50 protein-coding genes (1 of these 50 running past the window's edge) are annotated in these 57,671 nt (G+C 43.0%); 27 read left to right on the forward strand and 23 right to left on the reverse strand.

Annotation, left to right across the window (positions count from 1 at the left end; translation table 11 throughout):
* The coding region (locus KJB35_RS05545; protein ID WP_285469423.1) for a cadherin-like domain-containing protein at positions 1-1,186 on the reverse strand (1,186 nt) is incomplete at its 3' end.
* A 400-nt stretch (positions 1,187-1,586) separates the two neighbouring features.
* Between KJB35_RS05545 and KJB35_RS05550 the strand changes: the two genes are divergently transcribed.
* The 6 genes from KJB35_RS05550 (at position 1,587) to KJB35_RS05575 (ending at position 7,785) form a co-directional block, all read left to right on the forward strand.
* The gene (locus tag KJB35_RS05550; RefSeq protein WP_017635971.1) at positions 1,587-2,897 is read left to right on the forward strand and encodes a TolC family outer membrane protein; all 1,311 of its coding nucleotides are present in this window, start codon (positions 1,587-1,589) and stop codon (positions 2,895-2,897) included.
* A 2-nt stretch (positions 2,898-2,899) separates the two neighbouring features.
* Positions 2,900-3,514 (forward strand): OmpA family protein, encoded by a 615-nt coding sequence (locus KJB35_RS05555; protein WP_005377354.1) that lies wholly within the window; start codon positions 2,900-2,902, stop codon positions 3,512-3,514.
* Positions 3,515-3,689: 175 nt separating this feature from the next.
* Positions 3,690-4,043: a DUF2750 domain-containing protein gene (locus KJB35_RS05560; protein ID WP_115386006.1), complete on the forward strand. Its 354-nt coding sequence runs from the start codon at positions 3,690-3,692 to the stop codon at positions 4,041-4,043.
* Positions 4,044-4,229: 186 nt separating this feature from the next.
* Positions 4,230-6,200 carry a diguanylate cyclase domain-containing protein gene (locus KJB35_RS05565; protein WP_115386007.1) on the forward strand — a complete coding sequence of 657 codons (1,971 nt, stop codon included), beginning with the start codon at positions 4,230-4,232 and terminating at the stop codon, positions 6,198-6,200.
* An 87-nt stretch (positions 6,201-6,287) separates the two neighbouring features.
* On the forward strand, positions 6,288-6,986 hold the full coding sequence (locus KJB35_RS05570; protein WP_054575004.1) for an IclR family transcriptional regulator: 699 nt from the start codon (positions 6,288-6,290) through the stop codon (positions 6,984-6,986).
* Between the two features lie 106 nt (positions 6,987-7,092).
* Complete coding sequence (locus tag KJB35_RS05575; RefSeq protein WP_132937121.1) at positions 7,093-7,785, forward strand: SDR family oxidoreductase; 693 nt, start codon at positions 7,093-7,095, stop codon at positions 7,783-7,785.
* Positions 7,786-7,983: 198 nt separating this feature from the next.
* Here the strand turns inward: KJB35_RS05575 and dkgB are convergent, their stop codons facing one another.
* A complete protein-coding gene (gene dkgB / locus KJB35_RS05580) occupies positions 7,984-8,784 on the reverse strand; it encodes a 2,5-didehydrogluconate reductase DkgB (protein WP_053304418.1) in 801 nt (266 codons plus the stop codon).
* Between the two features lie 112 nt (positions 8,785-8,896).
* On the opposite strand from dkgB, the gene KJB35_RS05585 reads away from it, so the two are divergent.
* Both KJB35_RS05585 and KJB35_RS05590 read left to right on the forward strand, forming a co-directional pair.
* Entirely contained in the window at positions 8,897-9,802 is a 906-nt protein-coding gene (locus KJB35_RS05585; RefSeq protein WP_005377343.1) for a LysR family transcriptional regulator, read from the forward strand.
* A gap of 132 nt (positions 9,803-9,934) precedes the next feature.
* A complete protein-coding gene (locus tag KJB35_RS05590) occupies positions 9,935-10,840 on the forward strand; it encodes a TIGR03571 family LLM class oxidoreductase (RefSeq protein WP_053307049.1) in 906 nt (301 codons plus the stop codon).
* Between the two features lie 115 nt (positions 10,841-10,955).
* On the opposite strand, the gene KJB35_RS05595 is transcribed toward KJB35_RS05590, so the two are convergent.
* Complete coding sequence (locus KJB35_RS05595; protein WP_005377338.1) at positions 10,956-11,840, reverse strand: LysR family transcriptional regulator; 885 nt, start codon at positions 11,838-11,840, stop codon at positions 10,956-10,958.
* 159 nt (positions 11,841-11,999) lie between these two features.
* On the opposite strand from KJB35_RS05595, the gene KJB35_RS05600 reads away from it, so the two are divergent.
* The 3 genes from KJB35_RS05600 (at position 12,000) to KJB35_RS05610 (ending at position 14,892) form a co-directional block, all read left to right on the forward strand.
* The gene (locus KJB35_RS05600; protein WP_017635963.1) at positions 12,000-13,181 is read left to right on the forward strand and encodes an MFS transporter; all 1,182 of its coding nucleotides are present in this window, start codon (positions 12,000-12,002) and stop codon (positions 13,179-13,181) included.
* A 143-nt stretch (positions 13,182-13,324) separates the two neighbouring features.
* Complete coding sequence (locus tag KJB35_RS05605; RefSeq protein ID WP_053307056.1) at positions 13,325-13,846, forward strand: TetR/AcrR family transcriptional regulator; 522 nt, start codon at positions 13,325-13,327, stop codon at positions 13,844-13,846.
* On the forward strand, positions 13,843-14,892 hold the full coding sequence (locus tag KJB35_RS05610) for an alcohol dehydrogenase family protein (protein WP_017635961.1): 1,050 nt from the start codon (positions 13,843-13,845) through the stop codon (positions 14,890-14,892). Before KJB35_RS05605 ends, KJB35_RS05610 begins: the two co-directional genes overlap by 4 nt.
* 202 nt (positions 14,893-15,094) lie before the next feature.
* On the opposite strand, the gene KJB35_RS05615 is transcribed toward KJB35_RS05610, so the two are convergent.
* The gene (locus KJB35_RS05615; RefSeq protein WP_054579521.1) at positions 15,095-16,006 is read right to left on the reverse strand and encodes a GlxA family transcriptional regulator; all 912 of its coding nucleotides are present in this window, start codon (positions 16,004-16,006) and stop codon (positions 15,095-15,097) included.
* Positions 16,007-16,120: 114 nt separating this feature from the next.
* Here KJB35_RS05615 and KJB35_RS05620 point away from each other — a divergent pair, with 114 nt between their 5' ends.
* Positions 16,121-16,639, forward strand: coding sequence for a cysteine hydrolase family protein (locus KJB35_RS05620; protein WP_005377333.1), 519 nt, complete (start codon positions 16,121-16,123; stop codon positions 16,637-16,639).
* A 120-nt stretch (positions 16,640-16,759) separates the two neighbouring features.
* Positions 16,760-17,521, forward strand: a complete 762-nt coding sequence (locus KJB35_RS05625) for a transporter substrate-binding domain-containing protein (RefSeq protein ID WP_186585015.1) — start codon at positions 16,760-16,762, stop codon at positions 17,519-17,521.
* Between the two features lie 98 nt (positions 17,522-17,619).
* Here the strand turns inward: KJB35_RS05625 and KJB35_RS05630 are convergent, their stop codons facing one another.
* Positions 17,620-18,693: a permease gene (locus KJB35_RS05630; RefSeq protein ID WP_242532995.1), complete on the reverse strand. Its 1,074-nt coding sequence runs from the start codon at positions 18,691-18,693 to the stop codon at positions 17,620-17,622.
* 345 nt (positions 18,694-19,038) lie between these two features.
* Between KJB35_RS05630 and KJB35_RS05635 the strand changes: the two genes are divergently transcribed.
* On the forward strand, positions 19,039-20,031 hold the full coding sequence (locus KJB35_RS05635) for a zinc-binding dehydrogenase (RefSeq protein ID WP_206970877.1): 993 nt from the start codon (positions 19,039-19,041) through the stop codon (positions 20,029-20,031).
* 147 nt (positions 20,032-20,178) lie between these two features.
* Here KJB35_RS05635 and KJB35_RS05640 read toward each other — a convergent pair whose 3' ends face one another.
* The 4 genes from KJB35_RS05640 to KJB35_RS05655 all read right to left on the reverse strand — a co-directional run bounded on the left by KJB35_RS05640 (position 20,179) and on the right by KJB35_RS05655 (position 23,978).
* The gene (locus tag KJB35_RS05640) at positions 20,179-21,081 is read right to left on the reverse strand and encodes a homocysteine S-methyltransferase family protein (RefSeq protein WP_206970878.1); all 903 of its coding nucleotides are present in this window, start codon (positions 21,079-21,081) and stop codon (positions 20,179-20,181) included.
* A gap of 276 nt (positions 21,082-21,357) precedes the next feature.
* Positions 21,358-22,092: an amino acid ABC transporter ATP-binding protein gene (locus KJB35_RS05645; RefSeq protein ID WP_170893395.1), complete on the reverse strand. Its 735-nt coding sequence runs from the start codon at positions 22,090-22,092 to the stop codon at positions 21,358-21,360.
* 14 nt (positions 22,093-22,106) lie between these two features.
* Positions 22,107-23,054: an amino acid ABC transporter permease gene (locus tag KJB35_RS05650; protein ID WP_005377325.1), complete on the reverse strand. Its 948-nt coding sequence runs from the start codon at positions 23,052-23,054 to the stop codon at positions 22,107-22,109.
* A gap of 135 nt (positions 23,055-23,189) precedes the next feature.
* On the reverse strand, positions 23,190-23,978 hold the full coding sequence (locus tag KJB35_RS05655; protein WP_005377324.1) for a transporter substrate-binding domain-containing protein: 789 nt from the start codon (positions 23,976-23,978) through the stop codon (positions 23,190-23,192).
* 461 nt (positions 23,979-24,439) lie between these two features.
* Here KJB35_RS05655 and KJB35_RS05660 point away from each other — a divergent pair, with 461 nt between their 5' ends.
* The gene (locus KJB35_RS05660; RefSeq protein ID WP_005377323.1) at positions 24,440-24,784 is read left to right on the forward strand and encodes a DUF3316 domain-containing protein; all 345 of its coding nucleotides are present in this window, start codon (positions 24,440-24,442) and stop codon (positions 24,782-24,784) included.
* 610 nt (positions 24,785-25,394) lie between these two features.
* On the opposite strand, the gene KJB35_RS05665 is transcribed toward KJB35_RS05660, so the two are convergent.
* Positions 25,395-26,369 carry a porin gene (locus KJB35_RS05665; protein ID WP_025768142.1) on the reverse strand — a complete coding sequence of 325 codons (975 nt, stop codon included), beginning with the start codon at positions 26,367-26,369 and terminating at the stop codon, positions 25,395-25,397.
* A gap of 140 nt (positions 26,370-26,509) precedes the next feature.
* Positions 26,510-27,433 carry a LysR family transcriptional regulator gene (locus KJB35_RS05670; protein WP_085570005.1) on the reverse strand — a complete coding sequence of 308 codons (924 nt, stop codon included), beginning with the start codon at positions 27,431-27,433 and terminating at the stop codon, positions 26,510-26,512.
* Positions 27,434-27,811: 378 nt separating this feature from the next.
* Between KJB35_RS05670 and KJB35_RS05675 the strand changes: the two genes are divergently transcribed.
* From KJB35_RS05675 to KJB35_RS05685, 3 genes are all read left to right on the forward strand, one after another.
* A complete protein-coding gene (locus KJB35_RS05675) occupies positions 27,812-28,981 on the forward strand; it encodes an efflux RND transporter periplasmic adaptor subunit (protein WP_053304410.1) in 1,170 nt (389 codons plus the stop codon).
* Positions 28,982-28,993: 12 nt separating this feature from the next.
* Entirely contained in the window at positions 28,994-32,134 is a 3,141-nt protein-coding gene (locus KJB35_RS05680; RefSeq protein WP_085570004.1) for an efflux RND transporter permease subunit, read from the forward strand.
* 145 nt (positions 32,135-32,279) lie between these two features.
* Positions 32,280-33,209 carry a LysR family transcriptional regulator gene (locus KJB35_RS05685; RefSeq protein ID WP_213908113.1) on the forward strand — a complete coding sequence of 310 codons (930 nt, stop codon included), beginning with the start codon at positions 32,280-32,282 and terminating at the stop codon, positions 33,207-33,209.
* A 1,233-nt stretch (positions 33,210-34,442) separates the two neighbouring features.
* On the opposite strand, the gene KJB35_RS05690 is transcribed toward KJB35_RS05685, so the two are convergent.
* On the reverse strand, positions 34,443-35,342 hold the full coding sequence (locus KJB35_RS05690) for a LysR family transcriptional regulator (RefSeq protein ID WP_137282042.1): 900 nt from the start codon (positions 35,340-35,342) through the stop codon (positions 34,443-34,445).
* 112 nt (positions 35,343-35,454) lie between these two features.
* On the opposite strand from KJB35_RS05690, the gene eamB reads away from it, so the two are divergent.
* The 3 genes from eamB (at position 35,455) to queC (ending at position 37,410) form a co-directional block, all read left to right on the forward strand.
* Positions 35,455-36,039, forward strand: a complete 585-nt coding sequence (gene eamB / locus KJB35_RS05695; RefSeq protein WP_047102681.1) for a cysteine/O-acetylserine transporter — start codon at positions 35,455-35,457, stop codon at positions 36,037-36,039.
* Between the two features lie 308 nt (positions 36,040-36,347).
* Complete coding sequence (locus KJB35_RS05700) at positions 36,348-36,686, forward strand: helix-turn-helix domain-containing protein (protein WP_149192497.1); 339 nt, start codon at positions 36,348-36,350, stop codon at positions 36,684-36,686.
* A 67-nt stretch (positions 36,687-36,753) separates the two neighbouring features.
* Complete coding sequence (gene queC, locus KJB35_RS05705; RefSeq protein WP_005377298.1) at positions 36,754-37,410, forward strand: 7-cyano-7-deazaguanine synthase QueC; 657 nt, start codon at positions 36,754-36,756, stop codon at positions 37,408-37,410.
* Between the two features lie 309 nt (positions 37,411-37,719).
* Here the strand turns inward: queC and queE are convergent, their stop codons facing one another.
* On the reverse strand, positions 37,720-38,370 hold the full coding sequence (gene queE, locus KJB35_RS05710) for a 7-carboxy-7-deazaguanine synthase QueE (RefSeq protein ID WP_005377296.1): 651 nt from the start codon (positions 38,368-38,370) through the stop codon (positions 37,720-37,722).
* Positions 38,371-38,586: 216 nt separating this feature from the next.
* Here queE and KJB35_RS05715 point away from each other — a divergent pair, with 216 nt between their 5' ends.
* Positions 38,587-39,396 (forward strand): Cof-type HAD-IIB family hydrolase, encoded by an 810-nt coding sequence (locus KJB35_RS05715; protein ID WP_017821691.1) that lies wholly within the window; start codon positions 38,587-38,589, stop codon positions 39,394-39,396.
* A 160-nt stretch (positions 39,397-39,556) separates the two neighbouring features.
* On the opposite strand, the gene KJB35_RS05720 is transcribed toward KJB35_RS05715, so the two are convergent.
* The 10 genes from KJB35_RS05720 to KJB35_RS05765 all read right to left on the reverse strand — a co-directional run bounded on the left by KJB35_RS05720 (position 39,557) and on the right by KJB35_RS05765 (position 53,048).
* Positions 39,557-41,002 carry a bifunctional NUDIX hydrolase/phosphatase PAP2 family protein gene (locus tag KJB35_RS05720; protein ID WP_213889422.1) on the reverse strand — a complete coding sequence of 482 codons (1,446 nt, stop codon included), beginning with the start codon at positions 41,000-41,002 and terminating at the stop codon, positions 39,557-39,559.
* Positions 41,003-41,387: 385 nt separating this feature from the next.
* The gene (locus KJB35_RS05725) at positions 41,388-42,719 is read right to left on the reverse strand and encodes a trypsin-like serine protease (RefSeq protein ID WP_206958243.1); all 1,332 of its coding nucleotides are present in this window, start codon (positions 42,717-42,719) and stop codon (positions 41,388-41,390) included.
* A 191-nt stretch (positions 42,720-42,910) separates the two neighbouring features.
* Positions 42,911-43,390, reverse strand: coding sequence for a GNAT family N-acetyltransferase (locus tag KJB35_RS05730; RefSeq protein ID WP_005377290.1), 480 nt, complete (start codon positions 43,388-43,390; stop codon positions 42,911-42,913).
* A gap of 189 nt (positions 43,391-43,579) precedes the next feature.
* Positions 43,580-45,457: a propionyl-CoA synthetase gene (locus KJB35_RS05735; RefSeq protein ID WP_025768132.1), complete on the reverse strand. Its 1,878-nt coding sequence runs from the start codon at positions 45,455-45,457 to the stop codon at positions 43,580-43,582.
* Positions 45,458-45,534: 77 nt separating this feature from the next.
* A complete protein-coding gene (gene prpF, locus KJB35_RS05740; RefSeq protein ID WP_005377286.1) occupies positions 45,535-46,731 on the reverse strand; it encodes a 2-methylaconitate cis-trans isomerase PrpF in 1,197 nt (398 codons plus the stop codon).
* A 9-nt stretch (positions 46,732-46,740) separates the two neighbouring features.
* Positions 46,741-49,332, reverse strand: a complete 2,592-nt coding sequence (gene acnD, locus KJB35_RS05745; protein ID WP_213908114.1) for a Fe/S-dependent 2-methylisocitrate dehydratase AcnD — start codon at positions 49,330-49,332, stop codon at positions 46,741-46,743.
* Between the two features lie 156 nt (positions 49,333-49,488).
* On the reverse strand, positions 49,489-50,631 hold the full coding sequence (gene prpC, locus KJB35_RS05750; protein ID WP_005377283.1) for a 2-methylcitrate synthase: 1,143 nt from the start codon (positions 50,629-50,631) through the stop codon (positions 49,489-49,491).
* Positions 50,632-50,762: 131 nt separating this feature from the next.
* On the reverse strand, positions 50,763-51,659 hold the full coding sequence (gene prpB / locus KJB35_RS05755; protein WP_005388185.1) for a methylisocitrate lyase: 897 nt from the start codon (positions 51,657-51,659) through the stop codon (positions 50,763-50,765).
* A 12-nt stretch (positions 51,660-51,671) separates the two neighbouring features.
* The gene (locus tag KJB35_RS05760) at positions 51,672-52,385 is read right to left on the reverse strand and encodes a GntR family transcriptional regulator (RefSeq protein WP_005377279.1); all 714 of its coding nucleotides are present in this window, start codon (positions 52,383-52,385) and stop codon (positions 51,672-51,674) included.
* 264 nt (positions 52,386-52,649) lie between these two features.
* Positions 52,650-53,048 (reverse strand): GFA family protein, encoded by a 399-nt coding sequence (locus tag KJB35_RS05765; protein ID WP_213908115.1) that lies wholly within the window; start codon positions 53,046-53,048, stop codon positions 52,650-52,652.
* A 266-nt stretch (positions 53,049-53,314) separates the two neighbouring features.
* On the opposite strand from KJB35_RS05765, the gene KJB35_RS05770 reads away from it, so the two are divergent.
* The 5 genes from KJB35_RS05770 to KJB35_RS05790 all read left to right on the forward strand — a co-directional run.
* The gene (locus KJB35_RS05770) at positions 53,315-54,286 is read left to right on the forward strand and encodes a tripartite tricarboxylate transporter substrate binding protein (protein ID WP_213908116.1); all 972 of its coding nucleotides are present in this window, start codon (positions 53,315-53,317) and stop codon (positions 54,284-54,286) included.
* A gap of 238 nt (positions 54,287-54,524) precedes the next feature.
* The gene (locus KJB35_RS05775; RefSeq protein ID WP_005388179.1) at positions 54,525-55,019 is read left to right on the forward strand and encodes a tripartite tricarboxylate transporter TctB family protein; all 495 of its coding nucleotides are present in this window, start codon (positions 54,525-54,527) and stop codon (positions 55,017-55,019) included.
* 19 nt (positions 55,020-55,038) lie between these two features.
* Complete coding sequence (locus KJB35_RS05780) at positions 55,039-56,565, forward strand: tripartite tricarboxylate transporter permease (protein WP_005388177.1); 1,527 nt, start codon at positions 55,039-55,041, stop codon at positions 56,563-56,565.
* Between the two features lie 279 nt (positions 56,566-56,844).
* The gene (locus KJB35_RS05785; protein ID WP_149192504.1) at positions 56,845-57,360 is read left to right on the forward strand and encodes an adenylate kinase; all 516 of its coding nucleotides are present in this window, start codon (positions 56,845-56,847) and stop codon (positions 57,358-57,360) included.
* Positions 57,361-57,441: 81 nt separating this feature from the next.
* Positions 57,442-57,671 carry the start of a sulfite exporter TauE/SafE family protein gene (locus KJB35_RS05790; RefSeq protein WP_213908117.1) on the forward strand. 541 nt of this gene lie beyond the right edge of the window, so 230 of the gene's 771 nt are visible here — the first part of the coding sequence; it begins with the start codon at positions 57,442-57,444; the stop codon falls past the right edge of the window.

The following is a 57,671-nucleotide window of genomic DNA, read 5'->3' on the forward strand; positions in this document are numbered from 1 at the left end:
GTTTGCCATCAACGATCTCAACTGTGCCTTGTGTTTCAGGTACGGAAGCCGATTGGATAGACAGCGTATCACCATCAATATCAGTATCGTTTGGCAGGACATCAATCGTTACTGAGCTATCTTCCTCTGTAATTGTTGTATCATTAGAGGCAATAGGCGCATCGTTAACTGAGTTTACTGTTACCGAAACTTGAGCTTCATCCTCTAACTCACCATCTGAGATGGTGTAGCTAATCGTTGCATTACCGTTGAAATTTTCAGCCGGAGTGAAAACAAGCTTACCATCGATAATCTCAACGATACCTTGCTCTTCTGGTACAGAAGCAGAGGTAATGATTAAATCATCACCTTCAATATCACTGTCGTTAGCGAGCACATCAATTACAACCAGGGAATCTTCGTCAGTTTGAATCGCATCATTAGTTGCTATTGGCGCGTCATTAACAGGCGTAATATCTAAGTTAGCAGTGCCATTAATAACACCACCATCATCATCAATGATGTCATAGGAGAATGACACTTCAGTGTCATCATCAGCTTCTGGGATGTAAGTCCAAGAGCCATCGCTGTTATCAATTAAGGTGCCATTCCCACTCTCAATAGTGACGTTTGTAATGACAAGAGTATCGGCATCATCAATATTGACATTCGATAGTAATTCTTCAGTAGTTATCGTGATTGGATCGCTATCTTCCTCAACAGCGCTTAATGTCACTGGAGAATTAGTAAGTGGCTTACTTGAGCCATCCCCACTTGTCTCGATACCTGTTGTGAAGAAGTCATTTAAGGTCAACGCTTGTGTTTCAGATAAGCCGAGGGATTCTAGGCCAATAGTTTCAAAGTTTGTTGAGGCTAGCACTTCAGTACCATCTCGTACAATCGTGGCACTATTTTGCAAACTGGAGCCACTATTTTCACCCGCTGCAGGTGCGAGTTCTTCATCAATAGCAGAAGGGTCTTGACCTTGCTCAATAGCACTAATAATCTGTGCTACATCGTCTGAAATATCTTTTAAACCTTGCTCTTGAGCAAGCTGAATTTTCAGGTCTTGAGGCGCAGCATCTGTCATTGCCACTATCACTTCACCTGGTAGAGGCTGCTGTCCTTCTGCAAGGACTCTCAGCTGCCCATCCAAACCTATTACGACGACTTGATTACCGAGTGGCACTAATGCTGTACGATCCATATAAACCTTAACCCTAAATAACTGTCAAGTTTTTGACTAACAATACTAATTTGCTATATATTGCCCGAATATATAGTGCAATAACAGCAATTTGATGCTCAATAAAGTAATTATGTGTCATACATCAATAAGAATCCAGATGCATAAGTGTTTTATTTTATTAAAATCTGGACTCTCGTTTCTAGCCATTACCTCCATGTTTAATTTGAGATCTTAATTCAATTTTTAGGCAGATTTAGTAGGTTGATTTATCAAAATTGAAACAAATGAACAGCGAATCAACAGGTTACTTCATCGCATATTAATGTTATTGTGCGCTAAATTATTGACGCCCTTATAAGTATTCCACTTATAAGCCCTATCACCTCGAGAATTTTTACCATTATCTAGGAGAATCACAGTGAAGTGGACTCGTGCCAACGCCTTTTGTATTGGTATGTTCACCGCTAGTCATGCTTTTGGGCAAACGCTAGAGCAAGCGGTTGAAAACACATTAAAAACCAATCCTGACATCAAAAGTGCGTTCAATGAATTCGTTAGCAAGCAGTATGTGAATGAAGCATCTGGTGGTGCTTACCTCCCATCCGTAGACTTAGATGCCGGTATCGGTTACGAAGGAATCAAACCTGCAGAGTCAGGGCGAGATTCAACCGATCTGACAAGAAAAGAAGCCACCGTGACACTAACCCAGCTAATATGGGATGGCTCAGCGACACTTAATGATATGGATCGAACAGCAGCTGATGCTGAATCGGTCCGTTATCAACTTCTAGCTGATGCCCAAGACACCGCTTTAGAGGTCGCGAAAGTTTATTTAGACTCAGTAAAAGCTTATGAAATTCTGACACTTTCCGAGAATAACTTGAAAGTGCATAAGAAGATCTATGAAGACATTAAAAAGCGAGTTAACTCAGGTATCGGTTCTACAGCAGACCTAACCCAGGTAGAGGCTCGTTTAGCAAAGGCTCACGGTAACTTGGTGGCAGCTCAGAACAACTTATATGACAGCCACACCACCTTTACACGCCTTGTCGGACAGTCACCACAAGGATTGATTTTCCCAAGAGCGGACCAAAACTTTATTCCCTACACCATCGATGAAGCGATTGACTTGGCATTCGAGTCACATCCAGTAATCAAAATTTCGGTAGCTGACGTGGACTCTGCAAAGTTCCAATACAAGCAATCTAAGGGAACTTACTACCCAACGATATCGGTAGAAGCGGCTCAAACATGGCGTGATGATGCAAGCGGTATCGAAGGAAGCAGCGAAGAGACAACAGCAATGTTACGTATGCGTTACAACCTCTTTAACGGTGGTAGTGACGTAGCCAACGCTGAAAGTTTTGCCTACCAACTAAATAAAGCAAAAGACCTAAGAGAACGTGCATACCGCCAAGTAGAAGAAGGTCTTCGTCTATCTTGGAGTGCGTTAGATTTAACACTTCAACAAAAAGAGTTCCTAGCGGATCACGTAGATTCGGCCTCTGAAACTGTCATCGCCTACGAAAAGCAGTATCGCATTGGAAAACGCACTCTGCTGGACTTGTTAAATACTGAAAACGAACTTTTCGAAGCGAGAAAGAACTACTTAGATGCTCGATACTCAGAGCAGTACGCCAAGTACCGCGTTATGAACGCGACTGGCCAATTGTTAAATGCCTTGCGTGTCGATGTACCTACAGAATGGAATGAAAAGGTGGAGTACTGATCATGAAACCAGTGAAGATTCTATTTGCATTGGGTATGCTCGCCATCACTCAACACGTTGTTGCTGAAGACGAATATGAGTATCGTCCTGTACCAAATGCAGAACAAATAGCAGATTTGCAAGATGACGATAACGATGGTGTCATCAATGCTCGAGATATGTGCCCAGGTACACCTGAAGGCTCAGAGGTCGACAACGACGGTTGTGGAGAATACATTAAAGCATCAGATAACATGCAAGTGCGGATACTTTTTGCTAACGACTCTGATGAGATCAATCCAGTCTTCAGAAGACAAGTCCGAGAGCTTTCCGACTTTTTAAAAGAGTACCCTACTACTTCGATAGAGCTGCACGGCTATGCTAGTAAAGTTGGCGGTTCAAAGCATAACCAAGATCTTTCTGAAAGACGAGCACGCAATGTCCGTGAAGCCCTACTAAGCTACGACATCGAACCGAGTAGAGTCCGCATTGTTGGTTTTGGTGACACTCACTTAGCACAACAAGGGACCGATGAAGTCAGCCATGCTTTAAATCGTCGAGTAACCGCATCAGTCGTTGGTTACAAAGGCGAGATAAAAAGAGAGTGGACAATATTCACAACTCTTCCAGAAAGGTAAAGTACCTGTTTTTGTTTGCTCTGCAAGCACAAAGCAAACAAAAACGAGTGAATACTTAACCTCAGAAAAGGAGCTTCGGCTCCTTTATTTTTACTCATTTCGACAACCGTATTATGCTTTAGGAATCGGCACTTTAGTGTTACTCTAGCCACGTCATAACAACGAGAGTTTTGAAATGAGCAAACTTACATCAGATATCCAAGCGAACCTTGACCTTTTTGTTGCAGAAACGAAAGAAAACCAATTGGTTTGGGGTTTACGCAATGAAGAAGGTTGGCTATCTTGCGATTCAACTGAATTCGAAAACAGCGAAGTCATGCCTTTCTGGTCTTCTAAAGAAGATGCAGAAGCACATAATGTTGAAGAATGGGCAGATTTTACTGTACTAGAAATCCCATTAGATATCTTTGTTGAAGATTGGCTTTTGACTCTTGCTGAAGATGGTGTTCTTGTTGGAACTAACTGGAACGATCAGTTAGAAGGCAAAGAAATTGAGCCTCAAGATCTAGCAAAGCTTTACATTGATTAAAGATTTCTGACCTCAACTTTATGTTGAGGTCTTTCTTTTTATGCCTCTTCTTTCAATATCTCGACCAAGTGCATAGTTTCACTACTCTTTTTCTTAGTACACCCAACTTAATCACAACGCTGATGCGTTAAAAGCGCTATGATAACTCAACTTTAAAGGCACCTTAAATTAAAGGCTCGTTTAAACATGCGCGTGCTCTATCCCTTGCTTGCGTCACTTTTGCTCACTCCAGTATATGCAAGCGACACTCAAGATATTGAACCAAACCAAAATATCACACAGTGGCACTCTGTCTACCAAACCACACTACGAAGCAACCCTGAGTCGGCATTGAGCATGCTTCAAGATCGCTACCATACAGCGAAATCGGACAGCGAAAAGCTCTACGTAAGTGGATTGATTTATGAATATATGTCAAACATAAATCAGCCTTACTACGGCAGCAGTCAAGTCTTAGACAACCCTTTTTCTCAATTAGAATCAGAATATATTCTTGCCTTAAATGAACGTAAGCATGGTAGTTACGAGGCCTCAGTAGATAGCTTTTCTTCTTTGCGACAGACAATGAAGAAAATATCCGATTCCGAAGGCAAGGCTCTGATGAACTATCAACTTTGTTATACGCTGAATCAACAAGGTCGTTATCACAAAGCAAACTTTTATTGCTCATCCATAGAGAGCCACTTAAATCATAAGCATCAAGAAAACTTCCCTGTTGATCTTGCTTTGCGCGTGGTAGCAAATAACTACAATTACCGTGGTGACTATGAAAAAGCCTTAAGTTTGTATCGACAGTTGATGGCCAACATGTCGACGCAAAGCGATCCTTCAGGGATTTACAATGACGTCGGCAATTTACTTGCAGAGCTGGGGCAATTTGAACAATCAGAGCAATATCTCATTCAAGCCTTACTGGTTCGCCAAGATGAAGGGACACCTCTTGAAGTTGCGCAAGTCGAACATAGTCTAGGAGCGATGTACAGAAAATCCAAAGAACTCGATAAGTCCATCAGCCACTACAAAAATGCATTAACGATTCTCGAACAACTTCATTATCCATACGGGCAAGGGTTGACCTATTTAGGGTTATCTGCTGCTTTGGCCGATTCTGGGCAATTGGATACCGCGGTAGATTACATTGGAAGAGCATTAAACATTGCCCAAACTTATGAGAATACGCACCTTGAAACAGAGGGTCATTTGGCTGCTGGATTGGCATATTTAAAGAACCATACACCCGAAAAATCGATTGAACACGGTACAATTGCGTTAAGATTAGCGGTAAAAAACGCTAGGCCCTTATTGCAAGCGCAAGCCCAATTACTCCTCTCAAAAGCATACCAAGCTCAAAATGATTACAAAAAGGCGCTGGAGCATCACAAGGCCTACTCGACGATTGAACTAACGAACCGAGACGCGAGTAATATCAAGGCGTTAGAGGCACTAGATCTCACTAAAAAAGAGTATGAATATGATCTACAAGTCGCGCAGTTGAACAACGAAACTCTTCTAAGTCAGTACCAGTTTGAAAAACTCACAGACCAACAACGCACTTATAATTTTGTTGTTTTCTGTTTATTGATTCTCCTCGCTCTGGCATTGATGGTTCAGCGACAAACACGCTTAAAAGCCAAAATAGACAGCTTAACGTGTGCATTAAACAGAGCGGCAATTATAGAGACGATTAAAAGCCACACCTCCAAAGCGGAAGGAGACTTCCGCTACGTTCTAGCATTAATCGATCTAGATGACTTTAAGGCGATTAATGATCAGTATGGTCATCCGACTGGCGACTTAGTACTACAACAGGTATGCAAAGCGCTTAAAGCTAAACTTAATAAGGGAGAGTACTTGGGTCGTTTAGGTGGAGAAGAGTTTATCTTGCTATTGAAAAACGTCGATGAGATTGACGTTCCCTTTAGAATACAAAGTCTGCATAAAACAATTTCAGAAAAGAGTGTACATTCGCTTAATAACCATCAATTGAATATATCTGCGAGTCTGGCCTATCTATCAACCTCAATGCCACTCACCAACTTTGATGAGCTCTATTCGATATTAGACCAAGCGTTATACAATGCTAAGAAGCAAGGAAAAAACTCCCTTGTGGATGCATACAACGAGCCGATCAGTTTAAGTGCTGAGTATATTCTCTAATAAAACCAAACCACCAGCGTAGTGGTTTGTTATAGGTGGAAGCATCAGTAAGCCATTCAGATGCAACACCATCATCAAGGAGTCTTTGTGCCCAAGGCAAGAAAAAACATTCAGTCTCTAGAGCGAGGTTTTCTAATCCTCGAGTTGCTCTCGATGAGTGAGTCTCCCCTATCATTACAGACGATCAGTAATGCGATCCAGTTAAATAAGACGACTGTTCACGGGTTACTTGCGACTCTACACTCTCTTGGATATGTATCCAAACACAACCATAGCTACAGCCTAGGGTTTAGATGCTATGAACTGTCTAAGCCGATTGAACAAAAAAACGAAGCTATCCGACAACATTTTGTTCCATTGCTGAAAAAAATGGCCCAAGTGACTAACAACACAGCTTACCTCGCTGTACAAAGTGGCGCTAAAGAGTACTTGTATATCGATGCTATAGAGCAGGATAACCCTCTTACTATCCGTAGCCCGAGAGGGAAACGAGAAGGACTCACAACATCTGCGATCGGCAAAGTTTTTCTTAGTTTTGATGATGAGCTTCGTCGAACATTACGCCTTGAAAACCAAATATCCCCCACGTTAGAAACTGAACTTAATCAGGTTGTATTATCAGGTTACGCACTCGATTTAGAAGAGGCAGAGCCAAACCTCAATTGCTTAGCGATCCCCCTTTACTTGGATGGTAAAGTCGTTGCTGTTGCAGGTGTTAGCGGTGCTGCCTCCGAACTGACGGTCACTAGGCTAAAACACTTTGCCAGCATCTTTCTCAAATTTTAAGATTTGACAATGTCGAATCCTAGGCCATTTTTATACTGTTTTGATTACATGCTTATACGTCGCCTCTAATATGGTCGTTGTTCAACTCAACAACGTAGGAGAAGCGATGTCTACTGTATTAATCACCGGCGCTAACCGTGGCTTAGGCTTGCAATTTGTCCGCCACTACCTTGGAAAAGGTTGGCAAGTTATCGCAACTTGTCGTTCACCAGAAAATGCTAAGCAGCTCAATGAACTAGTAACCCAATCTAATCAACTTCAACTGATGGCTCTAGACGTCACTAACCAACAAGATATCGATCAGTTAGCCACTCGATTAGCGGATCGTCCGCTCGATCATTTAATTCTTAATGCAGGTGTATTAGGCGAAGAGTGTGCAAAGCTTGGCGAAATGACCCAGAAAAAATGGCTAGAAGTACTAAACATAAATACCGTCGCACCTGCCCTGCTAATTCAAGCCCTACAAGACAACGTTGCGAAAAGTCAGCACAAAACCATCGTGGGAATCTCAACCCGAGTTGCGAGTTTAAGCGATAACAGTTCAGGTAACATGTACAGTTATCGAGCATCTAAAGCAGCGCTTAATCAGGTTCTAGTATCAGCAGCACGCAATCTCGAATCGCGAGGAGTAAAAACTGTCGCAGTTCATCCCGGCTGGGTAAAAACCGATATGGGCGGTGAGGACGCAACCTTTTCTGCCGAGGAAAGTGTTGCAGGCATTGTTTCGGTCGCAGAACAGCTAACACTTGAGCAATCCGGAAGCTTCCGCGTATTTGATGGCTCTACAATCGAATGGTAATTGATCTCTAAATGACGTCTCCCGGCCAAATTGAAGGCCGGGAGAATACAGTAAACTAATAGGCCAAAAAGATAAAAGCTCGCACTATCGTCAGACAAGCGAGCCCTTATCGTCTATGGTGTTGTACTACTGTCAAACGCTGAGGAAGTCAGCGATTGCAGAGGCGTCATTTAGGCAATGATTTCCTGTGAAACTCACTCAATCATCCCATTCAGGCGCTAGCCCTTCAGGGTTTACTTCGCGGCCATTTCTTTCTAACGCATCTATCTTTGCAATCGCCTCTTCACTCAGATTAAGTTCAAGTGCTTTCAGGTTACTTGCCAAATTCTCTCGTTTAGTTGAAGACGGGATCACCGCGTAACCTTTTGACAAAGCCCAAGCAAGCGCGACTTGAGCGGGCGTGGCCTGATAGTCCTCAGCAATACCTGCAATAGTTGGGTCCCCAAGTACTTTCCCATATGCCAAGGTCATGTAAGACGTTACCTGAATATCGTTTTCCTGCATGAAGCTGACCAACTTACGATTTTGCAAATAAGGGCTAAGCTCGATTTGGTTAGTAACAATATTCTCTTTACCGACCACTTCTATCGCTTGTTGCAACAAGTCAATATTAAAGTTGGATACGCCAATATTACGGGTTAACCCTTGCGATTTAGCTTCAAGTAATGAAGCCATGTATTCGTTCAAGTTATTGTTATTGCCAGGCCAATGGATCAAGGTCAAATCCACATAATCTGTATTTAGCTTTTCTAAGCTCTCTTTTAGACTTGGAATGAGTTGTTCCGTGTTCATGTTATCAACCCAGATCTTGGTCGTAATGAATAGCTCATCACGTGCAATACCGGATTGTGTCAATACTTCACCGATTTCTGCCTCATTACCGTAAATCTGTGCAGTATCAATTACGCGGTAACCCACTTCTAACGCATTACGGACTGAATCCTTAACTACTTCACCCTCTAAACGAAACGTGCCGACGCCAAATGATGGTACTTTCATCTAAATCTCCTGAATTATCGATTTTATAGTTGATTCGAAGCAAAACTTTACGCCGCAAGAAACTTTCCGTAAAGTTAACAATACTCAAATCTAATTTGAAATATATTCAACAATGAAAGCTACTCTAGATGAAATGCGCACCTTTATGGCCGTGGTCGATACGGGTTCAATCAGCTCTGCGGCTGAACTGTTATCGATGACCGTCTCGGCGGTGAGTCGATCGGTATCTCGGCTAGAAGCCAAACTCGAAACGACCTTGTTAAATCGCACAACCCGTAAGTTAGATGTTACTAATGAAGGAACGATATACCTCGATAAAGTCAGACATATTGTAGAAGCAGTAGAGAATGCCGAAGCACAACTGAAAAGCCAGAAATATAAGCCTTCTGGCCTCCTACGAATAAACGCAGCTACCCCATTCTTACTGCACGTACTAACTCCGCACATTGCTAAATATCAGAGCTTGTATCCAGAAGTCGAAATCGATCTCAATTCCAATGAGGAAAATATTAGCCTTTTGGGAACAAAAACCGATATTGCTTTTCGTATCGGTGAGCTACAAAACTCAACCATGCGCGCGATATTTCTTGGTAAAAGTCGGATTCGAATCGTCGCGAGTCCAGAGTATTTAAGACAACATGGTACTCCAACCTCAATAGATCAGTTACTCAATCACAAGCTACTTGGATTCAACAAGCCGGAGTATCTTAAGGAATGGCCGATCATGGATGATAAGAACAAACTTCTGCGTATTATGAGTAGCCTAAGATCTGATAATGGCGAGACGCTAAGATGTTTAGCCTTACATGGTGCGGGGATAGCTTGCCTGTCTGACTTTATGACCTACTCTGACCGACAAGCTGGTCGCTTAGTGGGCGTGCTTAGTGAACACACGCATAATGTCGAACAGCCCGTTCATGCGGTGTATTACAAAAATGCCAGCACCTCACGCCGGATCAGCTCTTTTATTGACTTCATCAAGCAAGAAATCAAGGTAGAGAACCACCAGTTCCTTTAAAGACCACCGCTGTTTGTAGCAAAACACTTTTGTCTTTTTGCCGCTTTTTCTCACAACAAAAATCTCATAGTGTCCTGAATATCAGGGAGGCACCTTGCCTCCTAGTACTCACAGTAATAGTCAGGCTTCATAATGCATAAAGATTTAAGTAACAGATTCACCATCGGGGTTGAGCTCCCCCTAGATAATGACTGGACCCAAGAAGGCCAGAAAAAACGCCTGCTCCAACGAAAACCGTTCGGCGTACCAGACATGAGTGCACATAAACAGCGTATTATGTTAGCCGATAAGTTAGGCTTTAACGTAGCGTGGGTGAGAGATGTCCCGTTGTACGACCCTAACTTTGGAGACGCGGCACAAATTTATGAACCGTTCAGTTATCTTGGCTATCTCTCTGCGTGCACCGACAACATTCTACTAGGGACAGCAGCGATAGTATTACCGTTAAGACAACCTTGGCTAGTGAAAAAAGCCGCTGCGACCATCAACGAGTTAAGTGGTGACCGCCTGATACTCGGTGTGGCTAGTGGAGACCGCCCTAGTGAATATCCCGTTTTTAATGCCAACTTTGACAGCCGTGGATCAGCTTTTCGAGAAAGTGTAGAGATTTTGAAAGATACGAAAAATGATAAACTGGGTAACGATCTACAGTTATTACCCGAGTTTGCTGATATTCCTATCTATGTCGCAGGGTTAGCGCAGCAAAGTCCACAATGGATAGGAGAAAACCTAGACGGCTGGCTCGCCTACCCAGGCACACCTGATGATCATGAACACCGCGTTGCACTTTGGCGCTCCGTAGCGGGAAACAAACCCTACGCCAGCTTTATTCATCTTGATTTAGTCGATAACCCAAATGCACCAGTCGTTCGGCATCATTTTGGTATCCGGGCCGGAGTCAATGGCTTGAGCGATGAGCTAGAAAAAATGCAAGAAGCAGGAGTCAATCACATCGGGTTGCATTTCCGTCGTAATAGCCAACCAATTGAGAAATCAATGGAACAGATCGCTCAGTACGTGTTGCCACGCTTTAACTAAGATCAAATAAAAATATGTGCCACCTTACTAAGGGGTGGCACGCTAGGCTTGGCACTTGGAAAAACAAAAGCTGCAATAACGACAAAACTCTTTTGTTAAAACAACAATAATAGAGTTATTTTAAAGTAAGTCTTGGTTGAATAAAGTCGATGAACGCGGAAATACGTTTAGAGACTGAAGAAGATTTGTAGAACACAGCATTGACCTGTTCTCGTCCAGTATTTGTGATTTTTTCCGATTCAAACAATGCCACTAACCGTCCAGAATCAAGATCATCTTTCACCATAAAGCCAGATAAACATGCAATGCCGTTCCCTGCCAGCACTAACTGTCTAACCGTTTCACCACTGCTGGATAGGATATCAGGCTCTATCATCTCAAACCCTCGTAATGGCCACTGATTTAACACTTTAGCGCCAGAAAAACCGATCAAGTTATGACTGCGCAAATCGCTCACCGCTTCAGGGAAACCTCGTTTAGATAAATAACCAGGCGTGGCAACGATAAATAGTGGGCTTGTTCCTAAAGGTTTAGCATGCAGTGTTGAATCCGATAATCGTCCAATACGTATCGCCACATCGGTTCTTTTTTCCAATAGATCCACAAAACCCTCATTAGAGGTAAGATCGAGCTGAATATCAGGATAAGCCTCTTTAAATGGCTGAATTAACGGCACAAGTTGATGTAAAACAAATGGGCTAGCGGCATCAACTCTTAAGCGCCCCTTGGGTAATTCACCTCGTGTGATGATCTCTTCTTCAGCTTGCTGTATTTGTAGTAAACCTAAGCGAACCGCTTCAACAAACTGATGCCCTTCCTCAGTAACTTCCACTCTGCGTGTCGTGCGATTCAGCAAGGTTACCCCCAACTGTGATTCAACTTTACTAACCGCACGAGATACCCTAGCGACTTGAATACCTAGTGCATCAGCAGCGGAAGAAAATCCACCACTATCCACAACTGCCATGAGAATCTCTAATTCATCTGATCGGGTTAACATTTCATCCCCTTTCTTAACTGCGCATTTTCATCATTTATAACAAAAGTATTTTGTAATAAACACCATTTTTCGCAACGAATAACTCTTTAATAATACACGACATGGAAACGGGCTATTCGTTTATCCATTCATATTCAATGATTATAAGAGAGAGTTGTTATGCCTTTAGCTTTACTTGCATTGACGCTGAGCGCCTTTGCTATTGGAACCACGGAGTTTGTAATTGTCGGTCTGATACCGACTATGGCCTCCGACCTCAACGTATCATTACCTTCAGCGGGTCTTTTAGTTAGCCTGTACGCACTTGGTGTCGCGGTTGGTGCTCCCGTTTTAACAGCGCTGACTGGTAACTGGAAAAGAAAGTACGTTCTGCTTTCTGTTATGGCACTGTTTGTTCTTGGCAATCTGTTAGCCTGGCAAGCACCTGGATACAACACACTAGTTACAGCAAGGATACTGACCGGGCTTGCACACGGTGTGTTCTTTTCGATCGGCTCGACTATCGCCACTGGCCTAGTGTCAAAAGAAAAAGCCGCTAGCGCAATTGCTATTATGTTTACCGGTCTCACCGTAGCTCTAGTGACGGGCGTGCCACTTGGCACCTGGATTGGCCAGACATTTGGTTGGCAGGCAACCTTCCTAATCGTCGCGATCCTTGGAATCATCGCACTGATAGGAAGCGCTCTGCTAGTGCCGAGTAATCTGAAACAACCACCAGCAACCAAGCTGTCATCGCAAGTAAAAGTCTTGACTCAGCCTCGTCTACTTTTGGTGTACGCAATCACCGCGCTCGGTTACGGTGGTACGTTCACAGCCTTCACTTACTTGGCTCCTATTTTGGAAGAAGTTTCGGGGTTTGGCTCTAGCGCTATCAGCCTAATTATGTTGGTTTATGGTGTATCAGTCGCATTCGGCAACATCTGGGGCGGAAAGATGGCCGACTCTATGGGGCCAATCAAAGCTCTGACAGCGATTTTCTCGGGCCTAATTGTGGTATTGCTCGTGTTTAGTGTCACAGCATTTAATCCAATTTCTGCAGTAGTGACCATTCTTGTCTGGGGTGCCTTTGCCTTTGGTAACGTTCCAGGACTTCAAGTTTATGTTGTCAAACTAGCAGAGAAATATTCACCTGATGCAGTCGACGTCGCTTCTGGTCTCAACATTGCTGCATTTAACGTAGGTATTGCACTGGGTTCTTGGGGCGGTGGCCTTATCGTGGCCAATGCTGGGCTGATGCACACACCTTGGATTGGCGCGATCGTAGTATTAGGTGCTCTACTACTAACCCGTTTCAGCGGAATGCTAGACAAGCGTGGAGAGCAGCACGCAACGGCACACTGATTCACGTTCCGAATCTATAAAAATCACTTAAATTAGCCCGGCATTACGTCGGGCTTTCAATACAGAGTTTAAATACACCATTGACTGAGGTAGAAAGTTTATTCTACCCTTAGGTAAAACAAACGTTCTACCTGGTGTATCAAATAGTGAAAGAAAAAATCGCAGCAAGCCTAGAAAAAGCATTCAGTCAGTATGGCTTCGCCGAGCCTAGCGTACCCCAACTCAAAAACGCCTGCGAAGTCAGCCTGAGAACCCTGTACAAATACTACCCCTCCAAGGAAGCGATGATTGTTGCAGCTCTCGAGCATCGCCATCAAAGGTATTTGAGTTTTTTGCTCGAAGACGCCCCTGCCAATGGAACACCGGCTGTATTACACCTATTCACTCGCCTCGAGGATTGGATGAAGGAGTTTGCACCGAATGGCTGCATGTCCATCAATGCATTAGCAGCCTATCCAGAAAATCTATCAATTAATCAAGCAGTAAAACAACACAAATTGGCGGTCCGTCAGCTTATGGGCCAACTAAGTCAGCGAGAAGACCTCGCAACCACACTCTTCTTGTTACATGAAGGTCTATCCAACGCATGGCCGGTTCTCGGTCACGCTGCCTTTGCATCCGCTGAACGCACTCTGCTAGAACTAATGAAGGAGAACAATCAATGACCACAATCCCGAAAGTCATGAAAGGCGTCCAACTTATCGGTCATGGTGGGCCAGATATGCTTCGTTACCGCGATGATCTACCTGTGCCAGTCCCCTCGCCTGATGATGTATTGATCCAAGTTGCCGCTGCCGGAGTCAATAACACCGACATCAATACCCGAACAGCATGGTATTCTAAAAATGACGCCAATAGCATGGATGCAAGTTGGTCAGGAGACGCGCTATCTCTCCCTCGAATCCAAGGTGCCGATGTATGCGGTACCATCGTCGCTGTTGGTGAGAATATCTGCCCATCACGAATCGGTCAGCGTGTGCTTATCGAACCATGTATTACGCGCTTCCACAGTCAAGCACTTAGCTCGCCTTGGTACTTCGGTTCAGAATGTGATGGTGGCTTTGCTCAGTTCACTGTTGTTGACAGTAAACATGCATATGCTGTGAATAGTAGTTTATCGGATATCGACTTGGCCTCCTTCCCTTGTTCTTATTCAACTGCCGAGAACATGCTTGTCCGCTCTAATGTCACAGCGAGCGATACCGTACTGATTTCAGGGGCATCCGGTGGTGTTGGCTCTGCCGCAATCCAACTGGCGAAGGCGCGTGGAGCATACGTCATTGCTATCGCCAGCCCAGAAAAGAAAGAACAGATCACGGCATTAGGAGCAAACCAAGTTATCCCTCGCGATGCAAATTTAACAGCGACTCTCGGAGAAAACAGCGTTGACGTAGTGATTGATTTGGTCGCAGGAGAGCAGTGGCCACAATTTCTTCAGGTACTAAAGCCAGGATCAAGATACGCTGTTTCCGGCGCCATAGGCGGCCCAATTGTCGAGCTGGATGTAAGAACTCTTTACCTTAAAGACCTAGCGTTATTTGGTTGTACCGTTTTGGCACCAGAAGTATTCGGTAACTTGGTTCGCTATATCGAACAGAACGCAATTCGTCCCTTAGTCGCGGAGTCATTTCCCTTGAACCAGATAGGTCAAGCGCAAGAAGTATTTTCACGCAAGCAACATATTGGGAAACTGGTTTTGGAAATCACATAGCTTTTGTGATTAACAAAGACCTATACAAGTCATTGTAATTTGAGAACCCTTTAAGCATTCTACAAAATGTTCAGTAATTAGGAGTGCGCTACGGTTGGCTTAGCTTGTTATCCCTTTTCATCACGCTAAGCCAGCTTGTAAAAATATGTGTTTGTTTCTGAGTTATAAATGTTTAATACCAACATTATCTTACTTCTGGCGTTTATGAACAGAACCGAGATCTGAACGACTTTGGTGTTAAACCTACGATCCTATTAAATATTTTCCTGAACGCGCTCACATCTTGGTAACCCACTCTAAATGATATTGCGTCAAATGTTAGGGTTGTCGACTCAAGTAAATCACAAGCTTTTTGGACTCTTAAGCTTTGTATGTATTGGTTAACATTGAAACCTGTCGCCTTTTTAAAGCGTCGCTGCAATGTCCTTTCTGTTAAACAACTCAACTCTGCAAGCTCTTTATTGCTCAGTTTTCCTTGATAATGATCGTTTATATAGTGCTGTAGTTGAACAATTACCTCATCACCATGTTGGAAGTTTGGGGTAAACTGTTGATAAAAGCGTTGCTCTCTCGGACCAGTATCAATAACCAACATTTTTCCTAACAGGCGCATTACTGCCGGTGACGCAAATAAGGAAACCAATTCCAAGCCTAAATCCACCCATGACATCATACCCCCAGCCGTAATGATCGTTCCTTCGTTAATAAGGATGGCTTCTTGTCTTACGTGGATATCGGGAAACTGACTCGCTAATGAAGGAGCCAAGCCCCAGTGTGTTGTACAAGACTTATTGGTCAACAACTGGGTTTGAGCAAGAATAAAAGTACCAGCGCAGGCGGAGGCTAAAATCGCACCTTTACTATATTGGACATTTAACCAGTCGAGTAGCTCTGGCTCTGGTTCTAAGTAATATTGACCAGTGCCGCTGGGCGGAATCATTACCGCTGTTTTCACATCGAAGTGCGTGTTTGACCAGTGATCCAATATCTCTACTTCAAAGTGCACATCAACGCCCAATTTAGCCGCCGCACGGTTTGCCATCTCGAAGAGTTCGCTTAAACCATATACGGAGGCTTGCGAGCTATCTGGGTAATTAACGAGTGCTATTTTCATTTATCTTCAAGTGTCGCTTTTTGACTCTTTTGTGTCATTTTAGACTCTAAAGAAGGTGGCTAAAAGTCTTTATATTATTCGTACCGCAATGATCCTCAATAAAAGGAAAAGAAAATGACTCAAAAAGCCCTACTTGTAATTGATTTGCAAAACGACTATTTCCCAGAAGGAAAGTTTCCTTTATGGAATACAGAATCAACTTTAGACAATGTTAAGAGAGCAATAACTAAAGCCAATGAGCAAAACATTCCTGTGATTCATATTCAGCATATTGCCGATCCTGCCATGGGCATTGCCCCATTCTTCAATGAAGGCAGCGACGGTGCCAATATTCACCCAGAAGTTCTTGCTTTAGCGCCGAATTCCGAAATCGTGGTAAAGCACTTCGCAGATAGCTTTGAAGGAACACGTTTAGAAGAAGTATTGGCAAGCAAAAATGTAACGGAGTTACTTGTATGCGGAATGATGACACAAAACTGCGTCACACATACTGCTATCTCAAAATCTGCGGACAAGTATGATGTTTCGATCTTAATGGATAGCTGTACCACGGTCGATGAAATGATTCACAACATTGCACTTCACGCTGTCTCAACGAGAGTTCCCCTCGTAACTATTGAAGATAAGCTGTAATACACGCAAAACCTTTCGCTCACACAATGCGGGCGAAAGGTCACACATATATGCATTTTCATTGATATTTGCTTACTTTGTGTTAAACATTGGTTTCCAAATAGTTACAAGGAAACATTTATGAAATGGATAGTCGCATTGTTTATTAGCTTATTTTCAGTTTTCAGCCATGCGAAAGAGTGGAAACAAATTCGCTTCACTGTTGAAGGGGCTTACCCTCCATTTAGCTGGACGACAAAAGAGGGAAAGCTAGAAGGGTTTGAAGTCGACCTCGCTAACGCGTTATGCAAAGAGTTAGAAGTAAAGTGCGTTATCTCAAAAATGGATTGGGATGGCATCATCCCTTCTCTCCTTAGTCGCAAGAACGATGCGATTATTGCTGCAATGACAATCACAGAAGAACGAGAAAAGAAAGTCGATTTCACCGTCCCTTATGCAAAAGTACCGACTCGTTTTGTAATGAAAAATGATAGAGAAATCAACATGGATGACGGCAGCCTAAATCGTTTATCTATTGGAGTTCAAAGAGCCACAATTGGTGATAAGTACCTTTCGGCCTTGTATCCAGATATTGATATTCGTCGTTATGGTACGTTCGATGAGGCATTTACCGATCTACTCAATGGACGGTTAGATGCTGTATTTGGCGGCTCAATCGGTTTAAGTGCTGGTTTTCTTGAAACTGCACAAGGTCAAGGCTATCACTTTACTGGACCAGCGTTTACTGAGGAAAAGTGGTTCGGCCGTGGCATTGGCGTAGCAGTGAGAAAACAAGACAAAGAATTAAAAGCATTACTCGATAGCGGAATACAAAAATTGATCCAGAGCGGTAAGCATAAAACCATCGCCAGCAAGTATTTCTCCTATAGTATTTACGAGTAACCTCTTTATCTTTTTATAGCCTGCGCGGTATAGGAAACTTCCCTTTCCCTATATGGCGACAAAAACGGAGCCCTCGAGCAGTCGCCCGAGGGTTATTTTTATAAAAAAGCCCACGTATATAAGTAACCCGCTCCCATGGCCATCGTTAAGATAACGATTAGGAAGGCAGCGATCATTTGGTTCTTAAAAATTGATTTCAACAAAATCACTTCTGTAAGACTTGCGCCAGCACTACCAATAATAAGCGCCATAACAGATCCAAGAGCCATACCTTTTTGTACTAGTGCCGCGCTAAGTGGAATGACCGCCTCTGCACGGATGTACAATGGAATACCAATGATTGCTGCGACCGGAATCGCGTACCACTTCGCTTCACCAGCGAACTCCGCAATGAACTCCGTCGGGATGAAGCCATAGATAAATGAACCAATCGCAATGCCCATCATGAGATAAGGGAACACTTGCTTAAAGTCTTTCCAAGTTGATTGCCAAATACGTACCCAGCGGCTAGGTTCTTTCTCTTCCACGACTGTCGCTGTTGCACTACCGTCTGATGAGCAGCAAGACACTTCCACTTTAGGTTCAGGTTTTGGTGCATCACCACAGCAAGATGTTTTCGCCGCAACTGGCGTAGGTTCATTGCAGGCGCTGGTACCACAGATTGATGCTGGTCTCGCTTCTTCTTTTTTCTTGCTTGAATCGCCACAAGAAGTACCGCACGAAGAAGAACCTACCGCTTGATATGCTTCTGGTTTGACGTAACGTTCAAACCCTAGTTTTTCAAGTACATAGCCTGCTACCACTGATACTGACATCGCGATAGCAAAGTAAAATACCGCAACTTTCCAACCAAAAGTCACCACAAACAAGCCAATAATCACTGGGTTAAGCAACGGGCTTGCAAATAGGAACACCATCATAGGTCCAAAACCTGCTCTTGCACGCAACAAGCCTTTTAAGAAAGGAATGGTCGAACACGAACAGAAAGGCGTAATCGAGCCTAGCAACGCAGCAATGAAGTAACCTTTACCCTTTTTCGAGCTAAGAATAGATTGAATTTTTTCTGGCGTTAGAAAATCTTGCAACACACCGACAATGTAGCTAATTGCCAGAAATAAGATGATAAGTTCGGTTGCTAGAAACGCAAACATATCCAGCGCTTCTTTAACCATTGTTATAATTTCTGTATTCACATTTACTCTCCTCGTCATTTTCGCTAACAAGCTTACCTGATAGATAAGCTTTCATTTCGATATTTCTGGAATTATAGAATCACAAAACAAAAAATCAACAGAATATTTCCATAAAAATGGAATAATAAAACTAGTCATTACTTATCATAAAGTTACATGTCGTTAGCTATGCAGACTGGTTGTCTATGATAATTTCAGAGCATCTCGAATCCTTTTTATCAAACATAACCTAAAATTATCAAAATAAGAAAAAACCATAATTATTGCAGCAGCACCCTCTGAGTTAGTATGACTTTCGACCATTCTTAATAATAAGGAAAACCTATGAGAGCGATAACTTACCAACGAGATAACGATACTTTCTCTTTATCCGAATTACCTACACCAAAACTAGAAACCCAATTTGATGTATTGGTTAAAGTTAACGCTGTTGGTTTGAATCCTGTCGATGCAAAAATTCATTATTGGTCAGACATGGTCACTAACATGGATAACAATTTTGTTGGCGGGTTAGACGTATCAGGAGAAATAGTCTCTGTAGGCGATGCGGTCGTTGATTGGAAGGTTGGCGATAAAGTGTTGTATCACGGAAACATGAGACGCCATCACGGAGGATTCGCTGAATTTGCTATCCATGATTCAAGAACGCTCATAAAGCACCCTCAGGTTCCGGTTGAAGTGGCAGCATCCACACCTTGCGCAGCCTGGACCGCATATCGCGCTTTGGTAGACAAGCTCGATATTTCAAATCGAAGCAGCATTTTTATCGCCGGAGGTGCTGGCGGCGTTGGAAGCTTTGCTATTCAGTTAGCAAAGACATTTGGTGTTGAACAGATCATTGCTACTAGTTCAAAAGCTAATCACGCATATTTGTCCTCGTTAGGAGCAACCCATACGATTGATTATCATCATGAAGATGTAGTTCAACGAGTAATGGACATTACCGGAAATCATGGCGTTGAGGTTGCACTCGATTGTGTAGGCGGTGATAACGACCGAATTGCAGCCTCGGTGTTAACCTTTGAGGGAGAAATGGTGGAGCTCGTCAAGACTGTCGACCCTTCTCAATATCCAGATGCCTTCTTAAAAGGCTTGGGCTTCCACCAAATAAGTTTGGGCTCTGGTCATGTCTTTGGCGAGAGAGGGTTTGCAAGTATCGTTAATGCCGGAAAGGAAGTGTCTGAGCTATTAGAAAATGGAGAATTGGAAGTACCGAAACTGAAGATCATCGGCTTAGAGGATGTAGGTAACGCACTCTTGGACATGCGAAATCAGAGAACAGTTGGAAAGATTGTCGTTAATCTGAACCAAAAATAATTAATAAAAATCTCGAGGCACACTGGCAAAGTAATGAGCAAGTTAAAGCATCTTGTTACTTTGCCAGATACGAAAGACTTTTATTTTATCTATAACGATGAATGAAAAACAAAATCTCTTGTCATGCTTCCCTGCACTTCACCAAAATTAGGCGTTTTCGAGAGTGTCTCTCCAAGCCGCTAGCAATTTAATATGACGTGGTTCAATCCCACAGCAACCACCAATAATGCTTGCTCCCTGCACATGCCACTTTTTAGCATACTCAAGATATTCAGTCGGAGAGAAATGACGAACTTCCTGAATGGTCTCGTTGGCTTGGTGCGCTTGCTTTATCGGAGCAAAGCTATTTGCGAAAACACCTATCGTCAATTCTCTACCTGACTCACTCAATACTGCTTGTGTATCTATGATCGCTTGCTCGACAACTTCAGGAATAGAGCAATTGAAAAAGATACCTGAAACATTTGTTTTCAACAGCGTATTAACCGCGACTTTAAGAGATTCCCCTGAGCGAAGGCGAGGCAAAGAGTTAGGGTCATCCATTAAGGTGAAAGCAAGATAATTGGGCTTATCTGTTTTGGCTAAAATTATTGATAGAATTTCAACTTCAGCAAGGCTAGACACGGTCTCAGCTAACCAAATATCAACATATTGATCTTGAGCTTCAAATAACTCAGAAGCCACTTCCAGTGCCCTTTTCGGCTCGAATAATTCAGGCCTGTAAGACCCCATTACAGGAGGAAGAGACCCCGCAACGAGCACTCTATCGTTAGAGCTGGTGACTACATCTCTGGCAATTTTGGCTGCAGATTTTGCTAACTCAGCCCCTTGCTTTGCATAGAGTTCCTCTCCTAAGTGAAATGGAACACATGCATAACTGTTGACAGTGATAATCTCTGCGCCAGCGTCTATGAAATTCTCATGTGCCATTTTTACATATTGTGGTGATTCAATTAGCGCTTGTGCACTCCAAAGCGGCTGAGAAAAAGGGGCGCCAATACGTTTTAACTCTCGCCCCATGCCACCATCTAAAATTGTTACTTTCTTCATTTAGACATCCATACCGCCAAACATCCATAAGCTCTATTCAAACACAATTTTTATCAATTCAAAATGAAATTGTTATGTTTAAAGTGAACAAAGACTTAATGGCTGATTAAACACTCTAGTATTTACCAGACCTTTCATTCGGACCAAGCTAATGTTATCGCCATTAACTTCGAGTAAAAATCCCATTATCTATGTCTCTCGGCGAGGCGAACGTTACGAGCCACAATAGTGCATGAAGTGATTGAGGGACTCGCCCTCAATCAAATTTTCTTTTTATTATAATACTTTAGATAAAAACTTCTGCAATCTAGGGTTGGTGGGGTTATCAAAAAATCGCTCAGGAGAGTCAGAAACCAAAAGCTCACCATCTTCCATAAACAACACCCTATCAGCGACCTCTTTTGCGAAACCCATTTCATGAGTAACCACGACCATCGTCATTCCGTCCTTGGCCAAATCTTTCATCACATCAAGAACTTCTCCAACCATTTCAGGGTCTAGTGCTGATGTGGGTTCATCAAACAACATAATGTTGGGCTTCATTGCTAACGCACGAGCGATTGCGACGCGCTGCTGCTGTCCACCTGATAAATGATTAGGATAATTATCCATTCTCTCCGACAGACCGACTTTATAAAGCAAATCTTTTGCTTCTTTCTTCACCGATTCAGGGTCACGTTTAGAAACCTTTAAAGGTGCTAACATGACGTTCTCTATCGCCGTTTTATGTGGAAAAAGGTTGAAGCCTTGAAATACCATGCCCACATCAGCGCGTAGTTTATTGATATCCGTAGATTTGTGGTACATATCGATACCATCTACGATAATAGACCCACTATTTATTGTCTCTAATTGATTGATCGTCCGTAAGAATGTTGACTTACCAGAACCTGACGGTCCTACGATGACAATCACTTCCCCTTTTTCTACATTTACCGATACGTCCTTGAGCGCATGGCAGCCATTAGGGTAAATTTTATTAATTGTTTTTGCTGAAATAATGTATTCCATTAATGACTCCACCATTAATCACTTGCTGCCAATTTCTTTTCTAACGTTTGTATTGCCCAAGATAAGGTACTAGTCAGAAGCAAATAAAGGGCCGCTACGGTAAACCAAACTTCAAATGGGGCAAAACTACCACTTACGACTTCCCTGCCCGCTTTTGTCAGATCAGTAATCGAAATCACGGAGACAAGTGAGGAATCTTTTATCAGGTTGATAAACTGCCCGGCTAAGGGAGGTAATGTCTGCTTAAACGCTTGAGGTAAAATGACATAAATCATCGCTTTGGGATAATTCATTCCTAGTGAACGCGCCGCTTCCATTTGTCCTCTTGGGATTGACTGGATTCCTGACCGCACAATTTCTGCGACGTAAGCGGCGGTAAACACGGAGAGCGCTATCACTCCCGCAGTAAAACGCTCAAGGTCAAGCACAGTACCAATAAAGAAGTAAACGATAAAAATCTGTACTAAAAGAGGCGTTCCACGAATGACCTCGACATACACAAGCGCCAGCTTTTTTAATGCCGGATTGCTGGATATGCGCATTAGTCCGACAACTAAGCCCAACGCTAGAGCAATGATAAGTGACCAGAGTGAGATTTTAATGGTCGTCACAACACCATCTAAAATTGGGCCAGAGCGCCACTCTTTTATAGTTGCTAAGGTATCTCCTTCAAAAATAAGATCACCTTCATAGACGTCGACAGACTTATATTGGCTTAGTTCAAGAACAATATCACCATGAATACTCTCCAGAGCCAGTTGGTTATTCTCGTCGAGAATGATGTTCCCATCGACAGGCGCGGTAATGGATGAAGCAGCGTTAGTGGCAATATAAGGAAGGACACGCTCCCAATTCCAGCTGTAATCGATTCGCTTACCTGACAGATAGACAAGACCGCAAATTGATAGCAAAACAAGAACAAAAACAGCGTTCCACAATAGGGATTTAAAGTTATTTTGCATGTGATTCCGAGAATGACTTTGATTAAAGTTGGTTGGGTATTTGAATAAAGAAAAGCGTTAGCTTCACAGCACGAACCGTTTGGTTGGCGATGAACCGAGCCAGAAGCTAACCGCTCCTCTACAATAACAAAATGATTACTTAACTTGCTTTAACCATTTATCGTCGTTAAACCACTTATCGTAAATGCGATCGTAAGTTCCATCGCCCTTAATTTGACGTAAATAGTTGTTTAAGAAGTTAAGCGTATCTGGATTTCCTTGCGGCACAGCCCAACCCAAAGGCTCGTAAGTAAACGGTTTAGCCAAGTGCATTAACTGCCCTTTGTTTTCCGCCACATAAATAGAGTTGTAAGGAAAGTCATAAACAAACGCATCTACCTTTCCGTTGGCAACCTCAAGTACCGCTTCAGACTGGGTTTCGTATAGATTTATCTTAGCTTTCGGAAGGTATCGTTTTACCGCTTGCTCACCCGTTGTCCCAAGCTTAGTTGCAACAACATATTCTGGACTATTGAGATCACGGTAACTAGACACTTTACCTTCATGTTTGAGATCTACGAGAATGGATTGGCCAATAACCACATAGGGATCAGCGAAATTCACCTGAGTATTTCGCATAGGTGTGATCGTCATCCCGCCCATAATCATGTGACACTTACCAGTCAACAGTGTTGGGATAATGCCATCCCATGAAGTGTTTACCGGCACAAACTTAACATCCATGGCACGCGCCATTTGTTTACCCAAATCGATATCAAACCCGATGTACTGCCCATTTTTTGCTGTCATTTCAAAAGGCATATACCCAGAATCAAAGCAGACTTTTAGCTCCCCTGTACTTTTGATGTCGTCTAAAATTGGGTCTGCATTAACCGTCGTCGAAACAGCTAACCCCAGTGCAGCAAAACACAATAACTTTTTCATGGATATTCCTTTATCATTTGTTGTAAAGTTTTTTTATACACGACAATAGAATAAAAAACCACAAATAATGACTTTTTAATCACTAGAATTTGTAGAATCGTCACTAAGACGGAAGATCTGAATGAAAATCTATACCAAGGCATTGCAATTGAATTGCATGCATTAAGTGATTAAGTTGTAGGCAGGTCACTATAACGACAACAAACATACGCTTTGACTGAATAGTCAGCGTTTCCGAAAGTGGTTTAATTATTAACGAAACCATACAGATATTCGCATTTTCACATTGACCGTAATGTCAAAAGTGCTTGAGTTTTATTGTTGACAATTCTTCCATAGTCAATGGTCACAAATGTGATGTACAGCACATTTCTATAATGGCACTATCACCTTTGTCGAGAGATATTAACAAGGATTCGTTGGACATCTTGACTTTGTAATACAAATAAAAAGGTGACTATATGAAAAAACTAATGACGCTCTCATCACTATTATTATTCAGTTTATCTGCTACTGCTGGTATTCATGTCGAACACTCTACAAACAAAGTTGTTCTCAATGACTTTACGACAAAAGATGCCGCTTATAGCTCTGCGTTTGATCTTGTCGATGAATACCAAACGCTATCAAAACATGAACTTAGAAATCGTCTAAACATCATTGGAAGCGGTTTCCCTCGTGATATTGCAATCGATGATAGTAAGGTGAGAGTTGAAGAATACGCACTTAACCGTGATGAAGTTAAATATCGTGCAATCATAAACTTCGATTATCACTTCAGAACAAGTGACGGCGGTAAAAACTAAAAAATCATCTGCACCTTTACTTTCTTAGAGCCCTTCCTATTTTAAGAAAGTAAAGGTGTCTAATCACATTGAAACGACGGCTTTTCATAAATCGCTCTCTCCTTACATAAACAGTATCAATCCCTACCTCTATCGTTTACATAAAAATAATTTTTCCAATCTTCATTGAGATACATTTCGTCGTTTGGCGCTTTATCATTCACTTGGTTCGCCATATGGATTCCACATCACTTAAATGAAAAAGACCCTTGAAATTGAGTTCACTTTTTTATGAAGATTAACTCAACCTAAGACTGACAATTGTCGTTATATTTTTCTCGTTTATAGCAATATATAAAAAACTCTTTTTGTTTTAATTAACCATAAGACGTAAAAATAAAAAAAGGCAACAAGATACTTCTTGTTGCCAAAGAAAAAAATCATCATTCAAAAAATATGAAAATGAAAACTAGCAGTGGACTAGCTAACAAAACAATTATATCCAAAACACTTTAACAAGTAACGATCAATATAATCCATTATATATGGATGAAAATCAGCACTTATAAAATTACACCGATAAATAAAAAAGCCTGAAAATAGTTTCAGGCTTTTTATATTTATTAATTTTTTAGAATGAATATCTCGCAGCTATTGCAAGAATATCGTCTTCATTGTCTACATCTGTAATTCTGTATTCTGCTAGTGCTTTAAAATTAGAAGTCAAATCGTACTCTGCACCTAGTGAGTAGTAATCGACGACGTCTTCATCATCACGCTCTAGATTGTTATAGCCAACAAGTGCCCAAAGCTTATCTGTTATTTCATAAGTGGCAACTGCTTCAATACCGGTGTAATCAATATTACTTTCAGAACCATCTTTAGCCCAGTTTTCACCATCACTGTATAAAACAGAGGCATAAAACTTGTCGTATTCAAATGCAATAGCACCCGTTAGCAGCTCTGCATCTTCTGCACCCGATTGCCCTTCACCTTCGTTGTAACCAAGCGCAACTTTGAAGCCATATGGCAACTTGTAGTCCGCCGCCGCACCATAAGAGGCTGCATCTGTTGACACTTCATCGTTTTCAGCCTGATAGCTAACATGAATATTCAAACCTTCATAGCTTGTCGTTAGCTTAAATACTGAATCGGAGCGACCGGTACCATATAGATCCGCACTTACGCCAGCAGCTTCATTACCAAACTCCGGGAAAATATCCGTGTAGTCAGATACTAAAGTGACCGCACCGTATTGACGTCCATAACTTACTGTTCCGTAATCTGCACCAACTCCTACATAGCCTTTTCGGATATCAAATTCATCATCTTCAATCCCATCAGCATCTCTGCGATTAGACTTAAATTCCAACTCATATAAGCCGAAGGCATAAAGATCTTCATTTATTTTAGACTCACCTGCAAGTCCTACACGAATGTAGCTATTATCTCCGTCTGCATTTTTATCATCAGAGAAATAATACATCCCTTGCGCTCGGCCATGAATATTTAATACTGATTCTTGATCTTCATAAACTACGGCTGAATTTGCAGCACTTGCAGAAAAAAGTGCAGCGATTGCGATCGACGTTCTTGTCATTTTCATTTAATTACCACTACTTGTGTTGTTTGAATCGAGTGAAATTATGAACAGTGGCAATTATTTTTAAAGTGCAAATTCAACCATATTCTATGGATAAATATAAACAAGCCCTCAATCTAAAACATTATGTCCTAGTACTCATATTAGTTGAGATAATCCATCCAAACAGGAGGCGTCCCTATTATTTTTTGAACAGTATCAATGAATAGTTTGGCTAATGGTTGTTGATTTCGGTGAGTATACATTGCATATATTTCCCCTATTGCGGGAAGATTATAATCAGGAAGCAACTGGACAAGATCTTGTTTACTCAAACTCTCCTGAAGAAAGAACTGCCCTATTAAAGCATACCCTAGATCAGATTTTACGGCATCGAGCATTAACTCAGTTTCATTCACGAAGTACTGCCCGTTGATATTATACGTTCTAACGTCGCTTGATGACTGGCTTGGCGCTATACGTAGCTTATCCGCCTTAAAGTTAGCATTAGAGTATATTACTGCTGGCATTTTTATAAGCTCTTCTGGAGAGCTCGGGGCTCCATACTTGTCAATAAAACTCTTCGATGCAACCAGTGCCATATTATTGCTTGCCAACTTACGCACTATCATGTTGGACTCTCGGATTGGTCCGATACGAAACACAACATCAAAACCTTCGTGGATAACGTCGACTCGATTATCATCGAGCAGCAGCTCTACAGTTATGTTTGGGTACTGTTTTATAAACTCTTTAACTGCCTGATTTAAGTATGCTCTGCCAAAGAAAGTGGAGCTTGATATTTTCAAGTTACCCTTCGGTTCATCCTGAAATGTAGCAGCAATACTACGAGTTTCGGTTAGAACCTCTCTTACTTTCTTGGCTTGCGCCACCATCTCAACACCTGCATTGGTCAGGGATAGCGAACGCGTGGAACGGTTTAACAGCCGTAAGCCCAATTCATCCTCTAGCTTTTTGATCTGTTTTGACAAAGCTGAACGATCTATATGATTTCTGTCAGCAGCCTTAGCAAAAGTTCCGTATTCAGAGACATCCAGTAGTAATTCAAGTTGGCTTGCGAGATCCACTGCACAATTCCTTATTTAGTTTTTATTCTTTATGTGATGGGAAATGGATTTTACAAAATTAATTTCAATTTTTTATGGTTCAAATTGCATCAGTGAATTGCAAATAATGCACGAATTAAAAACGCTTTAATTTTCGTCGCTATCTTTAGCTTCTGTTTAGTTATTCCTATCTATTATGGCTTATTACATTTAACAATACTCCACGTCTTTAAAACCCTAAACTGATCTTTTTCAAACCAAAAAATGAGCATTTTGACCAATATTTAATCGTGCATTTTTATCACTACTCTATGTTCGCTGAGGGCCTATTTACCCATAGGTACAATGAATACAATGCCGTTCCTTTTAGTATGAACAGAATCATTTAGGGCGCGACAAATGTTAAAGAAAGTTTTCGGCATTGGCCTTTTATCCGTTTTAGCTGCTTGTGCAGACGAAGAGATAACCAAACAACCTAATACTCCCTTACCTACGATAGACGTCTCCAAAGTCATCTATGAGCCCGTTCAATCGTGGTTCACCTTTACAACAAGGCTTCAAGCCCCAGAGAAAGTTTCTTTAATGCCACGCGTTTCCGGAGTTATTGAAACGGTAGAGTTCAAAGACGGACAGAGTGTCAACAAAGGCGACTTACTCGTCACTCTTGATGATCGAACCTTCAAAGCTCAGGTCTCACGACTTGAAGCGCAAGTTAAGAGTGCTCGAGCTGCGCTAGAGCAAGCAGCAAACGAACAAAAGAGAGCCGCTCAACTTGTTAAGCGAAAGGCCATCTCAGCGGAACAAGCAGAGGCCCGAGATACCGCAGTAAAACAACGCTCTGCAGAACTAATGGCCTTGCGTGCTCAGTTAGAATCCGCAAAGTTAGATCTTGAGTTTACGAAGATATATGCCCCTATTAGCGGCACTATTTCAAGAGCATTCATTACTAAAGGAAACAATGTAAACGCAAATCAAAGCGTTATATCAAACATTGTCTCTAACGATCAGGTATATGCATACTTTGATGTCGATGAGCGAACTTGGAACCGTTACTTCTCGACAATCAATGCCGACTCTAACTTACCTACTCGTCTTGAACTATCTGGACAAAATGGGCAAGAGTTTTTTGGACGCGTTGACTTTGTCGACAACTCCATCAACGAAAACACCGGTACTTTGCAGGTTCGAGCGGTATTCGATGCAACAAAATCAAACTTAAAAGTGGGATCGTTTGGCCGAGTTCAGATATCAACAACCAAACCAGTTGAACGAGTTCTCGTTCCAGAGCGTTCTATTGGCACAGATCTAGAAAACCGCTTTGTATTAACACTCAATGAAGAGAATACGTTGCAATACAGCATCGTAACCTTAGGCGAACGTTACGGAACATTTCGTGCCATCGAGAATGGCTTGAACGCCGACTCAATTATTGCGGTAAATGGCCCAGCAAAAGTTGGCCCAAATAGCAAAGTCACACCAAAAAATGTCACGCTAGATATTAGCAACACTTCATTGATTATGGCTTCAAACTCAACATCGTTGCCAAACAAACGTTTAGCTCAAGACTAAGAAGACAACCGAATGAAATTTGCACACTTTTTTATTCAAAGACCCATATTTGCCTCTATGATATCGCTATTGATATTAATAGTAGGCGCAATTTCACTTTTACAGTTGCCTGTGAGTGAATATCCAGAGGTTGTCCCTCCTACAGTGGTAGTTACAGCAAACTATCCTGGTGCGAACCCAAAAGTAATCGCAGAAACAGTTGCTACGCCTCTGGAGCAAGAAATTAATGGTACAGAAAACATGTTATATATGTTTTCGCAGGCAACCAGTGACGGCAGAATGACATTGACCGTAACCTTTGCTTTAGGTACGGACTTGGACAAAGCTCAGGTTCAAATTCAAAACCGCGTCACTACAGCTTTGCCCCGATTACCAGAAGCCGTCCAACGGTTAGGAGTTGTTGCCGAAAAAGCCTCTCCTGATCTCACTATGGTTGTGCATATATATTCTCCAGATTCTAGCCGTGAAGTCAGTTATTTAGCTAACTACGCTAATTTAAACTTGAAAGATGAGATAGCTCGGCTCGGAGGCGTTGGTGATGTGCGCCTTTTCGGTGGTGACGAGTACTCAATGCGCTTGTGGTTAAATCCAGATGAGCTCGCTTCTAGAAATCTAACCGTAATGGACGTTGTCTCCGCCGTCCGATCTCAAAACCAACAGGTGGCAGCAGGCTCATTAGGTGCGCAACCAGCCGCTAATGAAAACCAATTCCAAGTTTTGTTGAACGTAAAAGGCCGCTTGGAGAATATTGATGAATTCAACGACATTGTCGTAAAAGTTGACGAAACAGGGGCTTTGACACGTCTTAAAGACGTTGCACGCGTAGAGCTAGGTCAAAACTCTTATGCACTGCGCGCCTTGTTAAATGGTAAACCAGCGGTGGCGATGCCCGTATTCCAACGCCCTGGTGCTAATGCTATTGAGCTATCTAATCAGGTTCGTTCAACCATGGACCGTTTACAAGCAGCCTTTCCAGCTGGAGTTTCATATGAAATAGCCTACGACCCGACCGTCTTTGTTCGTGGTTCGATAGACGCGGTGGTTCATACTCTGCTAGAGGCAATTGTACTTGTTGTTGTCGTAGTTATTCTGTTTTTGCAAACATGGCGCGCGTCTATCATCCCTATCATTGCGGTGCCTGTTTCATTAATCGGTACGTTCGCTGTAATGCAAATGCTCGGAGTATCGATTAACACACTTTCGTTGTTTGGACTTGTTCTCGCCATAGGCATCGTCGTCGATGACGCCATTGTCGTCGTCGAGAACGTGGAACGGAACATCCATAATGGTCTTGCACCACTAGAAGCAACGAAACAAGCAATGACCGAAGTTACCGGGCCAATTATTGCAATTGCATTAGTGTTATGTGCGGTGTTTATCCCGACAACCTTTATTACAGGGTTATCCGGTCAGTTTTATAAGCAGTTCGCACTAACAATTACGATCTCGACGATTATTTCAGCAATTAACTCGTTGACGTTATCGCCTGCTTTATCAGCACTGCTATTACAAGATAAGAACGCAAAACCCGATCGGCTAACCAAACTCTTGGATGCGGTTTTTGGTAAGTATGTTTTTGCGCCATTCAATAGAATTTTTGAGTATAGCTCGAACCAATATCAAGCTCTGGTCAAGAAGCTGATTCGCTTTAGCCTTGTTGTTGTGGTGGTATACATTGCGTTACTCGGGGGAACGGTTTCTCTATTCAAAGCTGTTCCTGGAGGATTCATTCCTCAACAAGATAAGCAGTATTTAGTTGCGATCGCCCAACTTCCAGATGCAGCAAGTTTAGATCGAACAGAGTCCGTTATTAAAGAAATGGAAAACCTCGCGCTGGCAACACCTGGCGTAGCACAAACCATTTCTTTCCCAGGCTTATCGGTCAATGGTTTTACTAACAGTCCGAATAGTGGCATCGTTTTTGTTACGCTTGAGGACTTCGATAAACGAAATGATCCAACTCTCGGAGCAAATGCGATTGTTGCATCTTTGAATAAGAGCTTTTCAATCATTGATGAAGCCTTCGTTGCGATTTTTCCACCACCACCAATCCAAGGACTTGGCTCTACTGGCGGCTTTAAACTTCAAATCGAAGACCGTGCGAACAAGGGGTTTGATGAGCTCTTCAAGCAATTGAACTTGGTAATAAGTGAGGCATCAACAAGACCCGAGCTGATGGGATTATATTCCACATTTCGTATACAAGTGCCGCAGATGGACATCCAAATAGATCGTGAACAAGCGATGCTGCAAGGTGTTCCTCTAGAGCAGGTTTTTGATGCGCTTCAAGTTTATTTAGGATCATTATACGTCAATGACTTCAATATGTTTGGTAGAACATACAAAGTGAATGCCCAGGCAGACATGAACTATCGTCTCGAACCTGACCAAATACTTAACTACAAAGTAAGAAATGCTGCCGGACAAATGGTTCCTCTCGGCGCTGTACTGGAGATCATACCTACGATTGGGCCTGACCGCGTGATGCACTATAACGGCTACCCTAGTGCAGAACTAAACGGCAGTCCTGCTTTTGGTTACAGCTCTGACCAAGCCCAAACGGCTATTGAGGAAGTACTGGATCAAAACCTAGCAGAGGGAATGGTTTATGAATGGACTGATGTAACCTACCAGCAGATTTTGGCTGGTAACACGATGGTGTATATATTCCCACTTGTTGTTTTGTTAGTTTTCATGGTGCTAGCTTCGCAGTACGAGAGTTTAAAACTGCCATTCGCTATCATTTTGATCGTTCCTATGACCATTTTTTCTGCACTAGCAGGTGTTTGGTTCATTGGTGGTGACAACAATATATTCACACAAATTGCTTTGATTGTCCTTGTGGCTCTAGCGTGTAAAAATGCCATCTTGATGGTGGAGTTCGCTAAAGAACTTAAAGACAATGGCCAAGATACCTTATCAGCGATTTTGGAAGCATGTCGTTTACGTCTTCGACCGATTCTAATGACATCAATTGCATTTACCGCTGGTGTTATTCCATTAATGATTGGTACAGGGGCCGGAGCGGAAATGCGACAAGCAATGGGTATTGCCGTATTCTCGGGTATGGTAGGCGTAACGGTATTTGGATTACTACTCACACCTGTTTTTTACATGTTAGTGAGTCGAAACAAAAAACGTCAAACACTATAACCATAATATAAATACTCATTTAAATTCATACTAAAGGGAGCTATTGCTCCCTTTTCTTTTGGTTATTAAGTATATTAATAATTTCTAGACAGAGCAGCAGTTATACATGAAACTAATACGCTAATATCTAACTTGGATAAACATTGTGGATTTAGCAAATAAACTACACCTGCTTTTAGAAGTCTCTAAAGCTGGATCTTTTGCAAAAGCAGCAGATGGGATGAATATCGACCGCTCTGTTTTATCTAAACACATCAAGCAGTTAGAAGAGCACTTAGGCGTTAGGCTATTAAACAGAACAACTCGCGCTCTTTCATTAACGCAAGTCGGCAAGCAAATAGTTGAAAAAGCAGACCAAATATCTCAACTCCTTGATGATACTCAACAAATAGCGGAGAACTTTCAGACTGAGCCTTCAGGGAAAGTACGAATTTCAAGCTCAACATTATTTGGAAAACTCTATCTACAACCTTCGATAGAGAAGTTTTTACATAAGTACCCAAAAGCAAGTGTTGAACTAATGCTAGATGATCTTCATGTAGACGTGATTAGAAGTAATTTTGATATTGCTTTTCGAATCGGACCTATGAGGGATTCATCAATGGTAGCAAGAAAATTAGCAAAAAATACGACTGCAATCATTGCTTCTCGAAATTTAATTGAAAAACATGGTAACCCAGAAACGCCTGATGAGTTAGTTAAGCTACCTTTTATTATTTATTCAAATGGTAATTTTATTGTCGATAAACTTAAATTCTACGACAAAGCAAAATCAGATGGTTTAGATACATACCCAATATCAGGGTCATACATGGTAAATGAAGCTGAGCTAATAATTGAAAGCGTAAAGTCAGGTCTGGGCGCAGCACTCATAGGTCAATTTATGCTTCCTAACAACCTAGAGTCTTCTAATTTAGTTCAACTTTTACCAGAATATGAAACTCAAGATTTTGGTGATATTTATGCCATGTACTCACACCGTCAGCAATCACCATTGGTTAGGGCATTCATTGATATCGTTCAAGAAGAAATTGGCATACCACCAGTATGGGAAAAGCATTTCAATAAAAGCTAGGTGATTCTATTTAACCAAAATTAGCAGAAAATAAAAAATAAAATAAAATCAATAAATTAAACCAGTAACGTTTAATATTCATCGAAGTTTAATGTTAGGTGAATTAAGTTCCATTCTAAATGGCGCTTAATTCACTAAATATAAAAAATTCTTGATTTATAATACTAACAAATCCATCACCTATACAAGTTACGATGTATATTGAAGAAAAACACACCTCGGTCACTAGTTTGTTAGTATATAAAATATCTTATCTTATTTTTTTGGTTATTTATACGTTAGCAACGATTTACTTTAGCGTAAAAATGGACAAAAGCACATCGGAGAACTCTCTTATAGAAATGACTCAAATAGCATTTGTGCTTTTTTCATCGTTAATGTGTTTGTATAAATCTAAGGAATATCTTGAACTCAAACACATATTAGTAATAATGTCTTCATTTTTTATGGTTATATTCGTTAGAGAAATAGACTACCACATAGAGCAGTATTTCCCTCACGGTTCATGGAAGTATCCTGCTTGGATTATAATAGTCTCGGTCTGTTATTTTTGTTTTAATAATATAGTTAACATAAAAAATGAGGTAAAACTTTTCATTTCTCATTCTAGCTTCACGACATTAACGATTGGATTTTTTATTGTTTTCTTATTCTCACGATTTGCAGGGTATGGTGATTTTTGGGTCGAGTTCATGGGGAACTCATACAATAGAGACGTGAAAAACTTGGTTGAAGAAAGCTTAGAGTTACTAGGTTACGCGATACTTTTAAACGGTGTTTTACTTATTAAAGTAGAAAATCACTAAGTATAAATAAGAGTTCAGAGCTTGTAGTTCAAGCTTTGAACTTTTTTGGCTAAAAAAAAGCAGCAAATTATATTTGCTGCAAATGATGAAAAAAACAATATGCGTAAGTTAACTTCCTAGCAATGGATGCGTTAACGAGTTAATAATAACGAACCGTAACAATTAAGTCTCGTTGAAAATAATCCATAAAGAATGGCATTTATTACACTGTTAATTATGTAACCTTATCTAATCTAGTTATCACACGCCGTCGTTTTTATATCTTATCTCTTTCCGTCAATAAATAGCTCTTCACATCAGATCCCATTTATCATCCCACAACAGTCGGATTCACAACAAAGCAATAAAAATCAATAAATTAGAAGTAGCCACTTAAAAAGTAAAAAGGAGTAAAAACGAAACTATGTCAGATAGAACATATTAAAGATCACCGGCTCTGAGTAGAAAACCGTTCATACTCGTTACGCATACAATCAATAAAGACTTCCATCGCCGGCGTCACACACTTCCCAGCATGATAAGCACAAAGTGGCTTGATCATCTGTGAAAATTCGGTGAACTCAAGCTCTTGTAAACTGCCCTCTTGCAACTCTTTTTCAACCGTAAAACGAGGTAAATAAGAGATACCAATATTACTCTCAACGCAGTTTTTGATCGTATTAATACTGCTAAGTTCGATCATGTTGTCGATGCTAATATCACGCTCCTGAATAATGCTCTCAAACATCTGTCGAAAAAGGCACTTAGGGCCATTGCTTATAAACCCTAAATCAATATGTTGCTCTCTCTTCTTTAAATCTAGCCCTTTTAAAAGCGGTGAAGCAACCAATACCAGTGGCTCGTGCTCAAACTCGTGGACCTTGAGCGTATCGTCATTACCAACTCGATAAAACACACCTAAATCAGCTTTATCCGCTATCAACTCATCTCGAATCTGATAGCAATTTTGTGATTGCAGAGAGAGTCGAACATTGGGCGCTCTGATCCTGAACTCTTTTAAAACATTAGCCATCTTATAAGCAAGTTGAGTCTCAGCAACCAGCACTTTCAATTCACCGGTCGGCTCCGAGTTTTCTTGCTGTGCTGTTCCCTCAATATTTTCCATCACTCGCGCCAGTTCATAGACGTAAGGCAGTATCTTTTCTCCTGCTTGAGTCAAAACCATCTTACGCCCTATTTTTTCGAACAGCTGCAAAGACAGATCTTGTTCCAACTGCTTGATTTGAAAGGTGACGGTTGATTGCGTGCAATAAAGCTTCTGTGACGCTTTTAGAAACGATCCTTCTTCAACAATAGCTTTAAAAGTAAGAAAGCGTTTTAGATTCATGACTAGACTCCACAACCAACAGTTCAATAAATTAAAAGTCTAAGTTTTAATTTATTCGATTTTTTAATCAATTGTAGCGAAGTATAGTGCAGTAAAAACAGGAGAGATAGAGATGACCGCCATCTACACCGCATTTTTTACTTACGTAATCATTACTTCAATTACACCAGGGCCAAACAACATTTTATCGCTCAGCATCGCGACGCAATATGGACTAAAACGCTCAACAAAAGTGATTTCGGGGATGTTTTGTGGCTATGTTGTTTTGATGCTACTTTGTGGCGCTTTCACGTATAACATGATCAGCCTCTTGCCCGTGATTACACCTTGGCTAACATGGATTGGAGCAGCTTATATTGTTTGGTTGGCTTGGGGGCTTGCTACGAGTGAGATCAAAACTTCACCGGATAATTCTAAAGGTATCAGTTTCTTAACAGGTTTCGGTTTGCAGTTCGTTAATGTGAAAATCATTCTTTATGGAATTACCTCTATCTCTACGTTCGTACTGCCCCACACTCAGAATATCTACTGGATCTTAGCGACTAGCCTCATTCTTGCTTTGATCGCACTTCTTAGCAACGTAGTCTGGGCCGTTGCAGGAAAGCTACTTCAATCGCAATTCCAAAGATATGGCAAAGTCATCAATATGAGCTTAGCAGCAGCTCTGATCTATTGTGCGACACAGTTATTTACTTAAGTATATAGTTGATCATCAAGAACAATATTGCTCTTCAACTTAGACGACTACGTTTATGTGAAGAGCAAATTCTGCTCTACAAATCGCTGCGGTTTCTCGTGCCCTTACTCGCTCCTCCCACTCCTTCATACGGCAGTTTTTGAAGAAGTAGATTCAACGTCACTTAATCAACCTAAAGATACGAAATCTTGTTTAGCTATACATACACGGCCTTGGCGACCTCGGTAATAACTAAGTATTACTTAGTATACACAAATCAGAAAAACTAAGATAATCTTAGTCATCCAAGTCCTTCGTATGAACTTTAAGTGTTGTTTAATAACCCACTCCCAGCCCGCCTTAAGCATGCGCGTAAACAAGCGAATCTGTCCCAAAAAGCACTGGGCATCCGTATCGGCATGGATGATAGTTCTGCAAGTGCAAGGATGAATCAATACGAAAGGGAGCGCCATACTCCCGACGTAAAAACGCTCAAACTTATCGCAGATGAGCTAAACGTGCCTCTAAACTATTTTTTTTGTGAAGATAAAATCACCGCTGAACTTGCTGTGAATCTCCACAAGCTGTCAAATGATGACAAGCAAAGAGTGCTTGAGAGCACAGCCCAGCTGATTGCGGACGCAATCGCCACGAAGTCGAGTACGTAATTGGGATTAAACGCCTAAGAATACGTATCAATACCAAAGAATCAAAGAGCATAACTAAGGGTTCAACATGGCTACAACAAAAGCACTTGTGGTTTTTTCCGGTGGGCAGGACTCTACGACCTGCTTAATCGATGCATTAAATACATATGATGAAGTTCATGCTATAACGTTTGATTATGGCCAGCGTCATTCAGATGAAATAGATATCGCTATCGAATTAGGTAAGCAACTTAACATCAAAAGCCACAAAGTCCTGGATGTAAAATCAATTAATGAGTTAGCGATAAGCTCGCTGACAAGAGACAACATTCCGGTATCTAATGACTTAAGCGACGCTAACGTACCCAATACATTCGTTCCAGGGAGAAACATTCTCTTTCTTACTTACGCATGTATCCATGCTTACCAGCTTGGCATTCAAGACATCATTACGGGAGTCTGCGAAACAGACTTTAGTGGTTACCCTGACTGCCGAGACAACTTTATTCGCTCTCTAAATCTCTCTTGCAATTTAGGTATGGATAAAGCCTTCAACATTAAGACTCCTTTAATGTGGCTTACTAAAGCCGAGACCTGGGCTCTAGCTGATAAGCACAATATGTTGGAGTTTGTCCAAAACAATACTTTAACATGTTACAACGGAATCGTTGGTAAAGGCTGTGGTGAATGCCCAGCGTGCCTACTGCGACAAAGCGGCTTAGAAGAATACTTAGCGAGCAAATAGTCTTTGTTAGCGGTAATAGCGCTGGGATAAAACCTTTTGCGTTAGCTTCTAAACGTTTTATCTCAGCGTGAAACTCCAGCCAACAGAGCTTCTTTTGATGCCGCCAGATTGGTGGCATCAATTAAATGCGAAACGATTGTCGAACCAAAGATAGCACCACACCACAGCAGCCAACACTGCTTAGCTTTTACAACGCTATAAATTGTTTAGATATATCGACAATGTTTCGATAGCAAAGCTACCAACGGCATTACTCGCGAAACCGGAATTAGATAGAAAAGCTACCTCGAATGATGACGAGTCTCTCGTCTAAGCAATACTCAAATATTTATGAGTTTGAACAGACAAACGCCAATTGCGGGCAATGCACGTATCAATACACAATTGCGTAGCACGAGGCTTCTGGCTAATTGGTTGTAGTGCAATGATAGTCTCAGCCGCTACGTTCGCATTTGCTAAAAGATCATCAAGGTGGTCGATGTCTTTCTGGGTGCCGACTGGATGCTTAATCTCATTTGCCCGCTCTAACGCGCTATTAAGCACTGGTAATTTACCTTTCATTGCTACTTTTGGTGACACTGTCACCCACGTATTTTCTGAAGTAATCACTTCTGATGTGCCACTGGTTTCAATTTGGCATTGGCACCCCATATCTTCAAACGCCTTTGTTAAAGGGCGCAGATCATAAATACAAGGCTCTCCACCAGTAATCACGATATGCTTAGCATTAAAGCCTTGCTGTTGATATTGCTCTACGATGTTCTCGGCAGATGCAACACACCACGTCGGAGAATCTTCCGTTTTCACCAGAATATCGCCTATTTGACGTTGATCATTCTCATCTGCATACCACGTTTGTTTGGTATCGCACCATGAGCAACCAACCGGACACTCTTGAAGCCGAACAAAAACAGCAGGGACTCCAGTAAAAACCCCTTCCCCTTGGATGGTTTCAAACATCTCATTTAGCTTATACAACGCAGAACTCACTCAACTCATAACATTTCGAGGCGAAGACCATAATGGACACGCGTGTCTAGGTCAATTTAAACCAAAAATTAATTGTTAAAATAGACCATTTTGTAGTTTCATAGCGTAATGAATATAGGTTTCTGGTTAACGTTAAACCAAGCCTTTTTCACTGACAGATCCCAAAAAACTTTAAGGTAAGAAATGATGTATAAACTGATCGCACTAGATATGGATGGCACGCTACTCAATAGTGATAAAGCCATTTCTGAAGAAAACAAACAAGCGATCGCAAAAGCTCGAGAAGCAGGCGTTACTGTCGTTCTCGCTTCTGGTCGCCCATTAGAAGGAATGCAAGACAAGCTCGACGAACTGAATATCCATTCCGATCGAGATTTTGTTCTTTACTACAACGGTTCGATGGTCAAGAACGTAGGCACAAACGACATCATCCACCAGCAAATCATAGATGGTAAAGCTGCAAAATTGGTGGCGCGAAAAGCCGAAGAGCTAGGTGCGTACGTCCATGCTTTTAGTCAAGTTCATGGTTTAATCACCAACGAACACAACCCTTACACCGATATTGAAGCAAAGATAAATGGCTTAAATGTCACCGAGATGAACTTCGAATCACTAGAAGACGATCATCCAATCATCAAAGCTATGATGGTTGCTGAGCCAAGCAAACTAACAGAAGTTATAGCAGCACTGCCAGCTGAAATGCGCGAAGCGTTTACGGTTGTTCAAAGCGCTCCGTTTTTCCTTGAGTTTCTTAACCCTGCGAGCAACAAAGGTATTGGTGTTGCCGCAATTGCCGAGTATCTGGGAATTAAACCGGAAGAAGTTATCTGTATGGGTGACGCAGAAAATGACCACCACATGCTGAAATACGCTGGCCTTGGTATCGCGATGGCAAATGCAATGGAAGAAACCAAGCAAATCGCTGACTACATTACGGCAAGTAATGATGAGCACGGTGTCGCTAAAGCTATAGAAAAGTTCGTGCTCAATGCATAGCCCTTTCCGCCATGTCTGTTGCGTTAAGCTTCTTACGTTTAACACCCCTAGCCGTCCAAGATAGGCAAGCGGCGTTGTTCGTAGACTAAACGTGTAAAAGCCTTGCTGTAATGCAAGGCTTTGTTTTTACTCAAATACTAATAGATAACAAATACAGCCATCAATCTAGCAACGTTTTGCTCGGTTGGTTTTCACAAGTCAGCTTTCTTGCAAGCAGCATAAATAACAACATTAATAATGGATAATGTAACGTCGACAAGACTAATGACCACAAACCGCTAAACGATACGATATTAGCCGAGTACAAATAGAGTTGATCAACAAGCAACAATGCCAGCGTCACAAAGATCATCTGCCGAGTATCTAAATGTGCTTTCGACTCTTTAAATGTCATGGCCAACGCTGATGCAGTGATTAAAATTGCTAACCAGCGACCAAACACAGGTAATGGCCAGATGACGGAGATGACCGCTGTTGTCGCAGTCATAATGAACCAGACGCCTTTTGAGCTTAGAACTTGATCAACGTTCACATCTTGATTTGTCTCCAGTCGAAGAACATGCCAAGCCACCAAGCTACCTAACAGCGCGCCAAATAACATATCTAAAATAAAGGCACTGCCGAGGAAAAACTTACCTGACACCACTGTAAGAGTGATGAACACGAAGACTGCCGTTGTTCCATTCAAACCAAAATACTGGGTTCTATGAAACAAGAACGTCAGCACACAAAACCACACAGCGATAGGCAAGCTAGGAAAACTAAAGCCAAAGCTGTGCGTTAACTCCATCATTGGTATATAGACATGTGGGCGCGGTAGCGAAAAGCCTTGTTGAGCGACAAGCACCATAAGCGACGTTGCACTAATTGCGAAAAAAAGTCGGTACACAAACCGGCTACCAAAGCGCATCATGGCAAAAGGAAATAGAAAGAGTAGTACCGTTGGTTCTGTCAGATCTATAACGAGTTTCGAGATCTGACTAGCTACCTCGTAACTCGTTTCTGACAACGCCCCTACCCAACTCTGTATATCTATCAGCCACGCCAATTCAACCTGACGAAATGAAGGCGCGGATTCAATCAGCTGAGTCACATAAGATACAGATTGCTTTGTAGCTTGATCAAAAAACTGAGTGACTTGTGGCCATTGCTCAGGATAACGATACAAAGATGATGGTAATTCAGATGGGCTAAGCAGCATAGCTGACGCAACTTCTACTCCATAATGAGGGGCAAACCAAATAGGCAGTTCATTTCCACCTAAAGAGTTATTCATAGAAAAAGCGATAATGTCAGAGTCTGATATACAGTCGTAAAAAATCGCAGTGTCCGTTCTGCCAAGCTCCTCTCCAACCGTAACCACTATACCGGTTTCTTCCCACGTTTCTCGTTGAGCAGCAACTTGTGGAGACTCACCATCAATAATGGTTCCGCCAGGTAGAGAAATCTTATCCGTTAATACTTCATGAACTAGCACTAACTTGTCATCAGCGCGAACAATACAGAGCGCTCCTTTAACTTCGCTCGCAGTGGCTTTAGCCGTAGAGATCGGTGAAACAGGTAACAAAATAAAACAAAGGATGAGTAATAACAGCTGTCTCAACACAAAATATGACCTTAAATAAACATAATGATAACCAATGAATCATGGCAGTTAATCTTATCTTTTTCGACAAAAATTAAGTAACGAGTTATGCCAAACTGAGTTGATCGCGTAAAACCTGATCTCAACGCTCACTGGAGAATAATTTAATGCAAACCTGACAAAAATCAGACAAAACATAAAATGTTGATCGCAATTCTGCCAGTTATATAAAGATAACGTCAGGAAAAAGTCATACACATTTTGTGGGTTCTCATAGTTGACACAATAAAAAAGGGCTTATTATTCGCAAACAATAAACCCCAGTTATGGTAACTATGTACTGATCGTTGAAACCAAGAATGAATCTTATCTCATGGTCAACGAATCAAATTCACTGGCCCGATCGTTAGTTAGACGTGCAATTCTCATCGCCTACTTTTTGCCAAACACCCCAAGGCCCTGAGTCTGCTGGGTTATCACCTTGAGTCCACCACTGCGCTTGCCAAACTTTACCATTCCAAGTGACCGTATCTCCTTTGAGATACACTAAGCTGGCTTGCCATACAGTTGTACAGCTATCTGTGGGAGGCGTTGTCACCGTTTTCGCTTGAGCAGATACTAACGCTTGGTATTGTGTGCTGGTCTTATCAACGTTGAAGTTCAAAGCCACTCTTGCTTCTCCGCTCTGAGTAGCACCAAATTCAACATCAACACGACAACTTGCATTCATTGCTAACGTCGCCTTAGAGCACTGATCATTGGCAATAACAGCTGCATCAGTAACACCCGAAGCAAACGCGCGAACATTTTCCACAGTGAACGTGGTGTTCCCTGAATTCTGGATAACAAAGCTATGTTGCTGTAACTCCCCAACATAAAATGATGCCAGTGTCTGTTCGGTGGTGTATCCAACAGAAACATTCTCTTTTGGTGGTGTTGCTGTTCCGATAACACCATCGACAAAATTGCGCATAGCAGCGATATCGCTATAAACCCCATACATACCAGGACGAGCACAACCTATTCCCCAACTGACCACACCAAGTTGAGTAATTACACCACTGCGATTAATGACGATTGGACCACCACTATCTCCCTGACAAGAATCTATCCCACCTTGAGGAATACCCGCACAGAATGACACTTCTCCAACCGTTGTGTAGTTGCCACCGGCTTGACGGCAAGTCATATCCGACACAAGTGGGACGTCAACCTCTTGCAATCGAGACGGAGAGCTTCCTCCTTCAGAAGTTCGCCCTAAGCCAGCAACACTAAGCCAATCTCCGATGCTCGCGTATTGCGTTAGACTGCCATCGGCAATTTCAACTGAAGAAACACCTTGAGGAACAGAGTCGAGCTTCAATACCGCGAGGTCATGAGAAAGCGTCGCGCGGCGATATGCCGGGTGCATATGGATCTCACTGACGTTTGCACGAACACCATCACTACCGTTATAAACAACGCCACCGATTTTAACCGCAATCTGATTCGGAGAATCACCCTCAACACAATGTGCAGCAGTCAGGACGTAACCATTCCCGATATAACTGGCCCCACAATATGATCGGTTACCATAACGACTAACAATTTGGGTGTAGAATTTCCAGTCACGTGGGTCGGCAGTTACTCCGCCTACGATCTGGGGTTGGATAGTATGATTTTGCGTCTGTGACAAATCATCAGCACTTGCGAACATTGGCAAAACGGCTAAAGCAAGTAACGATTTTGTTAGTTTCAAAATATTGTCCTCTTGTTTTTGTAAGCACGATCCTCGTGCTACTAATAAACAAGCAGACAAAAACGCCGATACCAATGTGGGTGCATATCAATTTGTTAACATTGCGAGCAACTTATAGAGAAAAGTCTATTGACGAACTGAATGATTTCAATTCGATCGAACCTAAATCACAATATTAAAGTTAAATACGATTATTCGTTCAGCGGTTTTCTTAAATAGTGGATATGGTGTGCAAACCCTTGTTTTTCATACAAAGATATTGCGCCCTGGTTAAAATGCCATACTTCAACAAACATCTGTTTTGCACCGTAATCAGAGAACGTTGACTCAATTTTATTAATCAAAGCCTGCGCCGTACCTTGTTTTCGATATTCAGGCAGCACATAGAGCTCATCCACGCTTCCCATCATAACTGGCTGGCTGACGGTAGAAATAAGTTCACAGAAGTGACCAGAAATAAAGCCAATAATTTCATCTCCTTGTTTTGCTACGTAAACAAGGCACTCAGGGTCGTCAATATATCGAGCAATGCTTTTTTCTTGTTCTATCTCCTCTGCCGTTTTGAAAAGCTCAGGAGATTGAAGATGATGCTCATCATGAAGCTCGAACATAAGATCGTTGAGCAACTCTAGGTCGCTAAAACACGCAGGTTTAATCGCAAACGTGGTCATACAAAGGGTCACTAAAAATGGAATGGCTGTAGTTTGTGAGGAAAACGTCGTATTGGCAAGTCACAAATGCTTTCACGATACGTTTGTACTGTTTGAACAACAAAAAGGCCCCTGCACTTAATAAACGTACAGAGGCAGAACCAACCAACAGAGTTCGAGGATCAGGGGTTAGTTAGAATTGAGTTTTTCTCAGCGTCGTAGCACTCGCTCAATTTCGTTCAAGCTACTTGGGTCATCAATCGTTGACGGAACGGTGTATTTTTCACCATCAGCTATTTGACGTATAGTTCGACGCAAAATTTTACCTGAACGTGTTTTCGGTAAACGGTCTACAACCAACGCATGCTTGAAGCAAGCAACTGCACCTATCTCACTACGCACTTTGCCCACAAGCTCACCTTCAAGGTCTAGCTCATCCACTTTTACACCGTCTTTTAGTACCACAAAGCCAAGTGGAAGCTGACCTTTTAGATCATCGTGGATACCAACCACCGCACATTCTGCAATCGCTGGGTGGCCTCCTACTATTTCTTCCATTTCACCTGTCGACAATCGGTGTCCCGCGACATTAATCACGTCATCAATACGTCCCATAATAAACAGGTAACCGTCTTCATCCAGATAGCCACCATCACCTGACACGTAGTAGCCTGGGAATTGGCTAAGATAACCAGTTTCAAAACGGTCATGATTACGCCAAACCGTTGGCAGACAGCTTGGTGGTAGCGGACGTTTTAATGCGACAAAGCCTTGTAGGTTAGGCCCGACAGCCTCTCCAAGTTCATTCAGAATCTCGACCTGATAACCCGGAATGGGCTTCGTCGAAGAACCAGCTTTAACTGGCATCATTTCGACACCTGTCGGGTTGCCCGCGATGGCCCAGCCCGTCTCGGTTTGCCACCAGTGGTCAATAACGGGCTTGTCCGCTTTGCTCTGAACCCACTCCAGTGTCGGAGGGTCAAGGCGTTCTCCCGCCATAAAGATGGTTTTCAGATTCGACAAGTCGTACCGTTTTAAGTGCTCGCCTTCCGGGTCCTCTTTCTTAATCGCACGAAACGCCGTTGGAGCAGAGAACAACGCATCTACTTTATATTCATCACACACTCGCCAAAATGCCCCAGGATCCGGTGTTCGAACAGGCTTGCCTTCGAATAGGATGGTAGTGCAACCGTGAATCAGTGGAGCGTAAACAATGTAAGAGTGCCCTACTACCCAGCCCACATCAGATGCCGCCCAAAAGACGCCATCTTGAGGAATGTTATAGATTGCGCTCATGGAGTACTTCATCGCGACAGCATGGCCACCGTTATCACGCACAACGCCTTTCGGCTTACCTGTCGTACCCGATGTATAAAGTATGTAGAGCGGATCGGTTGCTAACACCGGAACACAACCATGTGGCAGCGCTTGGTTGTACTCTCGCTGCCAATCTAAGTCTCTATCTTGGTTTAGCTCAGCGTCGCACTCTGGACGTTGGAAAACAAACACTTTCTCAGGCTTCCAACGGCTGTCCATAATGGCTTTGTCTACCATTGGTTTGTATGGAATGACTTTGTTGATCTCAATCCCGCACGACGCCGTCATGATCACTTTCGGCTCTGCATCTTCAATTCGTACAGCAAGCTCATTAGGAGCAAAACCGCCGAATACTACGGAATGAATCGCCCCCAAACGCGCGCAGGCAAGCATCGCCATTGCGGCTTCTGGGATCATCGGCATGTAAATAACGACTCGGTCGCCTTTTTCAACACCTTGAGCAGACAGCATGCCAGCAATTTTTGCTACTTGGTCACGTAGATCGCTATAGGTGTACGTGGCTTTACGACCTGTCACTGGCGAGTCATAAATGAGTGCAGTATTATCACCGCGTCCTTGCTCGCAATGGTAATCTAATGCTAACCAGCACGTATTCATTACACCATCTGGAAACCAACGTTCTATGCCGTTTTCATCAGATTTCAAGATAGTTTTAGGAGATTCAAACCAATCGAGATTCTCCGCTTGAGCGCGCCAAAAACTCTCCGGTTCATTCTTCGCCCATAAGTATTCTTTTTCGTATGAAGACATATTGCTTCCTCCAGTATGTCCTGACATTGCTCTCGTTCTACTCAAAGATCGCTCTTTTAATCCAAAGATCGTCTCTTTTAATCGAAGACATAGAAGGGTACACGCACAAATCCCTCCATCAGTATTCTCGCACTTCGGCTCATAATGGCTTTTTGCACCACCCAGCCCTGCTCAGTTTGCTTCGCTTGTGCCCCAACTTTTAACGTTCCTGACGGGTGACCAAAAGTCACGGACTCTTTTTCACCGCCACCAGCGGCTAAATTCACTAACGTTCCGGGCACACACGCAGCAGAAGCGATAGCAACGGCTGCTGTTCCCATCATTGCATGATGTAGCTTGCCCATCGACAGCGCGCGAACGAGCACATCAATATCCGACTCATTAACGGCTTTACCACTTGAAGACAGGTAACTTTTCGGTTTAGAAACAAACGCTATTTTCGGCGTATGTTGGCGTGTTTGAGCTTCTTCTAAATCAGAAATCAGGCCCATTTTTAACGCGCCATATGCACGGATGGATTCGAACATCGCTAATGCTGTGTCATCGTTGTTGATATCGTCTTGCAGCTCGGTGCCCTGATATCCTATCGATTCAGCATCAATAAAAATGGTTGGTATGCCCGCGTTAATAAAGGTCGCGTTGAACGTACCCACATCCGGCACCACCAAATCATCAACTAAGTTACCCGTTGGGAACATACTTCCTTCGCCATCGGAAGGATCAACAAAATCCACTTGAATTTCTGCCGCTGGAAACGTGACACCATCGAGTTCAAACTCTCCGGTTTCTTGGACGAAACCATTGACGATTGGCACGTGAATCAAAATCGTTTTGCTTATGTTCACTTGCCAAACACGCACCGTCACAATTCCATTTTCTGGAATGCGGTCTTGTGGAATCAGCCCAGCATGAATGGCGAAGGGACCAACTGCCGCAGACAAGTTGCCGCAGTTACCACTCCAATCGACGAATGGTTTGTCGATCGACACTTGACCAAATAAGTAGTCAACATCGTGATCGGCTCTGCTGCTGCGCGAAACAATCACTGTTTTACTGGTGCTTGACGTCGCGCCCCCCATGCCATCAATTTGCTTCGCGTAAGGATCAGGGCTGCCAATAACGCGTAGCAACAGTTTGTCACGTGCGGCTCCAGCCACTTGCGCTTCTTGAGGTAAATCCTCTAGGTTGAAAAAGACACCTTTACTCGTGCCGCCACGCATGTACGTCGCGGGCACTTTTATTTGGCTTGTTTGATTCGGAGTATTATTTGACATACGCACTCCTTATTGTGCCAAGAAATCTTGCGCGAAACGCTGCAGAACACCGCCCGCGTTGTACACGTGAACTTCGTCAGCGGTATCTAAGCGACAAGTAACCGGAACATCGACTTTATCGCCGTTGCTGCGTGTGATAACCAGCGCTAAATCAGCGCCCGGCTTGATTTCTCCAACCACGTCGTAAAGTTCCGTACCATCCAGCTCTAGCGTATTGCGGTTAACGCCTGACTTAAATTGCAGTGGTAGTACGCCCATGCCAACCAAGTTAGTACGGTGAATACGCTCAAAGCCTTCAGCAACAATGGCTTCTACGCCTGCCAGTCGAACGCCTTTTGCTGCCCAGTCACGGGATGACCCCTGACCGTAATCCGCGCCAGCCACCACGATCAATGGTTGTTTACGATTCATGTAGGTTTCAATCGCTTCCCACATACGAACCACCTGCCCTTCTGGCTCTACACGCGCCAGAGATCCCTGCACGACTTCGCCGTTTTCCTTCACCATTTCATTGAACAACTTTGGGTTAGCGAAGGTCGCGCGTTGCGCCGTTAGGTGGTCACCACGGTGAGTCGCGTAAGAGTTGAAATCTTCTTCTGGCACACCCATTTTCGCTAAGTATTCACCTGCTGCGCTGCTTGCGAGAATCGCGTTGGATGGTGATAAGTGATCAGTGGTGATGTTGTCGCCCAGAATCGCCAATGGACGCATGCCAGACAATGTTCTTTCTCCCGCTAGCGCACCTTCCCAGTACGGTGGTCGGCGGATATAGGTACTCATCGGACGCCAGTCGTACAGCGGGTTGGGATTTTGCTCTTGATCATTCAGCTTAAACATCTGAATGTAAACTTGCTTAAACTGCTCAGGTTTAACATGAGTACCGACAACTGCATCGATCTCTTCATCGCTTGGCCACAAATCATTGAGATAAATTGGTTTGCCGTTTTGGTCCGTGCCCAATGCATCGCGCTCGATATCAAAACGAATCGTACCCGCTAGCGCATAAGCGACAACCAATGGTGGTGAAGCCAAAAAAGCTTGTTTGGCGTACGGATGGATTCGACCATCAAAGTTACGGTTACCAGAAAGCACCGCTGTCGCATATAAATCACGGTCGATGATCTCTTGTTGGATTTTTGGATCCAGTGCACCACTCATACCGTTACAAGTTGTACATGCGTAACCAACAATGCCAAAGCCAAGCTTCTCTAGCTCTGGTAATAAGCCCGCTTCTTCCAGATACAAGCGTGCAACTTTAGAACCCGGAGCAAAAGACGATTTCACCCAAGGTTTACGTACAAGACCAAGTTCGTTGGCTTTCTTCGCCACAAGGCCAGCAGCAACCACGTTTCTTGGGTTACTAGTATTCGTACATGAGGTAATAGCAGCGATGATCACTGCACCATCTGGCAACTCGCCTTCTTTCTCTTCCCACGCTCCAGAAATGCCGCGCTGTGCCAACTCAGAAGTTGGTAAACGACGATGAGGGTTTGACGGACCCGCCAAGTTACGGCTAACTGATGATAAATCGAACTCAAGTACGCGCTCGTAAACGGCGCTATCAAGATCGTCTGCCCAAAGACCGGTTTGTTTTGCGTAATTTTCTACTAGAGCAACTTGTTCTTCATCTCGACCAGTTAGTTTCAAGTAATTGATGGTCTGCTCATCAATATAAAACATGCCAGCTGTTGCGCCGTATTCTGGTGTCATGTTTGAAATCGTTGCGCGGTCTCCGATCGTTAGATCACGTGCGCCTTCTCCGAAGAATTCAAGATATGAAGATACCACACGCTCATTACGCAGAAACTCAGTAATCGCGAGGACAATATCCGTTGCGGTAATGCCCGGTTGACGTTTACCCGTCAGTTTGACACCGACAATATCTGGTAGACGCATCATTGATGGTCGGCCAAGCATGACGGTTTCTGCTTCCAGACCACCGACACCTATCGCAATAACACCAAGAGCGTCTACGTGAGGCGTGTGACTGTCCGTACCCACACAGGTGTCAGGGTAGGCAATGCCCTGCTTTGCTTGTACCACAGGAGACATTTTTTCCAAGTTGATTTGGTGCATGATGCCATTCCCAGCTGGAATCACGCTGACGTTTTCAAACGCTGTTTTACACCACTCGATAAAGTGAAATCGGTCTTCATTACGGCGCTCTTCAATCGCGCGGTTTTTGTCGAAGGCATCAGGGTCAAAGCCCGCATGTTCAACCGCTAAAGAGTGGTCAACGATCAATTGTGTCTCAACCACTGGGTTCACTTTTGCAGGATCGCCGCCCTGATCTGAAATGGCATCGCGTAGACCCGCTAAATCGACTAGAGCGGTCTGACCAAGAATGTCATGACAAACAACGCGTGCTGGATACCAAGGAAAATCAAGATCGCGTTTGCGTTCAATTAACTGTTTCAGGCTATCTGTCAATGTGTTCGGGTCACAGCGACGGACCAGTTGCTCAGCTAGCACGCGAGAGGTATAAGGGAGTGTTTCATAGGCTCCAGGAGAAATGGCATTGACGGCTTCGCGTGCATCAAAGTAATCCAGTTGAGTTCCCGGAAGCGGCTTACGATATTGGATATTAATATTTGTATTCATGGTTTGCTTCCATTCAGTCTTTACATCTTGCCTTCATCAAGGTTTTCCATTGCTCCAGAAACACAGTGATGAGAGGTTCTCCTTCCTCTGCTAGAGAGAATGACAAAGGAAGGAGGTGGTCAACCAAAGCATATAATGCCCTCGTTGACCTTCGCGCTAGCGATTCTCGATAGGCACCCATTCTTGATGATCTGGGCCCGTGTAATCAGCACTTGGGCGAATGATGCGGTTATTGGCACGTTGCTCATAAACGTGTGCAGCCCAGCCCGTTAAACGACTCATCACAAAGATTGGGGTGAATAGTTTGGTTGGAATGTCCATGAAGTGGTAAGCCGATGCATGGAAGAAGTCCGCATTACAGAACAGACCTTTCTCTCGCTTCATCACTGATTCAACACGCTCAGAAACCGCATATAGATGTGTATCACCAACTTGCTTCGATAACTCTTTGGACCAGCGTTTTATTAAGGCGTTGCGAGGGTCACTTTCGCGATAAATCGCATGACCGAAGCCCATGATCTTGTCTTTATTGGCTAGCATTTTCATGATGTTCGCTTCCGCCTCATCGGGCGTTTGCCAATCTTCAATCATTTCCATCGCCGCTTCGTTTGCGCCGCCGTGAAGTGGTCCACGAAGCGTACCGATTGCTGCCGTGATACAAGAATGGATGTCTGACAACGTTGATGCACAAACGCGTGCTGCGAATGTAGAAGCATTAAACTCATGTTCAGCATAAAGAATAAGCGAGCAATGCATCACTTGTTTGTGCAGCGCAGATGGCGCTTTGTCTGTAAGTAATCGCAAGAAGTAACCACCGATGCAATCTTCAGTCTGATCCTCGGTGTTGATACGCACGCCATCATGACTAAAGCGGTACCAGTAACAGATGATGGCAGGGAACAAGGCTAGCATACGTTCGGTTGCTTTCAGTTGCTCCTCGAAGCTCATTTCCTGCTCTAGGTTACCCAATACAGAACAACCCGTGCGCATTACGTCCATTGGGTGTGCGCTTGCAGGAATCAACTCTAAAGCTTGTTTTAGCTCGGCTGGCAAACCTCTAAGGCTGAGTAGATGTGTCTTGTACGCATCAAGTTCTTGTTGATTCGGTAAGTGACCGCGTAACAGAAGGTGAGCAACTTCTTCAAACTGTGCGTTGTTCGCAAGATCAGTAATATCGTATCCACGATAAGTTAGACCAGTTCCCGTTTTTCCGACAGTACATAAAGCTGTGCTTCCTGCGCTTTGACCACGAAGGCCTGCGCCACCTAATTCTGCTTTCTTTTCTGCAGTTTGAGACATTGTTTGAACTCCTTTTCTGTCTGACTTTTCCCTCTCTGGGGTGTTTTTAGCCAAACGAATTTCACGTTATTAGATGAGATAAATTCCGATTATCTTTTTCTTGGGCTTCCGTCTATTTTTGCTTTTCCCCGCTATTTCCCTTCAGAGAATAACTGGTCAAGTTTGTCTTCATAGTCGTGGTAATTCAGGTGCTGATACAACTCTTTACGTGTTTGCATCGAATCAACCAGTGCTTCCTGATTACCCACTTCTAGCAAATGTTTGTAGACCGTTTCAGCAGCTTTGTTCATGGCACGGAACGCACTTAATGGATAGAGCACCATGTCCACTTTTGCTTTCGCTAGCTCATCGCAGCCATAAAGCGGTGTCGCGCCAAACTCTGTAATATTAGCCAGAATAGGAACGTGCTTTCCGGTCGCTTGCTCAAGCGCATTTGAAAACTGAAGGTACTGGTCCAGCTTGTTCATCGCTTCGGGGAAGATCATGTCTGCGCCAGCTTCCACACACGCAATCGCGCGCTCGATTGCGCTGTCCATGCCTTCAACAGCTAACGCGTCAGTACGAGCCATAATCACGAAACTTTCATCATTGCGTGCATCAACCGCGGCCTTTACACGATCAACCATCTCTTGCTGGCTGACTATTGCTTTGTTCGGACGATGACCACAACGTTTCTGTGCGACTTGGTCTTCCATGTGCACCGCTGCCGCGCCTGCTTTTTCCATCGCTTTGATCGTGCGAGCAATGTTAAATGCACCGCCAAAACCCGTGTCGATATCAACCAAAAGAGGCAAATCACATGCGTTAGTGATGCGGTCAACGTCAACCAAAACGTCGTTTAATGTTGTGATACCGAGATCCGGCAATCCGTATGACGCATTTGCGATACCGCCACCAGACAAGTAGATCGCTTGGTGACCCAAGTTTTTTGCCATCATGGCGCAATACGGGTTTATAGTGCCGACAATTTGTAGTGGATTATTTTGTTCAATGGCGAGTCTGAATTTCGCTCCCGGTGTTAAGCTCATGACGAATTCCTTCTAGTCTTTGTCTAAACTTTCTGTATGTATAATTTGAGATTGGATGAGCTTTCGACTTCCTGATATGTGTCTTCTCATCAACATTTCTGCAAGCTCTTCATCGCGATTGCGAATGGCTTCCAAAATGAATTTGTGTTCGGTGAGCGCCTCATTCGGGCGAGATTGTGCACGTGGCGACTGGTAACGATACATCCGTAATAAGTGATAGAGTTCATCACACAGCAGAGATATTAACTTACTGTTTCTGCTCGCTTGGATGATGCGATAGTGAAAATCAAAGTCACCATGTTGATGGAAGTAAGACGCGCCTTCCATTTGGTCTATATGCTTGGAATGTGTCGACAATAGCATTTCCAAGCTTAAAAGCTCTTCTTGCGTAATGTGTCGCGCAGCTAACCTTGCCGCCATGCCTTCCAATGCTTCTCGAACGGCATAAAGTTCTATCAGCTTTTCCGGAGAAAAAGTGGTCACTCTAGCCCCAACATGAGGAATTCGCTCGATGAGCCCTAGCCCCTCTAAGCGCATCAATGCTTCACGCAAAGGCCCACGACTGACTTGATATTTCTTTGCTAGCTCAGGCTCTGATATCTTATGGCCAGGCTTCACATCGCCATTAACAATGACTTCAATCAGTGTTTCGGTCAGCGTTTCGGATTTGGTGTGTTCTTTCTCAGAACCCAGCACTTTATAACGAGCTTTCAACTCAGAGTTCATATTCAGATACTCTTGTTACCGACATTGAAATGTCTACAATTTCTTAACCTGAATATAAAGTAGTCGATCAAAGTGTCGACAATCAAGTAAATTGTCGACAATTTAGACTAAGGTCGTAATTTAAATGGGCCAAAAATGCCTATTAAGTGCCTTTTTTAGCAGAAATAAAGAATGGTAAGTTCACATTGTCGACAACTCATAAACCTTTAAGCTTATGATCTAAAAACTAAAAGCTCAGCTGTCGAACAATAATCGGATAAAAAACTATTCTTTAGGTACAAATTGATCAAAGACTTGTTGCGAAGTCATCTTTTGTGAAGCGGAATTGAGGTCATAATAAGCTGGCTTTTCATCGGTAAAAATCTCTAAAGTGAGTTTGAAATCTGGGTTATCGAACAAACCAGCGGAAAGAATGTACTCACCTGTCGGCAACAAATGATAGAAAAGGTTTGTGCCGCATTCGCCACAAAAACCTCTCACCGCCCAGTCAGACGATTGATAACGCTTTGGCTCGGCCCCCTTAAACGTTACGTTAGGCCCACAATGCACCGCATGAAGTGCGCCACTCGACCATTTTCGACACATAGAGCAATGGCACAGGCTAACCTCATTTTTAACCTCAGCGATGACTTCAATTACGCCGCACAAACACGTCCCTTTCATTCTCTTTTCCTCGTTCATTTTCCGTCATTTTATTATGGCCTACCAAAGCGTAAAGCCGCGTGACCTAACACCAACTTCTCGCCGTGAACTTTATGAACAAAATAACCGAAATGCTCAATATTCTCTTTATATCTCTTTTACAGACAGATATTTAACACTTAATTAACCTTTACACCAAGTTCAGCTTTAACGCTTACAAGGCATGACAACTGAGCAAAAACAATAAGGCTCAACTAAATAGAGTCGCTAACATAAGGAACGTGAACATGTTAAAGGTACTCAAACCAACGCTCGCCGCTTCAATCATCGCAGCTTCATTTTCATTCAACGCTCTTGCTGCAGATATTGAAAAAATGCACTTTCTTATCCCTGGAGGTGCCGGTGGCGGTTGGGACATGACCGCCCGAGGTACTGGTGATGTATTAATAAAGTCAGACATCGTCGAAACCGTATCATTTCAAAACCTATCTGGTGGCGGCGGTGGCAAAGCAATCGCACATTTGATTGAAACGGCTGATCGTCAAGAAGATACACTCATGGTGAACTCAACACCGATCGTCGTTCGCTCGCTCAGTGGGATCTTCCCACAATCTTTCCGCGACTTGACTCCTGTTGCCGCAACGGTTGCCGATTATGGCGCCATTGTTACATCAGCCGATTCTCCTTACAACTCTTGGGAAGATGTCGTTAAAGCTTTTAAAGAAAACCCTCGTAAAGTGAAGGTTGCTGGTGGCTCTGCTCGTGGTTCTATGGATCATTTGGTTATAGCAGCGGCTTTCAAAGGTGAAGGTTTTGATGCGCGCAAAGTTCGTTACATTGCCTATGATGCAGGTGGAAAAGCCATGGCTGCCCTACTTTCAGGCGAAACACAACTGCTCTCTACAGGGCTAGGTGAAGTACTCGAAATGTCTAAGTCTGGGCAAGTGAAAGTGTTAGCGATTACAGCACCAAAACGTTTAGAAGCTGCGCCTAACATTCCAACTCTCACCGAATATGGTAATGAAACTGTCTTTGCTAACTGGCGTGGATTCTTTGCAGCACCAGGCACAAGCCAAGAAAAGCTAGATGAATGGAATGCCGCATTTACTAAAATGTATAACACCGACGAATGGCAAGTCGTTCGAGACCGCAATGGTTGGATCGACAACTATAAAGCGGATAAAGCATTCTTCGCGTTTCTTGAAGATCAAGAGCAACAGATGGGTGACTTAATGCGCGAGTTAGGCTTCCTGAAGTAACAGTCGAATTGGGGTCCCTCAGATACCAACCTCAATGAATAACGTAGGTTGGTATTTCCCCATTGTATTTGCACTCTAAGTTTCACCGCATATGGACATTGTCGACAATCGGCATGCACACTCCTTTGTTTATATACCCAAAGCGGCTCGACTAGCAGCGAAATGCTTAATTGTTAATGGTTTAGTTTATTCATTGACGTCCATATGCGGTCTTTTTTACTTTTGTTAGGAGTTGAATATGCCTCGTTCAACCAACTTTTTCACCAAAGAGTATTTGCTCTGTCGTGACCGCGTCGGCGCAATGATCTTTCTACTCTTCTGTCTTTGCTACGGTTATCAAACCTCGCAGATTCCATTATTTCCAGGTGATGAGTATGAACCATTCACCGCACGTACTCTGCCAACCATCCTGACTTACGTTGGTGTCGGCCTTTCTTTGCTATTGCTGGTGACAGGACAACCAGATAAACAAAGTGGCGCAGTGCTGACCTTCAATTGGAAGTTACTGATTGCCTTTTTAATTTTAATGGCGCTCTACGGCGTGGGCCTGACTTATCTAGGTTTTGTGATAGCTACTGGCTTCTTTTTATTGGCTGGCTTTTATCTGCTCGGGGAAAGACGTAAACCCGTTCTGTTTGGCGCGTCGTTTCCATTCGTGATCGCGTTCTACTTATTACTCACTCAAGGTTTGGACATCTATCTCGAACCGGGTTTGATTTTCACCATCTGGTAGTCAAAGAAAGGACTGAATTATGTTAGATGGAATTCTACAAGGTTTATCCACCGCAGTAATGCCAATGAACATTATGATGGTGATCGTTGGTTGCTTCGTCGGTACATTTATCGGCATGTTACCTGGACTTGGGCCGATCTCAGCCATTGCTTTGATGATCCCAATTACTTATGGACTAGAGCCCTCCTCTGGCCTTATTTTAATGGCGGGTGTTTATTACGGTGCGGTATTCGGTGGTTCTACATCGTCGATTTTAATTAACGCGCCGGGTTGTTCTTCAACCGTGGTCACAGCATTCGACGGCTACCCAATGGCTCAAAAAGGCCAGGCAGGTAAAGCATTAGCTTTGGCAGCTTATTCGTCTTTCACTGGCGGTACGCTATCTGCCATTATGTTGCTTGTTGCCGCACCAGCATTGGCTAGCGTCTCCCTTAGCTTCCAATCGTCGGACTATTTTGCGTTGATGCTACTTGGGTTATCAGCAGTCGCGGCTTTTGCGGGGAAAGGTCAGGTAATCAAAGCGTGGATGATGACCATTCTTGGTTTGATGCTATCTACAGTTGGAATCGATAAAGGCGTAGGCGTTGAACGCTTTACCTTCGGTTTAACGGATTTAATGGATGGCTTTAGCTTCTTGTTGCTTGCAATGGCGACATTCGCACTGGGTGAGACACTGATGGGCATCCTTAAACCATCAAAAGACACCAGCGATGAAGAACAAGAAAAGCTGAGCAACATTGGCTCAATGAAAGTGACCAAGGAAGAAATCAAAGATGTTGCGCCTGTTTCAATTCGCTCTTCAATATTAGGTTTCTTCACTGGCGTTCTTCCTGGCGCAGGGGCAACCATTGCTGCTTTTTTAAGCTATGGTATGGAGCGCAACCTCGCACCTAAAGAGAAAAAGGATGAGTTCGGTAAAGGCAGTATACGTGGTTTGGTTGCGCCAGAGTCTGCGAACAATGCAGCATCTAGTGGTTCATTTGTACCGCTATTAACGCTTGGTATTCCGGGCTCTGGTACAACAGCAATAATGCTCGGTGCGCTGATCGCTTATGGTATTCAACCTGGCCCTCGCCTATTTGTTGAACACCCAGATGTGTTCTGGTCAGTGATCATTTCCATGTACTTCGGCAACATCGTACTTGTGATCCTGAACTTACCATTGATTCCGTACATTTCAAAGCTTTTGGCGGTTCCAAGAACGGTGCTTCTACCGATGATTTTATTCTTCTCAATCACCGGGGTTTATTTGGTCTCTTTTAACACTATGGATGTGTTCGTGATGCTGATTGTGGCTATGGCTGCCATTGCACTTCGGCTCGCTAACTTCCCGCTCGCACCTTTATTGCTGGGCTTCATCCTTGGAGGATTAATGGAAGAGAACTTACGCCGCGCATTAATGATTTCAGATGGAGAACTGAGTTTCCTATGGGAGCGTCCTATTACCCTTACCTTTACTGTTTTAGCTGTATTGGTGTTGGCAAGTCCACTAATCGTAAAGCTGATTCAAAAGTTTAAAGCACAGCCAGTCAGCGTTGAGCAGTAATCGCTGTCTCTTTCAACCTAGATAAAGCCATCCATCGTGATGGCTTTATCTTCCGCCCTCCAAATCGTTCGCTTATTGTGCAGATGGTATTGACAAATCACTGTCGTTATATGAAGGTGATTGTATGAACACACACTTAGCGCAACTTAACCAACGAATTATCATCATTCCATAGGAATGGTGGGATTTTTTGATGCGCTCAGTATTTATCGAACCCACCCATAGCGGTGGGTTTTCTGTCTCTACCGTATGGGAAAAGCTCTCTTGGAGGCGGTCACAATGCAAAAAATAGCAGTTTTTGGTAAACCCGGCAGTGGAAAATCGACGGTAAGTAAAGCAATCGCGTCTGCTACCGGTCTTCCTCTTCATCAATTAGATTCAATAGTCTATAAACCAAACGGTGATCCCGTTGAGCGTAGCGTTTTTGATGAAGCTCATAGCAATATACTAAGCTCAGATCGTTGGATTATAGATGGCCTTGGACCGATCAGCTCTTTCAACGCTCGTTTAGATGCAGCCGATACTCTCATTTATATTGATCTACCATACTCAGTAAGCTATTGGTTTGTGACGAAACGTCTCCTTAAAGGACTATTCATTAAACCTGAAGGATGGCCTGATGGTAGTTCGGTACTGAAAGGAACGTTACAAAGCTACAAAGTTCTTCAGCAATGCCCTGCATTCTGGAATGATGACTTTATGTCTCGCCTCGAGGGGTACTCTCAAACTAAAGCCGTTCATGTCATCAAAAACGTTACAGAACTGAACAATTTTGTTTTAGAGCGGGTAAAGTAAACCTCATATCAGAACGTTAGAGCATGTGGGTTAGATCATCTGAAGCTCTAACAATGAAAAAGAACATAACAAGGATTGCTTATGCTTTTAGAACTAGCACTTTTATTCGTTGCTGGCGTAATTGGTGGGATCATTAACTCCATAGCGGGAGGCGGAAGCTTTATTACTTTTCCGGCTCTATTGGCAGTAGGTGTTCCTCCTATTATGGCTAACGCAACAAACACGTATGCTTCATGTGCGGGTTACATTAGCGGAGCCGTCGGGTTCAGAGAAGAGATCATGAAGAACAAGCATGAACTGCTGTTCACAGT

Origin of the sequence: Vibrio sp. D431a (assembly GCF_030248655.1) — a bacterium.
Classification (GTDB): domain Bacteria; phylum Pseudomonadota; class Gammaproteobacteria; order Enterobacterales; family Vibrionaceae; genus Vibrio; species Vibrio alginolyticus.

Excerpts from the sequence above, each read along its gene's own strand:
- KJB35_RS05600 (WP_017635963.1), top strand. The coding sequence starts at position 12,000 with ATGCCTTTAGCTTTACTTGCATTGACGCTGAGCGCCTTTGCTATTGGA.
- KJB35_RS05775 (WP_005388179.1), top strand. The coding sequence starts at position 54,525 with ATGCCTCGTTCAACCAACTTTTTCACCAAAGAGTATTTGCTCTGTCGT.
- KJB35_RS05565 (WP_115386007.1), top strand. The coding sequence starts at position 4,230 with ATGCGCGTGCTCTATCCCTTGCTTGCGTCACTTTTGCTCACTCCAGTA.
- KJB35_RS05620 (WP_005377333.1), top strand. The coding sequence starts at position 16,121 with ATGACTCAAAAAGCCCTACTTGTAATTGATTTGCAAAACGACTATTTC.
- KJB35_RS05625 (WP_186585015.1), top strand. The coding sequence starts at position 16,760 with ATGAAATGGATAGTCGCATTGTTTATTAGCTTATTTTCAGTTTTCAGC.
- KJB35_RS05675 (WP_053304410.1), top strand. The coding sequence starts at position 27,812 with ATGTTAAAGAAAGTTTTCGGCATTGGCCTTTTATCCGTTTTAGCTGCT.
- KJB35_RS05715 (WP_017821691.1), top strand. The coding sequence starts at position 38,587 with ATGTATAAACTGATCGCACTAGATATGGATGGCACGCTACTCAATAGT.
- KJB35_RS05730 (WP_005377290.1), bottom strand. The coding sequence starts at position 43,390 with ATGACCACGTTTGCGATTAAACCTGCGTGTTTTAGCGACCTAGAGTTG.
- prpF (WP_005377286.1), bottom strand. The coding sequence starts at position 46,731 with ATGTCAAATAATACTCCGAATCAAACAAGCCAAATAAAAGTGCCCGCG.
- KJB35_RS05650 (WP_005377325.1), bottom strand. The coding sequence starts at position 23,054 with ATGCAAAATAACTTTAAATCCCTATTGTGGAACGCTGTTTTTGTTCTT.
- queC (WP_005377298.1), top strand. The coding sequence starts at position 36,754 with ATGGCTACAACAAAAGCACTTGTGGTTTTTTCCGGTGGGCAGGACTCT.
- KJB35_RS05660 (WP_005377323.1), top strand. The coding sequence starts at position 24,440 with ATGAAAAAACTAATGACGCTCTCATCACTATTATTATTCAGTTTATCT.
- KJB35_RS05630 (WP_242532995.1), bottom strand. The coding sequence starts at position 18,693 with ATGGTTAAAGAAGCGCTGGATATGTTTGCGTTTCTAGCAACCGAACTT.
- KJB35_RS05690 (WP_137282042.1), bottom strand. The coding sequence starts at position 35,342 with ATGAATCTAAAACGCTTTCTTACTTTTAAAGCTATTGTTGAAGAAGGA.
- eamB (WP_047102681.1), top strand. The coding sequence starts at position 35,455 with ATGACCGCCATCTACACCGCATTTTTTACTTACGTAATCATTACTTCA.
- KJB35_RS05575 (WP_132937121.1), top strand. The coding sequence starts at position 7,093 with ATGTCTACTGTATTAATCACCGGCGCTAACCGTGGCTTAGGCTTGCAA.
- KJB35_RS05765 (WP_213908115.1), bottom strand. The coding sequence starts at position 53,048 with ATGAAAGGGACGTGTTTGTGCGGCGTAATTGAAGTCATCGCTGAGGTT.
- KJB35_RS05635 (WP_206970877.1), top strand. The coding sequence starts at position 19,039 with ATGAGAGCGATAACTTACCAACGAGATAACGATACTTTCTCTTTATCC.
- queE (WP_005377296.1), bottom strand. The coding sequence starts at position 38,370 with ATGTTTGAAACCATCCAAGGGGAAGGGGTTTTTACTGGAGTCCCTGCT.
- KJB35_RS05785 (WP_149192504.1), top strand. The coding sequence starts at position 56,845 with ATGCAAAAAATAGCAGTTTTTGGTAAACCCGGCAGTGGAAAATCGACG.
- KJB35_RS05645 (WP_170893395.1), bottom strand. The coding sequence starts at position 22,092 with ATGGAATACATTATTTCAGCAAAAACAATTAATAAAATTTACCCTAAT.
- dkgB (WP_053304418.1), bottom strand. The coding sequence starts at position 8,784 with ATGAAAGTACCATCATTTGGCGTCGGCACGTTTCGTTTAGAGGGTGAA.
- KJB35_RS05585 (WP_005377343.1), top strand. The coding sequence starts at position 8,897 with ATGAAAGCTACTCTAGATGAAATGCGCACCTTTATGGCCGTGGTCGAT.
- prpC (WP_005377283.1), bottom strand. The coding sequence starts at position 50,631 with ATGTCTCAAACTGCAGAAAAGAAAGCAGAATTAGGTGGCGCAGGCCTT.
- KJB35_RS05770 (WP_213908116.1), top strand. The coding sequence starts at position 53,315 with ATGTTAAAGGTACTCAAACCAACGCTCGCCGCTTCAATCATCGCAGCT.
- KJB35_RS05615 (WP_054579521.1), bottom strand. The coding sequence starts at position 16,006 with ATGAAAATAGCACTCGTTAATTACCCAGATAGCTCGCAAGCCTCCGTA.
- prpB (WP_005388185.1), bottom strand. The coding sequence starts at position 51,659 with ATGAGCTTAACACCGGGAGCGAAATTCAGACTCGCCATTGAACAAAAT.
- KJB35_RS05665 (WP_025768142.1), bottom strand. The coding sequence starts at position 26,369 with ATGAAAATGACAAGAACGTCGATCGCAATCGCTGCACTTTTTTCTGCA.
- KJB35_RS05680 (WP_085570004.1), top strand. The coding sequence starts at position 28,994 with ATGAAATTTGCACACTTTTTTATTCAAAGACCCATATTTGCCTCTATG.
- KJB35_RS05560 (WP_115386006.1), top strand. The coding sequence starts at position 3,690 with ATGAGCAAACTTACATCAGATATCCAAGCGAACCTTGACCTTTTTGTT.
- KJB35_RS05735 (WP_025768132.1), bottom strand. The coding sequence starts at position 45,457 with ATGTCTTCATACGAAAAAGAATACTTATGGGCGAAGAATGAACCGGAG.
- KJB35_RS05655 (WP_005377324.1), bottom strand. The coding sequence starts at position 23,978 with ATGAAAAAGTTATTGTGTTTTGCTGCACTGGGGTTAGCTGTTTCGACG.
- acnD (WP_213908114.1), bottom strand. The coding sequence starts at position 49,332 with ATGAATACAAATATTAATATCCAATATCGTAAGCCGCTTCCGGGAACT.
- KJB35_RS05760 (WP_005377279.1), bottom strand. The coding sequence starts at position 52,385 with ATGAACTCTGAGTTGAAAGCTCGTTATAAAGTGCTGGGTTCTGAGAAA.
- KJB35_RS05610 (WP_017635961.1), top strand. The coding sequence starts at position 13,843 with ATGACCACAATCCCGAAAGTCATGAAAGGCGTCCAACTTATCGGTCAT.
- KJB35_RS05640 (WP_206970878.1), bottom strand. The coding sequence starts at position 21,081 with ATGAAGAAAGTAACAATTTTAGATGGTGGCATGGGGCGAGAGTTAAAA.
- KJB35_RS05780 (WP_005388177.1), top strand. The coding sequence starts at position 55,039 with ATGTTAGATGGAATTCTACAAGGTTTATCCACCGCAGTAATGCCAATG.
- KJB35_RS05555 (WP_005377354.1), top strand. The coding sequence starts at position 2,900 with ATGAAACCAGTGAAGATTCTATTTGCATTGGGTATGCTCGCCATCACT.
- KJB35_RS05590 (WP_053307049.1), top strand. The coding sequence starts at position 9,935 with ATGCATAAAGATTTAAGTAACAGATTCACCATCGGGGTTGAGCTCCCC.
- KJB35_RS05595 (WP_005377338.1), bottom strand. The coding sequence starts at position 11,840 with ATGTTAACCCGATCAGATGAATTAGAGATTCTCATGGCAGTTGTGGAT.